This is a genomic window from Cupriavidus phytohabitans (assembly GCF_000426345.1).
Taxonomy (GTDB): Bacteria; Pseudomonadota; Gammaproteobacteria; order Burkholderiales; family Burkholderiaceae; genus Cupriavidus.
On record NZ_AUFE01000016.1, the window covers coordinates 1 to 56,085 of the forward strand.

At 68.2% G+C, this 56,085-nt stretch carries 50 protein-coding genes, 4 pseudogenes and 3 riboswitches (1 of these 57 only partly in view); of the genes and pseudogenes, 23 read left to right on the top strand and 31 right to left on the bottom strand.

Translation table 11 applies throughout. From position 1 onward, the window contains the following. The 5 genes and pseudogenes from K309_RS36530 to K309_RS36540 form a co-directional block, all read left to right on the top strand. Positions 1–385, top strand: a pseudogene (locus tag K309_RS36530) (oxidoreductase); the annotation flags it as partial. Positions 386–528: 143 nt separating this feature from the next. Then, positions 529–1,206, top strand: coding sequence for a CsgG/HfaB family protein (locus tag K309_RS0114100; protein ID WP_051320456.1), 678 nt, complete (start codon positions 529–531; stop codon positions 1,204–1,206). A 29-nt stretch (positions 1,207–1,235) separates the two neighbouring features. Continuing rightward, positions 1,236–1,655 carry a DUF4810 domain-containing protein gene (locus K309_RS36535; RefSeq protein ID WP_156914362.1) on the top strand — a complete coding sequence of 140 codons (420 nt, stop codon included), beginning with the start codon at positions 1,236–1,238 and terminating at the stop codon, positions 1,653–1,655. Continuing rightward, a complete protein-coding gene (locus tag K309_RS0114110; protein ID WP_029047028.1) occupies positions 1,652–2,308 on the top strand; it encodes a DUF799 domain-containing protein in 657 nt (218 codons plus the stop codon). The genes K309_RS36535 and K309_RS0114110 overlap by 4 nt, the downstream gene beginning before the upstream one ends. Positions 2,309–2,507: 199 nt before the next feature. Further along, the gene (locus K309_RS36540) at positions 2,508–3,566 is read left to right on the top strand and encodes an AraC family transcriptional regulator (protein ID WP_035877506.1); all 1,059 of its coding nucleotides are present in this window, start codon (positions 2,508–2,510) and stop codon (positions 3,564–3,566) included. Here the strand turns inward: K309_RS36540 and K309_RS0114120 are convergent. The 5 genes from K309_RS0114120 to K309_RS0114140 all read right to left on the bottom strand — a co-directional run bounded on the left by K309_RS0114120 (position 3,553) and on the right by K309_RS0114140 (position 7,950). Continuing rightward, positions 3,553–4,524, bottom strand: coding sequence for a quinone oxidoreductase family protein (locus K309_RS0114120; protein WP_029047029.1), 972 nt, complete (start codon positions 4,522–4,524; stop codon positions 3,553–3,555). The genes K309_RS36540 and K309_RS0114120 overlap by 14 nt on opposite strands. Before the next feature lie 13 nt (positions 4,525–4,537). Further along, a complete protein-coding gene (locus K309_RS0114125) occupies positions 4,538–5,554 on the bottom strand; it encodes a tripartite tricarboxylate transporter substrate binding protein (RefSeq protein WP_035877509.1) in 1,017 nt (338 codons plus the stop codon). Between the two features lie 65 nt (positions 5,555–5,619). Then, positions 5,620–6,678, bottom strand: coding sequence for a beta-keto acid cleavage family enzyme (locus K309_RS0114130; protein WP_029047031.1), 1,059 nt, complete (start codon positions 6,676–6,678; stop codon positions 5,620–5,622). A gap of 30 nt (positions 6,679–6,708) precedes the next feature. Next, positions 6,709–7,554 carry a TauD/TfdA dioxygenase family protein gene (locus K309_RS0114135; RefSeq protein ID WP_029047032.1) on the bottom strand — a complete coding sequence of 282 codons (846 nt, stop codon included), beginning with the start codon at positions 7,552–7,554 and terminating at the stop codon, positions 6,709–6,711. A 171-nt stretch (positions 7,555–7,725) separates the two neighbouring features. Further along, on the bottom strand, positions 7,726–7,950 hold the full coding sequence (locus K309_RS0114140) for a DUF2188 domain-containing protein (protein ID WP_029047033.1): 225 nt from the start codon (positions 7,948–7,950) through the stop codon (positions 7,726–7,728). 127 nt (positions 7,951–8,077) lie between these two features. On the opposite strand from K309_RS0114140, the gene K309_RS36545 reads away from it, so the two are divergent. Then, positions 8,078–8,524, top strand: coding sequence for a MerR family transcriptional regulator (locus tag K309_RS36545; RefSeq protein WP_051320457.1), 447 nt, complete (start codon positions 8,078–8,080; stop codon positions 8,522–8,524). Here K309_RS36545 and mdeB read toward each other — a convergent pair. Continuing rightward, positions 8,482–11,185: pseudogene (gene mdeB, locus K309_RS36550) on the bottom strand (alpha-ketoglutarate dehydrogenase). The gene K309_RS36545 and the pseudogene mdeB sit on opposite strands and share 43 nt — an antisense overlap. Positions 11,186–11,357: 172 nt before the next feature. Here mdeB and K309_RS0114155 point away from each other — a divergent pair. After that, positions 11,358–11,876 (top strand): Lrp/AsnC family transcriptional regulator, encoded by a 519-nt coding sequence (locus K309_RS0114155; RefSeq protein WP_029047034.1) that lies wholly within the window; start codon positions 11,358–11,360, stop codon positions 11,874–11,876. 11 nt (positions 11,877–11,887) lie between these two features. On the opposite strand, the gene K309_RS0114160 is transcribed toward K309_RS0114155, so the two are convergent. Further along, the gene (locus K309_RS0114160) at positions 11,888–12,811 is read right to left on the bottom strand and encodes a LysR family transcriptional regulator (protein WP_029047035.1); all 924 of its coding nucleotides are present in this window, start codon (positions 12,809–12,811) and stop codon (positions 11,888–11,890) included. 271 nt (positions 12,812–13,082) lie between these two features. Between K309_RS0114160 and K309_RS0114165 the strand changes: the two genes are divergently transcribed. From K309_RS0114165 to K309_RS0114175, 3 genes are read left to right on the top strand one after another with little or no spacing between them, the layout of a single operon-like run. Further along, the gene (locus K309_RS0114165; protein WP_029047036.1) at positions 13,083–13,541 is read left to right on the top strand and encodes a MaoC family dehydratase; all 459 of its coding nucleotides are present in this window, start codon (positions 13,083–13,085) and stop codon (positions 13,539–13,541) included. 38 nt (positions 13,542–13,579) lie between these two features. Continuing rightward, a complete protein-coding gene (locus tag K309_RS0114170) occupies positions 13,580–14,746 on the top strand; it encodes a thiolase family protein (protein WP_029047037.1) in 1,167 nt (388 codons plus the stop codon). 24 nt (positions 14,747–14,770) lie between these two features. Then, on the top strand, positions 14,771–15,169 hold the full coding sequence (locus tag K309_RS0114175; protein WP_029047038.1) for a Zn-ribbon domain-containing OB-fold protein: 399 nt from the start codon (positions 14,771–14,773) through the stop codon (positions 15,167–15,169). Between the two features lie 141 nt (positions 15,170–15,310). On the opposite strand, the gene K309_RS36555 is transcribed toward K309_RS0114175, so the two are convergent. Further along, the gene (locus K309_RS36555; RefSeq protein ID WP_369796424.1) at positions 15,311–16,375 is read right to left on the bottom strand and encodes a D-amino acid dehydrogenase; all 1,065 of its coding nucleotides are present in this window, start codon (positions 16,373–16,375) and stop codon (positions 15,311–15,313) included. Beyond that, positions 16,258–16,575: pseudogene (locus K309_RS43950) on the bottom strand (FAD-dependent oxidoreductase); the annotation flags it as partial. The gene K309_RS36555 and the pseudogene K309_RS43950, both read right to left, overlap by 118 nt. A 54-nt stretch (positions 16,576–16,629) precedes the next feature. After that, positions 16,630–16,750: riboswitch (glycine riboswitch) on the bottom strand. Then, positions 16,751–16,852: riboswitch (glycine riboswitch) on the bottom strand. Between the two features lie 249 nt (positions 16,853–17,101). On the opposite strand from K309_RS43950, the gene K309_RS0114185 reads away from it, so the two are divergent. The 3 genes from K309_RS0114185 to K309_RS0114195 are packed head-to-tail and all read left to right on the top strand — an operon-like array spanning position 17,102 to position 21,167. Next, positions 17,102–19,387, top strand: a complete 2,286-nt coding sequence (locus K309_RS0114185; protein ID WP_156914363.1) for a TonB-dependent receptor — start codon at positions 17,102–17,104, stop codon at positions 19,385–19,387. Between the two features lie 5 nt (positions 19,388–19,392). Beyond that, positions 19,393–20,646 carry a sialidase family protein gene (locus K309_RS0114190; protein ID WP_232232382.1) on the top strand — a complete coding sequence of 418 codons (1,254 nt, stop codon included), beginning with the start codon at positions 19,393–19,395 and terminating at the stop codon, positions 20,644–20,646. Then, complete coding sequence (locus tag K309_RS0114195) at positions 20,643–21,167, top strand: TlpA family protein disulfide reductase (RefSeq protein ID WP_232232383.1); 525 nt, start codon at positions 20,643–20,645, stop codon at positions 21,165–21,167. The genes K309_RS0114190 and K309_RS0114195 overlap by 4 nt, the downstream gene beginning before the upstream one ends. A 29-nt stretch (positions 21,168–21,196) precedes the next feature. Here K309_RS0114195 and K309_RS0114200 read toward each other — a convergent pair whose 3' ends face one another. Continuing rightward, positions 21,197–21,652 carry a DUF3597 domain-containing protein gene (locus K309_RS0114200; protein ID WP_029047042.1) on the bottom strand — a complete coding sequence of 152 codons (456 nt, stop codon included), beginning with the start codon at positions 21,650–21,652 and terminating at the stop codon, positions 21,197–21,199. A gap of 129 nt (positions 21,653–21,781) precedes the next feature. Beyond that, positions 21,782–22,723 (bottom strand): LysR family transcriptional regulator, encoded by a 942-nt coding sequence (locus tag K309_RS0114205; RefSeq protein ID WP_029047043.1) that lies wholly within the window; start codon positions 22,721–22,723, stop codon positions 21,782–21,784. 122 nt (positions 22,724–22,845) lie between these two features. On the opposite strand from K309_RS0114205, the gene K309_RS0114210 reads away from it, so the two are divergent. The 4 genes from K309_RS0114210 to K309_RS0114225 all read left to right on the top strand — a co-directional run bounded on the left by K309_RS0114210 (position 22,846) and on the right by K309_RS0114225 (position 28,021). Next, complete coding sequence (locus tag K309_RS0114210) at positions 22,846–23,931, top strand: tartrate dehydrogenase (RefSeq protein ID WP_029047044.1); 1,086 nt, start codon at positions 22,846–22,848, stop codon at positions 23,929–23,931. A 272-nt stretch (positions 23,932–24,203) separates the two neighbouring features. Further along, the gene (locus K309_RS0114215; protein WP_035877525.1) at positions 24,204–25,490 is read left to right on the top strand and encodes a glycerate kinase type-2 family protein; all 1,287 of its coding nucleotides are present in this window, start codon (positions 24,204–24,206) and stop codon (positions 25,488–25,490) included. Beyond that, positions 25,487–26,905 carry a pyruvate kinase gene (pyk, locus tag K309_RS0114220; protein WP_029047046.1) on the top strand — a complete coding sequence of 473 codons (1,419 nt, stop codon included), beginning with the start codon at positions 25,487–25,489 and terminating at the stop codon, positions 26,903–26,905. The genes K309_RS0114215 and pyk overlap by 4 nt, the downstream gene beginning before the upstream one ends. A gap of 129 nt (positions 26,906–27,034) precedes the next feature. Beyond that, on the top strand, positions 27,035–28,021 hold the full coding sequence (locus tag K309_RS0114225; RefSeq protein ID WP_029047047.1) for a Bug family tripartite tricarboxylate transporter substrate binding protein: 987 nt from the start codon (positions 27,035–27,037) through the stop codon (positions 28,019–28,021). Positions 28,022–28,119: 98 nt separating this feature from the next. Here K309_RS0114225 and K309_RS0114230 read toward each other — a convergent pair whose 3' ends face one another. The 3 genes from K309_RS0114230 to K309_RS0114240 all read right to left on the bottom strand — a co-directional run bounded on the left by K309_RS0114230 (position 28,120) and on the right by K309_RS0114240 (position 30,977). Next, positions 28,120–29,109, bottom strand: coding sequence for a Bug family tripartite tricarboxylate transporter substrate binding protein (locus K309_RS0114230; protein WP_029047048.1), 990 nt, complete (start codon positions 29,107–29,109; stop codon positions 28,120–28,122). A 64-nt stretch (positions 29,110–29,173) separates the two neighbouring features. Then, a complete protein-coding gene (locus K309_RS0114235) occupies positions 29,174–30,169 on the bottom strand; it encodes a tripartite tricarboxylate transporter substrate binding protein (protein WP_029047049.1) in 996 nt (331 codons plus the stop codon). Positions 30,170–30,227: 58 nt separating this feature from the next. Further along, positions 30,228–30,977: a GntR family transcriptional regulator gene (locus K309_RS0114240; RefSeq protein WP_029047050.1), complete on the bottom strand. Its 750-nt coding sequence runs from the start codon at positions 30,975–30,977 to the stop codon at positions 30,228–30,230. A gap of 127 nt (positions 30,978–31,104) precedes the next feature. Between K309_RS0114240 and K309_RS0114245 the strand changes: the two genes are divergently transcribed. Next, positions 31,105–31,953 (top strand): amidohydrolase family protein, encoded by an 849-nt coding sequence (locus K309_RS0114245; protein WP_029047051.1) that lies wholly within the window; start codon positions 31,105–31,107, stop codon positions 31,951–31,953. Here the strand turns inward: K309_RS0114245 and K309_RS0114250 are convergent. The 8 genes from K309_RS0114250 to K309_RS0114285 all read right to left on the bottom strand — a co-directional run bounded on the left by K309_RS0114250 (position 31,950) and on the right by K309_RS0114285 (position 41,603). Continuing rightward, positions 31,950–32,657: a DUF2894 domain-containing protein gene (locus tag K309_RS0114250; RefSeq protein ID WP_029047052.1), complete on the bottom strand. Its 708-nt coding sequence runs from the start codon at positions 32,655–32,657 to the stop codon at positions 31,950–31,952. The two genes, K309_RS0114245 and K309_RS0114250, sit on opposite strands and share 4 nt — an antisense overlap. Next, positions 32,650–33,300, bottom strand: a complete 651-nt coding sequence (locus K309_RS0114255; protein ID WP_029047053.1) for an OmpA family protein — start codon at positions 33,298–33,300, stop codon at positions 32,650–32,652. Before K309_RS0114255 ends, K309_RS0114250 begins: the two co-directional genes overlap by 8 nt. Further along, a complete protein-coding gene (locus tag K309_RS0114260; protein ID WP_029047054.1) occupies positions 33,297–36,434 on the bottom strand; it encodes a DUF802 domain-containing protein in 3,138 nt (1,045 codons plus the stop codon). Before K309_RS0114260 ends, K309_RS0114255 begins: the two co-directional genes overlap by 4 nt. A 10-nt stretch (positions 36,435–36,444) precedes the next feature. Beyond that, entirely contained in the window at positions 36,445–37,182 is a 738-nt protein-coding gene (locus tag K309_RS0114265) for a DUF3348 domain-containing protein (RefSeq protein WP_029047055.1), read from the bottom strand. Between the two features lie 183 nt (positions 37,183–37,365). Further along, a complete protein-coding gene (locus K309_RS0114270; RefSeq protein ID WP_029047056.1) occupies positions 37,366–37,875 on the bottom strand; it encodes a 6,7-dimethyl-8-ribityllumazine synthase in 510 nt (169 codons plus the stop codon). 75 nt (positions 37,876–37,950) lie between these two features. Further along, positions 37,951–38,102, bottom strand: a riboswitch (FMN riboswitch). A gap of 80 nt (positions 38,103–38,182) precedes the next feature. Then, the gene (locus K309_RS0114275) at positions 38,183–38,743 is read right to left on the bottom strand and encodes a GAF domain-containing protein (RefSeq protein WP_369796425.1); all 561 of its coding nucleotides are present in this window, start codon (positions 38,741–38,743) and stop codon (positions 38,183–38,185) included. A gap of 1 nt (position 38,744) precedes the next feature. Beyond that, on the bottom strand, positions 38,745–39,713 hold the full coding sequence (locus K309_RS0114280; RefSeq protein ID WP_029047058.1) for a Bug family tripartite tricarboxylate transporter substrate binding protein: 969 nt from the start codon (positions 39,711–39,713) through the stop codon (positions 38,745–38,747). Positions 39,714–39,773: 60 nt separating this feature from the next. Further along, on the bottom strand, positions 39,774–41,603 hold the full coding sequence (locus K309_RS0114285) for a gamma-glutamyltransferase family protein (RefSeq protein ID WP_029047059.1): 1,830 nt from the start codon (positions 41,601–41,603) through the stop codon (positions 39,774–39,776). Positions 41,604–41,723: 120 nt separating this feature from the next. Here K309_RS0114285 and K309_RS0114290 point away from each other — a divergent pair, with 120 nt between their 5' ends. The 3 genes from K309_RS0114290 to K309_RS0114300 all read left to right on the top strand — a co-directional run bounded on the left by K309_RS0114290 (position 41,724) and on the right by K309_RS0114300 (position 44,575). Next, positions 41,724–42,677 (top strand): LysR family transcriptional regulator, encoded by a 954-nt coding sequence (locus K309_RS0114290; protein ID WP_029047060.1) that lies wholly within the window; start codon positions 41,724–41,726, stop codon positions 42,675–42,677. A 252-nt stretch (positions 42,678–42,929) separates the two neighbouring features. After that, positions 42,930–43,538 carry a glutathione S-transferase gene (locus tag K309_RS0114295; RefSeq protein ID WP_029047061.1) on the top strand — a complete coding sequence of 203 codons (609 nt, stop codon included), beginning with the start codon at positions 42,930–42,932 and terminating at the stop codon, positions 43,536–43,538. Positions 43,539–43,678: 140 nt separating this feature from the next. Further along, positions 43,679–44,575, top strand: a complete 897-nt coding sequence (locus K309_RS0114300; RefSeq protein WP_029047062.1) for a GntR family transcriptional regulator — start codon at positions 43,679–43,681, stop codon at positions 44,573–44,575. Here K309_RS0114300 and dmpG read toward each other — a convergent pair. From dmpG to K309_RS0114335, 7 genes are all read right to left on the bottom strand, one after another. Further along, positions 44,553–45,602: a 4-hydroxy-2-oxovalerate aldolase gene (gene dmpG / locus K309_RS0114305; RefSeq protein ID WP_029047063.1), complete on the bottom strand. Its 1,050-nt coding sequence runs from the start codon at positions 45,600–45,602 to the stop codon at positions 44,553–44,555. The genes K309_RS0114300 and dmpG overlap by 23 nt on opposite strands. 14 nt (positions 45,603–45,616) lie before the next feature. Beyond that, positions 45,617–46,567: an acetaldehyde dehydrogenase (acetylating) gene (locus tag K309_RS0114310; RefSeq protein ID WP_029047064.1), complete on the bottom strand. Its 951-nt coding sequence runs from the start codon at positions 46,565–46,567 to the stop codon at positions 45,617–45,619. 20 nt (positions 46,568–46,587) lie between these two features. Further along, positions 46,588–47,604 (bottom strand): Bug family tripartite tricarboxylate transporter substrate binding protein, encoded by a 1,017-nt coding sequence (locus K309_RS0114315; RefSeq protein ID WP_084402427.1) that lies wholly within the window; start codon positions 47,602–47,604, stop codon positions 46,588–46,590. A gap of 51 nt (positions 47,605–47,655) precedes the next feature. After that, positions 47,656–48,447: a 2-keto-4-pentenoate hydratase gene (gene mhpD, locus K309_RS0114320; RefSeq protein WP_029047066.1), complete on the bottom strand. Its 792-nt coding sequence runs from the start codon at positions 48,445–48,447 to the stop codon at positions 47,656–47,658. Between the two features lie 31 nt (positions 48,448–48,478). Further along, complete coding sequence (locus tag K309_RS0114325; protein WP_029047067.1) at positions 48,479–49,420, bottom strand: 3-carboxyethylcatechol 2,3-dioxygenase; 942 nt, start codon at positions 49,418–49,420, stop codon at positions 48,479–48,481. A 1-nt stretch (position 49,421) separates the two neighbouring features. Continuing rightward, positions 49,422–51,326 (bottom strand): bifunctional 3-(3-hydroxy-phenyl)propionate/3-hydroxycinnamic acid hydroxylase, encoded by a 1,905-nt coding sequence (locus tag K309_RS0114330; RefSeq protein ID WP_051320458.1) that lies wholly within the window; start codon positions 51,324–51,326, stop codon positions 49,422–49,424. A gap of 91 nt (positions 51,327–51,417) precedes the next feature. Then, a complete protein-coding gene (locus K309_RS0114335; RefSeq protein ID WP_084402428.1) occupies positions 51,418–52,365 on the bottom strand; it encodes an alpha/beta fold hydrolase in 948 nt (315 codons plus the stop codon). Between the two features lie 141 nt (positions 52,366–52,506). Between K309_RS0114335 and K309_RS0114340 the strand changes: the two genes are divergently transcribed. Continuing rightward, positions 52,507–53,307 (top strand): DNA-binding transcriptional regulator, encoded by an 801-nt coding sequence (locus K309_RS0114340; RefSeq protein WP_035877514.1) that lies wholly within the window; start codon positions 52,507–52,509, stop codon positions 53,305–53,307. A gap of 46 nt (positions 53,308–53,353) precedes the next feature. On the opposite strand, the gene K309_RS0114345 is transcribed toward K309_RS0114340, so the two are convergent. Then, positions 53,354–55,366 (bottom strand): alkaline phosphatase D family protein, encoded by a 2,013-nt coding sequence (locus K309_RS0114345; RefSeq protein ID WP_029047071.1) that lies wholly within the window; start codon positions 55,364–55,366, stop codon positions 53,354–53,356. Positions 55,367–55,587: 221 nt separating this feature from the next. Beyond that, a pseudogene (locus tag K309_RS41685) lies at positions 55,588–55,731 on the bottom strand (citryl-CoA lyase); the annotation flags it as partial. 283 nt (positions 55,732–56,014) lie between these two features. On the opposite strand from K309_RS41685, the gene K309_RS0114355 reads away from it, so the two are divergent. Continuing rightward, positions 56,015–56,085: the start of a tripartite tricarboxylate transporter TctB family protein gene (locus K309_RS0114355; RefSeq protein WP_029047073.1), read on the top strand. The gene runs 391 nt beyond the window's last position; 71 of the gene's 462 nt are visible here — the first part of the coding sequence; the start codon lies at positions 56,015–56,017; its stop codon lies beyond the right edge, outside the window.

Sequence of the window (56,085 nt, forward strand, 5' to 3'; positions counted from 1 at the left end):
CATCGACTCGAACGCCAACACGCGCACGGACGCCTACGGCGGGTCGCTGGAGAACCGCTTGCGTTTCCTCGGCGAAGTCGCGCAGGCGCTGATCGAAGGCACGGGCGACGCGTCGCGCGTCGGCATCCGCCTCGCGCCGCTGACCACGCTGAACGGCTGCGTCGATGACGATCCGGAGACGACATACCTTGCCGCGGCCAGGCTGCTGGGCGAACTCGGCGTCGGCTACCTCCACATCGCGGAAGCGGACTGGGACGATGCGCGGCTGATGCCGGCGGCATTCAAGCGCAAGCTGCGCGAAGCATTCCCCGGCGTGCTGATCTATGCGGGCAAGTACACCGCGGAACGCGCGCGCGAAGCGATCGCCGCGGGCTGGGCCGATTTGCAGCCGGTCGCTGCAGCTAGTCGGATGCCACCTTCCTCCTGGTCCCACCTGGAATGACGCCGCCGGTTGCAATGCCAGTCGCGTCCCGGGCGCCGCCGCGCCATAATAGCCGCCGCGTCCCCACTGCAAACCAGGAGAAATCAGTGAAACAAACCAAGACATGCTGCCTGCTCGCCATCGCTGCCGCGCTTGGCCTGGCCGGTTGCGCCACCGAATCATCGACCGCGCTGCCGGTCCAGAAAGTGGAAAGCGCCAGCCGTCCCTACAACGGCGTGCGCACGCCCATCGCGGTGGGCAAGTTCGACAACCGCTCGAACTACATGCGTGGCGTGTTCTCGGACGGCATCGATCGCCTGAGCGGCCAGGCCAAGACCAGCCTGGTCACCCACCTGCAGCAGACCAACCGCTTCAACGTGCTCGAGCGTGAAAACCTCGACGAGATCAGGCGCGAGGCAACGATCAAGAACCAGGCGCAGCGTCTGAAGGGCGCTGACTTTGTCGTCACCGGCGACATCACCGAGTTTGGCCGCAAGGAAGTCGGCGACGTACAGCTCTTCGGCATCCTTGGCCGGGGCAAGTCCCAGGTGGCCTATGCCAAGGTCAACCTGAACATCATCAACATCTCGACCTCGGAAGTGGTTTATTCGACCCAGGGAGCGGGTGAATACACGCTGTCGAACCGCGAAGTGATCGGCTTTGGAGGCAGGGCCAGCTATGACTCGACGCTGAACGGCAAGGTCATGGACCTGGCCATGCGCGAGGCGATCAACCACCTTGTGGCCGCCATCGAGAGCGGGGCGTGGAACCCGGGTCAGAAGTAATCCAGTCCTTCACCAAAACGAGAATAATGATGATGCAAACGGTCCTGTTGCGCAGGGCAGCGTTGTTGTCAGCCGCCGGCAGTATTTTGCTCGCCGGCTGCGCGGGTCCACAGCCCATGTATCAGTGGGAGGGGTACCAGGCCCAGGTCTATGAGTACTTCAAGGGCGAGTCCAGGGAGGCGCAGGTGACCGCGCTGGAAGCGGGTTTGCAGAAGATCCAGGCCAAGGGCGGCGCCGTGCCGCCGGGCTACCATGCCCAGCTTGGCATGCTGTATCTCAACCTCGGCAAGCCGGACCAGATGGTCAGCGAGTTCCAGACCGAGAAAACCCTTTTCCCCGAGGCCACGCCGTACATGGATTTCCTGTTGCGGAATGTCAAGAGCGACAGCCGCACTGAAATCAAGGCGGACGCCAGCAAGGCCGCGCCCGCGGCAGGGAGCACCAAATGATGCGCCGGCTTCTTACCTATATCGCCAGCCTGGGTGCCGTGCTGCTGTTCGCCGGTTGCGCGGTGCAGAACAAGCAGGTGGACTACGCCGCGTTCAAGGCCAGCCGTCCCCGCTCGATCGTGGTGCTGCCGCCGCTGAACGAGTCGCCGGACGTCAAGGCCACCTATGCCATGCTGTCGCAAGCGACGGTCCCGCTGGCGGAATCGGGCTACTATGTGTTGCCGGTCGCACTGGTTGAAGAGACGTTCAGGCAGAACGGCCTGAACGTGCCGGGCGACATCCATGCCGTGCCGGTGGCCAAGCTGCGCGAAATCTTCGGGGCCGATGCCGCGCTGTACGTGACCGTGACCGAATATGGTTCGAAATACCAGGTCATCAGCAGCGTGACCCGCGTGGCTGCCAACGCCAGGCTGGTTGACCTCAAGACGGGCGATGTCCTGTGGAGTGGTACGGCCGTGTCGGCCACCGACAGTTCCAGCAGTGGCGGCGGGCTGATCGGCATGCTCATCAATGCGGCGGTGACGCAGGTCATGAACCACACGTTCGATGCGAGCTACAGCGTGGCGGGCACCGCGAGCTACCAGCTGTTGTCGGCCGGCCAGCCTGCCGGCATCCTCTACGGGCCGCGCTCGCCCAAGTACCAGTCTGACTGAGCCCAGGCGAATCGGACCGGTGCCATGTGCCGGTCCGACCATGCTATCTGTCCTGATCGCGCTTACGCTCCCCACGCGCCGAGCCCAAGCCTTCGTTTGAGGCATACTGCACGCACCTGTGTGCGAGACCCCGTCCCGCAGCACCCCACTGCCTCTCACGAACATCCCGGCGCAGTCCCCGCGCACGCCGGGCCTCGCCATGCAAAACGTCGGAAGACTTGTCCGCAGCGCCAGCCTGAGCGGCTACATCGAGCTGACGGAGTCGCTCGGGCATGATCCCGGCGCCTTGCTGCGCAAGGCGGGGCTGTCCGCGCGGCTGCTCAGGGACCCGCAGGCGCTGATTCCCAGCCGGGCACTGCGCGAGCTGCTCGAACTCACCGCCAGCGCCACGGGCACGGAGGATTTTGCGCTGCGGCTGGCGGCGCGCCGCACGTTTTCCAACCTGGGGCCGATCAGCCTGGTGCTGAAGGAGGAGCCTTCGCCGAGGCACGCGCTCGATGCCCTGTGCCGCTACCTGAAGCTGATCAGCACCTCGCTGGTCATGCGCATCGAAGAGATCGGCCAGACCGTGGTCATCCGTGAAGACCTGCTGCCGGGGCCGGGCGCGGCAACGCGGCAGGCGATGGAGTTGAGCGTGGCCATGATGTTCCGGATCCTGCGCGAGCTGATCGGGCCGCAGTGGCGGCCGCAGCAGGTTTGCTTTACACACCGGCCGCCGGCGGATATCGCGGCGCACCGTGCATTCTTCGGCCGCAACCCGATGTTCAACCAGCCATTCAATGGCCTGGTCTGCGCGGCGGCCGACCTGGACACGCCGCGCACGCCCGACCATTCCGGGGCCATCCAGTTGGCACGGGATTACCTTGAGGCATCGCTGCGCCAGCGCGGCGAAGGCATGCGCGAGGCGTGCCGCGAGCTGATCATGGCGCTGCTGCCCGGCGGGCGTTGTACCGCCCAGCAGGTGGCGCGGCATCTTCGCGTGGACCGTCGCACGCTGCATCGCCATCTCATCGTCGACGGGCTGACCTTCTCGGCCTTGCTCGACGAAGTCCGTTCCGAGCTGGTCAGGCGGCACCTGCAGGAGAGCGACCTGCCGCTCGGCGAGATCGCGGGGCTGCTGGGATTCTCGAACCAGAGCAGTTTCAGTCATTGGTTCCGCGCCAGCTTTGGCTGCAGCGTCACGCAATGGCGTTTGCAGGCGGCCGATCAGGCAACAACGGGCCGCCGGCGCACGGGACCGGCCGTCAGTCGGCAATAAGCACGATCTTGCCCATATGCTGGCCGCGTTCGATGTAGGCATAGGCCTCGCCGATCGCATCCATGGGGAAGGTGCGGTCGATCGGCAGGCGCAGCTTGCCTTCGCGGAAGAAGGGCATCAGGTCGCGCGCGCAGGCCTGCACGCATTCGAGGCGTTCGGCCTCGGTGCGCGTGCGGAAGGTGGCGCCGATCAGCTTCAGCCGGTTATGCCACAGCAGGTTGAGATCGACCTGGGCAGTACTGGCGCCGCCCAGCCGCGCCAGGTTGACCAGGCGGCCCTTGACTGCCAGGCTCTTGATGTGGTCTTCGAAGACCGTGCCGCCGATGGTATCGATGATGACGTCCACACCACGCCCGTCGGTGGCTGCCATGATGGCCTCGACCTGCGATTCGCACGACGCGTTGACGCCGACATCGACGCCATAGCCTGCCAGGCGCTCCAGCTTGGACGCCGAGCGCGAGGAAGCAATCACCCTCGCGCCGAGCGCAGCGGCGGTCATCACCGCGGCCATGCCGACCCCGCCCGAGGCGCCGTTGATGAACACCGTCTCGCCGGCCTTGAGCTCGCCGTTGCTGACCAGCGCGTCATGGGCGGTGATGAACACATTGGGGAACGCGGCCGCATCGGCCCACGATACCCCGGGTGGCACCGGCATCAGCGCCAGCGGCGCGGCGACGACATACTGAGCGTGACAGCCGCGCCCGTGGCCCATCACCCGGTCGCCTTCGCGCCAGCCGCTGACCTGCTCGCCGACGCTGGCGACCTCGCCGGCAAACTCCACGCCGGCCGTCATCGGCTCACCGGTCCGGTGTTCCCGCATGTACTTGAGCTCGCCATAGTTGATGCCCGATGCGCGTACCCGCACCAGCACCTCGCCGGGGCCGGGCCGCGGGGTCGGGATCTCCTGCACGGCCAGCTGGCCACCCTCCGCGCCCGGTAGTACTCGTACCGCCTTCATGCTGTCTCCTGTGTCATTCCGGCTTGAACTGAATCGAACGCAGCACCTTGCCCTGGCGGTCGTACGACTCGCGCACGTCCCTGGCAAGCTCGTCCGGCGTGGCCGGCGTGCCGACCTCCATGCCCAGCTCTTCGATCTTGCGCCGCAGCGTGGGCGATTGCATGGCGGCGAGCGTCGCCTCGCGCAGCTTGCTTACCACGGCCGGCGGCAGGCCGGGCGCCGCCCACAACCCCATCCAGCCCACCTCGCTGAGGTCCGGATAGCCCAGTTCCGCAAACGTGGGAACGTTGGGCAGCGCGGCGAGCCGCTGCGGGAAGGCCACCGCGAAGGCTCGCAGCTTGCCGGCCTTGATGAACGGCATGGACGTCGCCGGCCCGTCGAACATCAACGAAACCTGGCCGCCCATGATGTCCTGCAAGGCAGGCGGAGAGCCTCTGTAGCTCACCGCGCCGGTATCGAGCCCCGCCAGGCGGTTGAACTGGACGCCGATGGTGTGGCCGCGCAGGCCGATGCCGAAGTTCGCGATATCGATCTTGCCGGGGTTGGCCTTGACGTACTTGACCAACTCGGCGAGGTTTTGCGCGGGAAGGCCGGGATTGCCGACCAGGACCAGGCCCTGGCGCGTGAGCTGCACCAGCGGGACGATGTCCTTGAACGGGTCGTAGGACACCTTGATGGCTTGCGGCACCTCCGAGGCGATGCCCTTCTGGATCAGCAGCAAGGTATAGCCGTCGCGCGGCGCGGACAGCATGCTCTGCACGGCAATCGTTCCTGCCGCGCCGGCCTTGTAGTCGACGACCACCGGCTGCCCGAGCGGCCGTTGCAGCTCATGGGCAAAGAGCCGTGCGAGGATGTCCGCGGTGCCGCCCGGTGGCGCGCCGACGAGTATCCGCACCGGCTTGGCCGGCCACTCGGTAGCCGGGGCGGCGTGCACCGCCCGGGCGGCCGGCAGCAGCGCGCCGAGGGCAAGCGCGAGCACCACCGCGCGGCGCCGGATCTGGGGGGGGCGGATCTGGGGGGAGCGTTTCATTGCTTGTCTCCTTGTCTTATGTCCCTCGGCCCTGTTGGCGGGCCGTGTCAGCGGGGGAGTGCGCCTTACTGGGTCTTGCGCAGGAAGCCCTGGGTGCCGCCGTTGCGGTTGGGGGCGAAGCCGTTGGCCTGCAGCGATTCTTCCACCGTGTCGTAGAACACGCCGATCCTGCAGATCTCGCGTGCCTCTTTGGCGGTGGCGATGTCACGGCCGAGTTCGCGGGAGATGCGCACCAGCTGCTCGATCTGCTCCACGGTGCCCTGCTTCGCCGTGCGCCGCGGGTTCCACAGCACGTCCTCGGTGCCGCAGCGCACGTGCAGGCCCATGGCAATGCCCATGGTATTGACCGGCAGTACGTTGCGCACATTGCTCTCGACCGTCACCACCGCGCCGTCCGGGACGGCGCGCATGAAGTTGGCCAGGCTGTAGACGCTGGGCGTGTCCATGCCGCCGCCGATCGCCACCCAGTTGAGGTTCAGCGGGCCCTTGTAGAAGCCGCGTCGCATCAGCCGCTCCACCGACTCCAGGCTATTGATGTTGTAGCACTGGAATTCGCTCTGGATGCCGGCGGCGGTCAGCCGGCGCACGTGCTCTTCCACCCAGCCGGGATTGGCCGGCACCGTCATGTTCTTGTAGGCGTCGAAGAGCGCCATGTCTTCGCGCGAGGTGCCGCGGAAGTCAGCGTCTTCCGCGTGGTCGGTAACGTTCATCTGCGAGGTATTGACCGTCACCGTGACCTGGTCCGGCGTGGGATCCAGGTCGGCCAGCATGTGGCGGGTGTCGTCCGACAGCCATTTGGCGGCCTGTCCCTCGTCCTCGGGCGCGAAGGAGATCGAGCCGCCCACCTGGATGATCATGTCGGGCACCGCGGCACGCACGCCCGAAATCAGTTCGTTGAACTTGGACAGGCGCTTGGAGCCCTTGCCGTCCAGTTCGCGCACATGCAGGTGCAGCACGGTGGCGCCGGCGTTGTAGCAGTCCACCGCCTTCTGGATCTGCGCCTCCATGGTGACCGGAATGTCTTCGGGGAAATCGGAAGGCAGCCAGCCGGGGGCATACGGTGCGGCCGTGATGATCAGCGGCTGCTGGTTTTCGGGAAAGAGGTGGCCATCGAGGAAGTACATGGGGAGTCTCCGGGTCGGAAGGCAGTCGGTTCAGTAGGGGGTGTCGCCGACGATGGCCGCGCGCTCCATCTTGCGCGGGGCGGGCCAGTAGTCGTTGAGCGCGTAGTGCTGCGTGCAGCGGTTGTCCCAGACAGCGATGTCGCCCTGCTGCCAGGACCAGCGCACCTGGTATTCGGGAATGGTGGCGCGGCTGATCAGGTAGTTGAGCAGCAGTGCGGCGCCGGGCGCCTTGTCGATGCCGTGCCGCACGTTGGCCGGCGTGCTGTAGTTGGTGAAGTAGGTCGAGAAGCCGGCACCGACGAACAGCACCTTTTCGCCGGTTTCCGGATGCGTGCGCACGACCGGATGCTCCGCCGGCGGATGGTCCTGCGCGAGCTTCGCGCGCGCCTCGGGCGTCATGACCGCGCCGAAGCTCTGCTCGATGCTGGCGCGGGCACGCAGCCCGTCGATCTTCACCTTGATGTCGTCCGGCAGTTCCTCGTAGGCCTTCACCATGTTGACCCAGATGGTGTCGCCGCCGATCTCGGGGCATTCGATGCAGCGCAGCACCGCGCCCATGGCGGGGTTGGGGCGCCACAGGCCATCGCAGTGGTAGTTGTTCTCGTAGCTGTGCGGGTTGTCGCTGCGGTAGACGCGCACCAGGCCCGGATGATCCGGGTCGCTGCCGGCCACGGGATGGTCTTCCAGCTTGCCGAAGGCGCTGGCGAACGCGACGTGCTCGGCACGCGTGATGTCCTGCTTGCGGAAGAAGAGCACGCGGTGCCTGAGCAGCGCTGCCTTGATGTCGGCGAAGAGCGCCGGATCACGCGCCGCGTCGCCGAGATGGACGCCTGTGATTTCGGCGCCAATGGCCGGGGTGATCTGCCTGATCTCCATTTCGATGTCTCCAGCAGTTGGTGGATCTGCGTACAGGTCATGGCCTGCTTGGAGATGGAGTATCGGGCGATCGAAGCGCGCTCGCTTGCTTTACTGGGACATTCGTTTGTTAATTTGGGACAAGTGGGAGCGGGCCTCGACTCGCTTGTGGCAGGCTGCCGTCACGTGGCATCACCGCTGCGAATCCTGTTGCTTGCCGTCGCACGCACTGCGCAAGTGCACATTCCCGTCATGACGATGGATGTGCAATTCGGCGTTCTGCCGCCTGGCCACATCCCAGCCGGCCGCGATTGCCGCTTCCATGGTCGGAAACCTCTGGGGCTTGATATCGAGCCCGGTGAACTCCAGTGCCCAACCGAGTTCTGCGGGCAGAACACGAATGATTCGCGATTGCATAATGACCTTTCTAGAGTTACCGCTACATATGGCGGCCGCTGTCGTTTTGCGGTCGAAATGCAACCCTCCTTCACCTAAGTGCAGCTTTCGCGTAGCCTAGGACCGTACCGGGGTACGGAGTCAAGCGATGGAGCACACACTGACGATCGGGAAGCTGGCCAGGGCGGCCGGTGTTGGCGTGGAGACAGTACGCTACTACCATCGGTGCGGGCTGCTGCCGGTGCCCGAGCGCGCCCATGGCGCCATTCGCCAGTATTCGCAACAGAGCCTGCAGCGGCTGCATTTCATCCGCCAGGCCCAATCACTCGGGTTCACGCTGGATGAAGTCCGGGTACTGCTGCAGCAGAACCACGGCCAGTGCAGCACGGCTCGCGCACTGGCCGAGCGCAAGCTCGGCCTGGTGGAGGAAAGGCTGCGGAACCTGCGGCGGATGCGCGCGGAACTGAAGAACCTGATCGGTCAATGCCACGCCAACGGCAACGAGGAGTATTGCCCCTTGATCGACACGCTGGCTGCGAACATCGATTCAGATCAGGCCTGCCATGCCGCGGCCTTGCCGGCCGACTTGCCATAGCGTTCCCGCGCCGCGCGCACCACATCGGGCGAAAGCTTGCCGTCATCGGCCAGCGCCCGCAGCGCCGCGACCACGACGGAATACCGGTCTACCTCGAAGAACGCGCGCAAGGCCTGGCGCGTGTCGCTGCGGCCAAAGCCATCGGTGCCCAGCGTCACGTAGCGCCCCGGCACGCACGCGCGGATCAGCTCCGGCACCGCGCGCACATAGTCGGTGGCGGCGATCACCGGGCCGTCCGATCCGTCCAGCACCGTCTCGACATACGAGCGGGCATGTTCGTCGTTCAAGCGGTTGCTGCGTTCCACGGCGATCGCGTCGCGCTGCAGTTCGGTAAAGCTGGTGACGCTCCACACCTGCGCCACCACGCCCCAGTCGTCTTCGAGCAGGCGCGCGGCGGCGATCACCTCGGGCAGGATGGCGCCCGCGCCGAGCAGGTTGACCTGGCTGGCATCGCGCCGGTGCGGCATGAGCGAATACATGCCCTTCAGGATGCCGTCGCGCGCGGCCTCGGCCGGCTGCGGCATCGACGGCTGCGCATAGTTCTCGTTGCCGACGGTGACGTAGTAGAAGACGTCGCGCTGCTGCTCGCCCATCTCGCGCATGCCATGCTCCACGATCACCGCCACTTCATAGGCAAAGGCGGGATCCCACGCGCGGCAGTTGGGGATGGTCGACGCGGCCAGGTGGCTGGTGCCGTCCTGGTGCTGCAGCCCCTCGCCGCCGAGCGTGGTCTTGCCCGAGGTGGCGCCGATCAGGAAGCCGCGGGCGCTGGTCGGCCGCGGCCCAGATCAGGTCGCCGATGCGCTGGAAGCCGAACATCGAGTAGTAGATGTAGAACGGCAGCATCGGCAGGTCGTGCACGCTGTACGCGGTGGCCGCGGCGATCCATGACGAGATCGCGCCGGCTTCCGAGATGCCTTCTTCCAGGATCTGCCCGCCGGTGGATTCGCGGTAGTACAGCATCGAACCCAGGTCTTCCGGCTCATAGCGCTGGCCCAGCGGCGAATAGATGCCGACCTGCCGGAACAGGTTGGCCATGCCGAAGGTGCGCGCCTCGTCAGCGACCACCGGCACGATGCGCGGTCCCAGCGCGGGGTCCTTGAGCAGGCTGCCGAGCATGCGCACCACGGCCATGGTGGTCGACATCTCCTTGCCGTCCGCGGCCAGCGCGAAGCTGGCCCACTGGCCGGACGGCGGCACCGTGAGCGCGGTGGTCGCGGCCTGCCGGCGCCGCGGCAGGTAGCCGCCAAGCGCGGCCCGGCGTGCGTGCAGGTAGCGCATCTCCGGGCTGTCGTCGGCGGGTTTGTAGAAGCGCAGGTTGGCGACGTCGTCGTCCGACAGCGGCAGCTGGAAGCGGTCGCGGAACGCCTTCAGGTCTTCCAGTTCCAGCTTCTTCTGCTGGTGCGTGGTCATGCGGCCCTGGCCCACCGTGCCCATGCCGAAGCCCTTCATGGTCTTGGCCAGGATTACGGTCGGTTGGCCGCGGTGGTCCATGGCGCGCGCGTAGGCGGCGTGCAGCTTGCGCAGGTCGTGGCCGCCGCGGCGCAGGCGGTCGATGTCGTCGTTGCTCAGGTGCGCGGCGAGGGCGGCGAGCTCGGGGTTCTGCTGGAAGAAGTGCTCGCGGTTGTAGGCGCCGTCGTTGGCGGAGAAGGTCTGGAACTGGCCGTCGACGGTCTGCGCGAAGGCCCGCACCAGCGCGCCGGAGCGGTCGCGCGCGAACAGCTCGTCCCAGTCCGAGCCCCACAGCACCTTGATCACGTTCCAGCCGGCGCCGGCAAACAGCGCTTCGAGTTCATCGACGATGCGGCCGTTGCCGCGCACCGGGCCGTCGAGCCGCTGCAGGTTGCAGTTGATGACGAACACCAGGTTGTCGAGCTGCTCGCGTGCGGCCAGCGACAAGGCGCCGATCGATTCGGGCTCGTCCATCTCGCCATCGCCGAAGAAGCCCCAGACCTTGCGCGACGACGCCGGCTGCAGCCCGCGGTTCTGCAGGTAGCGCATGAAGCGCGCCTGGTAGATCGAATTGATGGGGCCGATGCCCATCGAGCCGGTCGGGAACTGCCAGAAGTCCGGCATCAGCCAGGGATGCGGGTAGGAGCACAGTCCCGGTCCGGCGATCTCGCGCCGGTAGTGCTGCAGGTGGGTTTCGTCGAGGAAGCCTTCCAGGTAGGCGCGGGCATAGACGCCGGGCGCGGAGTGCGGCTGGAAATAGACGAGGTCTCCGCCCTGTTCTGCGCTGCTGTCGGCGCGGAAGAAGTGGTTGAATCCGACTTCGAACAGGTCGGCCGCCGAGGCATAGCTGGCGATATGCCCGCCCAGTTCGCCATAGGCGCGGTTGGCGCGCACCACCATGGCCAGCGCATTCCAGCGCAGCGCGGCGCCCAGCCGGGCCTCAATCTCGAGGTCGCCGGGGTAGGGCGGCTGCGCCTGCACGGGAATCGTATTCACATAGGCGCTCGGGCCGGCGCCGGGCGGCGGCAGGCCCTGCGCCGCGGCATGCGAGGCCAGGCGCCGCAGCAGGAAGCTGGCGCGCGTGCTGCCGGCGTGCGCCAGCACGCCTTCGAGCGCGTCCAGCCATTCGCGCGTTTCCTGGGGATCGCTGTCTTCGCTGGCCGAAGGCAGCGCGAGCATCGATTGCACACCGTTTGCCAGGTTAGTCATGGCACCGCTCCTGTCCGTATTGCTTGTCTGTGGCGGCGCGCCCGCCAAAGCCCGCCGATGCCAACAAGGTTACGCCTGGAGTCGCGGAGAATGTGTCTGAATTGCCTTGCCTGAACCACCTATTGCAGTATAAAAATTCTCAATAAACGCCAGAATCCGGAATTGTTACATCATGAACGAAACCTCGCTCAGGCTCGATCGCATCGATATCGCCATCCTCAACCAGCTGCAGCAGAACGCCCGCATCACCAATGCCGAGCTGGCGCGCGCCGTGAACCTGTCGCCGACGCCTTGCTTCAACCGCGTCAAGGCGCTGGAGAAAATGGGACTGATCAAGCAGCAGGTCACATTGCTCAATGCCGAGGCGCTGGGCCTGCGCATCAATGTGTTTATCCAGGTCAGCCTGGAAAAGCAGGTGGAAGACGCGCTGCGCCGTTTCGAGGCGGCGATCGACAAGCGTCCGGAAGTGATGGAGTGCTACCTGATGACGGGCGATGCGGACTACCTGCTGCGCGTGGTCGTGCCCAGCATGCAGAGCCTGGAGCGCTTTATCCTGGAGCAGCTGACCAAGATCCCGGGGGTGTCCAATATCCGGTCGAGCTTCGCGCTGAAGCAGGTGCGATACCGCACGGCCCTGCCGCTGCCCGCGGCAGGACTGACCCTGAGCGTGGCGGAAGAAGAGGGCGAATAGCCTTGCGCAGGCTAGGGCGCGCCACGCTCCTCGTTGCCGCCATCCACCGCGAATTCCGACAACGCCACTTCGCGGAAATGCCGCACCACCGGGCTGTCGTGCGCCGGCAGCCAGGTGAGCGCCAGGCCGATACCGGCACTGTCCGGATAGCCCGCCAGGTCGCGGATCACCATGCGGTCGTTGGCGAAGCGCTGCATGATCGACGGCACCAGCGCCACGCCCAGCCCGCTCTCCACCAGCGCCAGCACGGTCTGCACCTGCGTGGCCTCCTGCGTGACGCGCGGCTGGAAGCCGGCCGTCTGGCATGCCGACAGCGCGGCGCTGCGCAGGCCAGAGGCTTCGCTTTGCTCGTACATGACAAAGCGCTCCTGCGCCAGATCGGCCAGCGTCAGCGACGGCTTGCCCGCCAGCGGATGGCTGCGCGGCAGGGCAGCGACAAAGCGGTCGCGCTCCAGCAGCGCCAGCGCGGTATTGCCCGGCGTCAGCAGGGGCGTGCGCACCAGGCCCACGTCCAGCGCCTCGTCTTCCAGCCATTGCATGATGCGGGTCGAGGTCGCTTCGCGCAGCACCAGTTCGACACCGGGATATTCATTGCGGAAGCGCGTCACCAGCCGAGGCAGCAGGTGCGAGGTCGTGGTGCCGACAAAACCCACTCGCAAGGTGCCGGCCATGCCGCTGCTGGCCGATTGCACCAGCTCGCTGAACTGGCCGGCATGGAACAGGATGCGCCGGGCCTCGGCCAGCGCGGCGCGGCCGGTCTCGGTCAGCGTGACGCCGCGCGGCTCGCGCACGAACAGGGTGGCGTCCAGCTCGGACTCGAGCTTCTGGATCGAGACCGTCAGCGCGGGCTGGGCGATATGCAGGCGTTCTGCCGCGCGGCGGAAATTGAGGGTCTCGGCCAGCACGACGAAGTGCCGGATGCGGCGCAGTTCCATGGGGTCAGTGGGGATGCGGGAGCCACATCTTAGTGCGCGGGGCGTCCCCCGGGCAACCGCGCGCACCAGGTGGGCCGATAAACGCTGCTTATCAATCGAGCGGGAAACGATATTGGACGCTGCTTCGGTGCCGTCGCTACACTCGACCGCAAGCTGCGGTACAGCATCAGGATTCAGTACCAAGGAACGTAATGGACACAGCCGACCGCCTGGACCGATCGCGCCAATAGCGCCGATCGCGCCCGGCGAGACCTGGACCGACAGGAGCCTCATGCACAGCATTGCATCGCTCGACGACCTGCGCGCGCTTTGCGCCGCGCCGGCCGCGGTGAGCGAGTATTTCCCCATCGGGCAGTCCGCCATCGATACCTTTGCCGAGCTGACCCATGACCGGCAGTGGATCTACGTGGACCCCGAGCGCGCCGCGGCGGATTCGCCATACGGCTGCACGGTCGCGCACGCCTTCCTGATCCTGTCGATGGTGTCGGCGGCGTTCGGGCAGTGCTTTGCCTTCCCGGGCCGCAAGCTGGCGCTGAACTATGGCTTCGACCGGCTGCGCTTTACCGGCCCGGTGCCGGCCGGCGCGCGCGTGCGCGGCGCGTTCACGCTGCAGCAGCTCGACGATGTCCGCCCCGGCGAAGTGCGCTGTCACTGGAAAGTCGAGATGCAGGTCGAGGGCAGCGAGCGGCCGGCCATGGTGGCGACCTGGCTGGTGCTGATGCGTTTCTGAACTTACCCAATATCCATCCCAAGCAGGACGAGACTCCCATGAGCATCAAAGGCAAGGCATATATCGTCGGGGCCTACGAGCACCCGACCCGCAAGGCGCCGGACAAGTCGGTGGCGCAGCTGCACGCGGAATCCGCGCGCGGCGCGCTGGCCGACGCCGGCCTGACCCTGGCGGACGTCGACGGCTATTTCTGCGCCGGCGATGCGCCGGGGCTGGGCGCCACCAACATGATCGACTACCTGGGCCTGAAGGTGCGCCATGTGGACTCCACCGACACCGGCGGCTCCGCCTACCTGGTGCATGTCTCGCACGCCGCGCAGGCCATTGCCGCCGGCAAGTGCAACGTGGCGCTGATCACGCTGGCGGGCCGGCCGCGCTCGGAAGGCTCGACCGGCACGCAGGCGCGCAACTGGGGCGCCAACCTGCCGGACGCGCCGTTCGAGGCGCCGTTCAATCCCGTCACCGTCAACCTGTACGCGATGGTGGCCATGCGCCATATGTACGAGTACGGCACCACGCCCGAGCAGCTGGCATGGGTCAAGGTGGCCGCGTCGCACCACGCGCAGCACAACCCGCATGCGATGCTGCGCAACGTGGTCACGGTGGAAGAGGTGCTGAACTCGCCCTTGATCGCCGACCCGCTGCACAAGCTCGACTGCTGCGTGGTGTCCGACGGCGGCGGCGCGCTGATCGTGGCGCGTCCCGAGATCGCGGCCACGCTCAAGCGTCCGAAGGTGAAGATCGTGGGTGCCGGCGAGTACGTCAAGGGCCAGCTGGGCGGCGAAGTCGACCTGAGCTGGTCGGGCGCGAAGTTCTCGGGCGCGGCCGCGTTCGCGGAAGCGGGCGTGACCCCGGCCGATATCAAGTACGCCTCGATCTACGACAGCTTCACCATCACAGTGCTGATGCAGCTGGAAGACCTGGGCTTCTGCAAGAAGGGCGAAGGCGGCAAGTTCGTGGCCGACGGCAACCTGATCTCGGGCGTCGGCAAGCTGCCGTTCAATACCGATGGCGGCGGCCTGTGCAACAACCACCCGGCCAACCGCGGCGGCATCACCAAGGTGATCGAGGCCGTGCGCCAGCTGCGCGGCGAGGCGCATCCGGCGGTGCAGGTGAAGAACTGCGACCTGGCGCTGGCGCAAGGCACTGGCGGCTACCTGGGCTCGCGCCACGGCAGCGCCACCCTGATCCTCGAGCGTGAATGATGAACGATCGCCGGAGCAACTGACATGACGACCCCACACACTCCCATGGCCTACAAGGCCCCGGACGAACAGCCCGACAACATCGAATTCTGGCAGGCCGCGCGCGAAGGCCGGCTGCTGGTCAAGCACTGCCAGTCATGCGGCAAGACGCACTGGTATCCGCGCACGCTGTGCCCGTTCTGCATGGGCGATACGGTCTGGAAGACCGCCAGCGGCCGCGGCACCATCTACTCGTACAGCGTCACGCGCAAGGCTGGCCCGCAGGCATACTGCATCGCCTACGTGAAGCTGGACGAGGGCGTGACCATGATGACCCACATCGTCGATTGCGATCTCGATGAGGTGCGCATCGGGCAGAAGGTGAAGGTCAAGTTCGCGCCCAGCGTGGACGGGGCGCCGGTGCCGGTGTTTGCGCCGGCTTGAAGGTGATGCCAGACGACGCATGCAACGTGCGCCGCTGGTTTGCTCCCCTCTCCCACTTCGCGGGAGAGGGGAGCGTTCACAAGGGGCGGTAGTTCTGGTTTGAAATCCCGCTGTCGTCACCCTGCATTTGCAGCCAGCCGCTCAGGCCCTCCCTAGCGCCATCCCACCTGGCACCGCCACCTTCTGCGCTTCCAGCGCCTGCGCCACCACCCCGGCCACCATATCCGCCGTCACCGCGGACAGCGTCCAGCCCAGGTGTCCATGCCCGGTGTTGTAGAAGATGCAGCGCGCCCGCCCGCGGCCAACGCGCGGCAGCATGTCGGGCAGCATCGGACGCAGCCCCGCCCACGGCACCACGCTGCGCGTGCTGACGCCGGGGAAGCACTGCTGCACCCATTCCACCAGCGGCCGGATGCGGTCGGCGCGGATGTCGCGGTTGAAGCCGTTGAACTCAGCGGTGCCGGCCACACGGAAGCGGTCGTCGCCGAGGCGGCTGGTGACCAGCTTGGTTTCGTCGTCGAGCAGGCTGACGGTCGGCGCAGCGGCGCGGCTGGCGGCGTCGTTCAGGTTGACGGTGATGGAATAGCCTTTGACCGGATAGATGTTGACACGGTCGCCCAGCCCGGCGGCCAGCGCGCGGCTGGCGGTGCCGGCGCAGATCACCGCGCCGTCGAAGGTCGAGGTGGTGCTGTGCGCGCCTTCCTGCACGGTGACGCTGGCGCTGTGGCCATCGGTGGTGACATTGCGCACGTCCTCGCCGTAGCGGCAGCGCACGCCCATGCGCTCGATGGCGGCGGCCAGGCCGCTGGTGAACTTGTGGATGTCGCCGGTCGAATCGCTTTCGGTGAAATAGCCGCCGTAGTACGTGCCGGCCAGCGTCGGCTCGATCGCGCGCATTTCCGCCGGCGTGACCGCGCGGCGCTCCAGCCCGCCCTGTGCCAGCAGGGCCGAGACGCGGCCCGCGTGCTCGAAGCCGGCCTTGTCGCGGTAGATATGCAGGATGCCTTCGCGCTTGTGGTCGAAGTCGATGCCTTCCTGCGCGGCCCACGCGAACAGGTGCTCGCGCGCCGCGATGGCAGGCGCGCCGTTTCGATGGTGTTGCGGCGGTAGTGCGGGATCGAGGCGATGAACTCGGCGAACCAGCTCAGCTTGTGCCAGCTCGGGCGCGGGTTGACCAGCAGCGGCGCATCGCTGCGCAGCATCCACTTCAGGCCCTTGAGGATGGTGGACCAGTGCGTCCAGACCTCGGCGTTGGAGGCGGAAAGCTGCCCGCCATTGGCGAACGAGGTTTCCATCGCGGCGTAGCGGTGGCGCTCGAACAGGGTGACGGAGAATCCGCGCCGGGCGAGCGCGTAGGCAGTGGTGACACCGGTGATGCCACCGCCGATGACGGCGATTGTCTTCATGATCTGGCAGTCCAGAAACGTCGGAGTTGGAGCCCGCACGCGACATGCGTAGCGGACGCCCCCTCTGTTCCTGACCTGAGAGATTCACGACAATCGCCGCTTGTACGGGGGGCGAGGGCCGCTTGCTCCTTCGGTATGCCGGCTGACGATGGCGGCATTCTTCAGAGTGCTGTGACGCGTGATACCGGTCCTTCTGCCTGAGAGTTTCCGGGGCGGTTGCTCCTTCGGCGCTGTCCGCGGCGGCTGCCGCCGGACCAGTCTCTCCCAGCATCACGTTGGCGTGTGAGCCAATCCGGGCAAATCTAGAGATAAAGCCCCCGTGTGGATATGCGGGTAAACGTGGATGGAGCTTCAGGCACTCGCCTGGGTCGGCCGCCTTGTTTCCGCACCGGCGCGGCGCTATGTCGCACTGCGTCAAACCGTCCCGGCACCTAGAATGTCAGCACTCGCTACGCGGAGGAAGTGCGCCACGAGCCGGATACGGCGCACCAGACGGGCGAGCCAGAAGAACAGAAAAGGCATTCCAGTGAGAAGAAACCGGATCGCGCTGGCCGCTTCGGCCGCGCTGATGGGCCCCGGCATTGCCGGCGCGCAGGCGGATGGACCCGTCGCCGCGCCGCAGCCCCTGCAGGAAGTCGTGGTCTCGGCCAAGAGCGAGCGCGGCGAAACGCCCGCCACGCCGCCCAATACGCCATCGCCCGCCCACGGCATCAGCGCCGCGCGCATGGCGGACTTCAACGTGGTCAACACCGAAGACGCGCTCAAGTACGCGCCCAACCTCGCCGTGCGCAAGCGCTTCATCGGCGATATGAACTCGATCATCTCGGTGCGCAGCACCAGCTCGCGGCAGTCGGCACGCGGGCTGGTCTATGCCGACGGCCTGTTGCTGTCCAACCTGCTGGGCTCCGATTTCACCTTCCCGCCGCGCTGGTCGCTGGTCAATGCCGCCGAGATCGAGCGCGTCGACGTGCTGTATGGCCCGTATTCGGCGCTGTATCCCGGCAATTCGCTGGGGGCGACCGTGCTGATCAGCACGCGCACGCCGGAGAAGTTCGAGGGCGATGCCAGTGTGCAGCTGTTCACGCAGCGCTTCAACCTGTACGGCACGCACGACAATTTCAACGGCGTGCACGCCAACGCCTACGTGGGCGACCGCGTCGGGCCGTTCTCGTGGCTGGTCAGCGTGGACCGGCAGGACAGCAAGAGCCAGCCGCTGAGCTTCTACACCGCGGCGCGCTCCAGCGTGCGTGCGACCTCGGCCGACAAGCCCGTGACCGGCGCCTACTTCGACCAGGACCAGACCGGCGCCGATCGCACCGTGATGGGCGTCAACAGCGAGGGCGTCACGCACACCGTGCAGGACCAGCTCAAGGTCAAGCTCGCCTACGACATCACCAACACGCTGCAGGCGCAGTTCACCGCCGCCTACTGGCAGCAGGACCGTTCCAGCGCCACCGGCAGCTACCTGCGCGATGCCAACGGCAATGGAGTGTCGAGCGGCCCGGTCAATATCGGCGGCTTCCGCTACGTGATCCCTGCCAACGCATTCGCGCCCAGCAATGGCGAAGACGCGCGCTGGCTCTACGGCCTGTCGCTGCGCACGCGCAACGAGACCGGCTGGAACTTCTCCGGCGTGGCATCGCTGTTCGATGTCAGCAAGGACATCGGCCGCACCGCCAGCACCGCGGGCAATGGCCCGGGCACGGTGACCTATGGCGACGGCACCGGCTGGCGCACGCTTGACCTGAAGGCCGACTATCGCCCGCAGCAGCTCAAGGGCGGCCACTGGGTCACCTTCGGCTACCACTACGACAACTACCGGCTCAGCAACACCACTTACAACACTTCGGACTGGCAGGCCGCCACCATCTCCGCGTTCAACAACGCCTTTGCCGGCAAGACCGAGACGCAGGCGCTGTATGCGCAGGACGCGTGGTACTTCGCCGATGACTGGAAGCTGATCCCGGGCGTGCGCTGGGAGCACTGGCGCGCCTATGACGGCAGCCGCAGCCAGCCGGGCGTGGATGTCGCCTACCCGGTGCGCAGCGAGTCCAACTGGTCGCCCAAGCTGGCGCTGGAAAAGGCCATCGGGCAGGACTGGCTGGGCCGGCTGTCGCTCGGCCAGGCCTATCGCTATCCGACCGTCGCCGAGCTGTTCCAGGGCCGCATCACCGGCACCTCGCTGATCAACAACGATCCCAACCTGAAGCCGGAACGCTCGTTCTCGAAGGACCTGACCTTCGAGCGCACGGTCGACCGTTCGTACTTCCGCGTCTCGGTGTATGAAGACGACATCCGCGATGCGCTGGTCAGCCAGACCAACACCACGGTGTTCCCCACCGTCACCAGTTTCCAGAACGTCGACCGCGTGCGCACGCGCGGCATCGAGCTGGCCTACGACGGGCGCGACGTGCTGGTGAGCGGCTTCGACCTGTCCGCCAGCGGCGCGTACAACCACTCCAAGACGCTGGAGAACGCCAACAACCCGGCCTCGGTGGGCAAGTATTTCTATCGCATCCCCCAGTGGCGCGCGAACTTCGTTGGCACCTACCGCTTCACGCCGGCATGGGCCGGCACGCTGGCGATGACCTATTCGGGGCGGCAGTACAATACGCTCGACAACAGCGACGTCAATCCCGACACCTTCGGCGGCACCAGCAGTTTCCTGACCTTCGACGTCAAGGTGACCTACAAGCCCGCCAGGAACGTGCGCCTCGGGCTTGGCATCGACAACCTGACCGACCAGCGTTACTTCGTCTACCACCCATACCCGGGCCGGACGTTCTACGCCGAGGCCAAGCTTTCCTTCTGAGTGCAGTGACCAGCCATACCCTGACCATGCAGCGCGCGCGCCGCAGCTTCCGAATCCTTGCCGCGGGCGTGATCGCCTGCACGGCGTTCGCCGCGATGGCGCAGTCTCACAGCGGGCATAGCAGCCCTGCCGGCCACGGTGCGCAGAGCCCGGCCCCGAAGGCGATGAGCGAACTCGGCACCGGCGCCGCCTTCGATCGCGATGGCCGTTTGTGGATTGCCTACAAGGACGGCCAGCATGTGGCGGTGCGCGAGTCCACCGACCAGGGCCGCAGCTTCGGGCCGGTGCGGCACGTCAACCGCGTGCCCGAGCCCGTCGCGGCCGATCACGACAGCCGGCCAAAGGTGGCGGCGGGGCGCGACGGCGAGATCTACATCACCTGGACCCAGCCACTGGCCAGGCCCTATACCGGCTTTATCCGCTTCGCGCGCTCCACCGACGGCGGCAAGACCTTTGCCGCGCCGGTGACGGTGCATGCCAACCGCGACCAGATCGCGCACCGCTTCGACGCGATCGCGGTGGACGCGGCCGGCCGCGTCTTCGTCAGCTGGATCGACAAGCGCGACGTGACCGCCGCCGAGGCGCGCAAGCAGCCCTATGCCGGCGCTGCGATCTACTACGCGGTGTCAGCCGATCACGGCAAGAGTTTCCAGGGGGACTACAAGATCGCCGACCAGTCGTGCGAATGCTGCCGCATCGCGCTCGCGCCGACGCCGGACGGCAAGGTGCTGGCGCTGTGGCGCCACGTGTTCCCGCCCAACGCGCGCGACCACGCGGTGGCACTGCTCGGCGCCGACGGCACGCCCGCGCCGATGCAGCGCGCTACCTTCGACGACTGGCGCATCGACGCCTGCCCGCACCACGGGCCGGGCGCCGGGGTGACGCCGGACGGCACGCTGCACATGGTCTGGTTCAACGTGAAGGCAGGCAAGCCCACGGTATCGGTGGGCCGCTTCAGGGACGGCAAGCTGCAGGCGCAGCGTCCGCTGGACGACCCGCGCGCGCAGCATGCCGATATCGTCGCGCTCGACGACAAGCACATCGTGGTGGCGTGGAAATCGTTCGACGGCCAGCAGACGCGGCTGTCGGCGATGCTGTCGCAGGACGGCGGCAAGACCTGGCAGACGCGGCAGGTCGCCGGCACCGCGCGCGATTCGGACCAGCCGCACCTGCTGCAGCACGGCGGCCGCGCCTACGTGCTGTGGCGCACCGAGGCCGAAGGCTTCCAGGTCTTCCCGCTGGCGCAGGAGGGCGCATGACCGGGGGTATGACCGGGGCTATGTCGTTACGTCGCAAACTCGTCGCCGCGCTGGCGGGCGCCGCGATCGCGCTCGGCGTCGCCGGCATGGCGCACGCGGCCGAACGCGTATCGGTCTTCGAATCCGCCAATGCCGCGCAACTCAGCGCCACCCAGCAAGGCAAGCCCTTCGTGCTGGTGGTGTGGTCGCTCGACTGCGTCTACTGCAAGCGCAATTTCGAAGCCATCGGCAAGCTGCAGGCAAGGCATCGCAGCCTGCGCGTGGTCACGCTGGCCATGGACCGGGCCGATGCGCTGCCGCAGGTGCAGCAGGTGCTCAAGCGCGTCAACCTGACGCGCAATGCGTGGATGTCTGGCAACGAGCCGCAGGAGCGGCTGCGCTATGCGGTCGATCCCGACTGGATGGGCGAGATGCCGCGCACGTATTTCTATCGCGCCGACGGCCAGCGGCAGGGCGTGTCCGGCGTGATCAGCGACGCCGACTGGGACAAGCACCTGCGTTGGGCCGGCATCGGCGGCTAGGGCAGTCGCCGAGCCTTTCCACGCTTTTCTTACGACAGATCCGCCGGCAGCTTGCCGCCGTTGGCCGCAAGCTCCTGCATCAGGCGCTTGTGCAGCCAGATATTCATCCCCGCGGAATCGTTCATGTCGCCGCTGTAGTGCAGCTCGCGCGCCAGTTCCTTGCGGTGCTCCAGGCTGCTGTCGATGCCCAGCGCCTTCATCGCGTCGACGATGGACGTGCGCCAGTTCAGCGTCTGCCCGCTCTCCTTGACCAGGTTGTCCATGATCGATTCGACGTCGACGCCCGACAGCGGCGCGGGTTTGGCCGTGGCCTGGCCGGCGCTGGCCGCGGGGGCGGTGCCGCCCGTTGCAGCGGGTGACGCGCCAGACGGTGGCGGGGCCGCACCCGCGGAGGTCGGCGTGCCTCCTGCAGGCGTCGCACTCGCCGTGGCTGCCGGCTTGGCTCGTCCCAGCAGCTTGTTGAGGATGTCCTTGAAGATGCTCATGGTGGCCTCCTGTCGGTTTGGATAGCAGACGTGGGAGAACAGCGCCATGCAGGAAACGCACCATCCGTGCAACCCTTGATTTCGGCACACCAGGCCGCGCCGGGTTGTAAATGCTGCATGCAGCGACAGTCATGCCGGCATGTTCGCCGGCTCGCCGAACTCGCTGAACTTCGCCGCCATGAACTCAACGAACAGCCGGATCCGCGACGACAGCTGGTGCCGCTGGTGGTAGACCGCATAGATGTCGGCCTCCGGCGTGGCGTACTGCGGCAGCACCTGCACCAGCCGGCCGCTGCGCAGAAAGCGTTCGATATCCCATTCGGCCCGCATCAGGATGCCGTGGCCCTCCAGCGCCCAGTTGACCGCGATCTCGCCGTCGTTGGTGGTCAGGTTGCCGCGCACGCGCACGGTCTCGGTACGCGCCTTGGCGCCCTTGCCGGCGGTCAGGCGCCATACGCCGTAGGCGTCGCTGCCTTGCCGGATGCCGATGCAGTTGTGGCGGCGCAGGTCGGCTGGCGTGTTGGGGATGCCGTGGTCGCGCAGGTATTTGGGCGCCGCGCACAGCAAGCGCCGGTTGGGTGCCAGCTTGCGCGCCACGATGCGCGCATCGGGCGGCTCGCCGAAGCGGATGCAGACGTCGAACGCGTCTTCGTTCAGCGGCGGGGGATCCGCCGACAGCTGCAGCTGCACGTCGACTTCCGGATAGGCCGCGACATACTCTGAAATCACCGGCGCCACGTGCATGCGGCCGAACCCCAGCGTGGCATTGACGCGCAGCAGGCCGCTCGGCCTGCCCTTGGAGCGCGTCAGCAGCTGGTCCAGGTCTTCGATCTCGCTCAGGATGCGCCGCGCGTGCTCCAGGTAGACCTCGCCCTCGGGCGTCAGGCTCATGCGCCGGGTCGTGCGCGTGACCAGCGGCATGCCGATGCGCGCCTCCATCTGCGCCAGCCGCTTGCTGACCGCCGCGGTTGTGATGCCAAGGTCGCGCGCGGCCGCGCTCAGGCTGCCGGCGGTGGCCACCGACGTGAAAAAGCCCAGTTCCGACGGCTGGATCCCTGCGGACGATGCCATGCCAGCTTTAATCTGAGGTTAAGAATGGTTTAACTCTACAAGCGATCCAAAACCTTGTCCACGGCCCAGAATCCGTTCCACGCAATCGCGCTCAAACACGGATTCTGACCAGGAGGCAAGAGATGAAGACCTACCGCATCGCGACCATCCCCGGCGACGGCATCGGCAAGGAAGTGGTTCCCGCAGGCCGCCAGGTGATGGAAGCGCTGGCCGCCGCCGGCGCCGATTTCCGCTTCGAGTTCGAAGACTTCGACTGGGGCGGCGACTACTACCGCCAGCACGGCGTGATGATGCCCGCCGACGGCCTGGACGCGCTGCGCGACAAGGATGCGATCCTGTTCGGCTCGGCCGGCGACCCGCATATCCCCGACCACATCACCCTGTGGGGCCTGCGCCTGAAGATCTGCCAGGGCTTCGACCAGTACGCCAACGTGCGCCCGACCCGCATCCTGCCGGGCATCGACGCGCCGCTCAAGCGCTGCGCGCCGGAAGACCTGAACTGGGTGATCGTGCGCGAGAACTCGGAAGGCGAGTACTCGGGCGTGGGCGGCCGCGTGCACCAGGGCCATCCGATCGAGGCCGCCACCGACGTCAGCATGATGACCCGCGTCGGCGTCGAACGCATCCTGCGCTTTGCCTTCAAGCTGGCGCAATCGCGTCCGCGCAAGCAGCTGACGGTGATCACCAAGTCCAACGCGCAGCGCCATGCCATGGTGATGTGGGACGAGGTCGCGGTGCAGGTGGCGAAGGATTTCCCGGACGTTACCTGGGACAAGGAACTGGTCGATGCCGCCACCGCGCGCATGGTCAACCGCCCGAAGTCGCTCGACACCATCGTCGCCACCAACCTGCACGCCGACATCCTGAGCGACCTGGCCGCGGCGCTGGCCGGCAGCCTGGGCATCGCCCCGACCGGCAATATCGACCCGGAACGACGCTACCCGTCGATGTTCGAGCCGATCCACGGTTCGGCCTTCGACATCATGGGCAAGGGCCTGGCCAATCCGGTCGGCACGTTCTGGTCGGTGGTCATGCTGCTGGAGCACCTGGGCGAGCACGCCGCGGCGCAGCGCGTGATGCAGGCGGTCGAAGCGGTTACCGCCAACCCGGAACTGCATACCGGCGACCTGGGTGGCACGGCAACCACCGCGCAGGTGACGCAAGCCGTGTGCGAACTGCTGTCCGGGCAGCAGGCAAAGGCGGCCTGAGCCGGCACGCGGGGTTCATGCACTAGCGCATCAACCGCTAGCTGCCAGCGGTGGCAAGCGCTCCGCTCTCCCGCAAGCGGGGGAGCAGGGCAAGCCATCGCCGCACCTTGTCAGCATTTCGCCGTATCCCCCGCACCACTTTCCGCCACAAGCAGCCGCCCGGAGCTGCGCCGGAGCGCATTGCCTGATGAAACACCGAAATCGCAGGAGACAGCCATGATCCAACCATGGATTTGCCCGCCGCGTTTGCCCGCGGACTGCGCGCCGTGACCATGCCAACGATCGATCCCGACGTGCTGCTGCGGCGCATGTTCGACGCGGCCATCGCCGCCGCGCAGCCGGCCCGCACGCTGGCACGCCACCTGCCCGCACCGCCGCGCGGCCGCACCATCGTCATCGGTGCCGGCAAGGCCTCGGCGGCCATGGCCGCGGCGCTGGAAGCGGCGTGGCCAGGCCCGCTGCAAGGGCTGGTGGCGACGCGCTACGGCTACGCGGTGCCTTGCTCGCGCATCGAGATTGTCGAAGCCGCGCATCCGGTGCCGGACGATGCCGGGCTGGCCGCCTCGCGCCGCATGCTGGAACTGGTGTCCGGCCTCAGCGAGGACGACCTCGTGATCTGCCTGATCTCCGGCGGCGGCTCGTCGCTGCTGCCGCTGCCGCTGGCCGGCATCACGCTGGACGACAAGCAGCAGGTGAACCGCGCGCTGCTCAAGTCGGGGGCGACCATTTCCGAGATGAACTGCGTGCGCCGGCACCTGTCCGCGATCAAGGGCGGCAGGCTGGCCGCCGCGTGCCACCCCGCGCAGGTGCTGAACCTGCTGATTTCCGACGTGCCGGGTGACGAGGCCATCGACGTCGCCTCCGGTCCGACCGTGCCCGACCCGACCACGTGTGCCGATGCGCTGGCGATCATCGGGCGATACGCCATCGATCTGCCAGGCCATGTGCTGGCCGCACTGCGGTCCGACGCGGCCGAGACGCTCAAGCCCGGCGACCCGCGCCTGCCGCGCATCCGCACCGAGTGGATCGCCACGCCGCGGCTGGCACTGCAGGCCGCCGCGCAGGTGGGCCGCGACGCCGGCTACGCGGTGCATGTGCTCGGCGACGCCATCGAGGGCGAAGCCCGCGATGTCGGCAAGGTGCTGGGCGGCATCGCGCTGGCCGCCGCCCGGCATGGCGAGCCCTTTGCCGCGCCGTGCGTGCTGCTGTCCGGTGGCGAGACCACCGTCACCGTGCGCGGCAGCGGCCGGGGCGGCCGCAATGTCGAGTTCCTGCTGTCGCTGGCGCTGGCCCTGCGCGGCGAGGCCGGAATCCATGCCATCGCCGGCGACACCGACGGCGTCGACGGGCAGGAAGAGATCGCCGGCGCGGTGATCGGCCCCGACACGCTGGAGCGCGCATGGCGCGCTGGCCTGAACCCGCAGGATGCGCTGGCCGCCAACGATGGCCATGGATTCTTCGAGGCGCTGGGGGATGCGGTCGTGACCGGCCCCACGCTGACCAACGTCAATGACTTTCGCGCGATCGTGCTGACGCGCGCTTCCAGAGCCAACACATGAGACGCCTTCGCAACGCAAAGATCGTGGCCACGCTTGGGCCCGCCAGTTCGGACCCGGCCATCATCGGCCAGTTGTTCGATGCGGGAGCCGATGTGTTCCGCCTCAACTTCAGCCATGGCTCGCATGAAGACCACAAGCAGCGCCTGCACGCTATCCGCGCGATCGAGCAGCAGCGCGGCCGCCCGATCGGCGTGCTGCTCGACCTGCAGGGCCCCAAGCTGCGCATCGGCACCTTCGCCGATGGCCCGGTGCAGGTGGCGGCGCAGGCAACATTGCGGCTCGATCTGGATGCGGCCGTGCCGGGCACGGCGCAGCGCGTGAGCCTGCCGCATCCGGAAATCTTCGCGGCGCTGCAGCCGGGCGCCGAATTGCTGATCGATGACGGCCGGGTGCGACTGCGCGTGGAGCGCTGCGGCGCCGACTATGCCGAGACCATCGTCGTCAACGGCGGCACGCTGTCCGACCGCAAGGGCGTCAATGTCCCCGGCGTGGTGCTGCCGCTGTCGGCCATGACCGGGAAGGACCGCGCCGACCTCGATTTCGGGTTGTCGCTGGGCGTGGACTGGGTGGCGCTGTCATTCGTGCAGCGCGCCGACGACATCGGGGAGATCCGCCGGATCGTCGATGGCCGCGCCGGCATCGTCGCCAAGCTGGAGAAGCCCGCCGCGATCCAGAGCCTGGAGGCGATCGTCGAAGCCGCCGACGCGGTCATGGTGGCGCGCGGCGACCTCGGCGTGGAAATGCCCGCCGAGCAGGTGCCGTCGCTGCAGAAGCGCATCGTGCGGGCCTGCCGCAAGGCCGGCAAGCCGGTAATCGTAGCCACGCAGATGCTGGAGTCGATGGTGACCGCTCCCGTGCCGACGCGCGCCGAGGCCTCCGACGTTGCCACCGCCATCTATGACGGCGCCGATGCGGTGATGCTGTCGGCGGAATCGGCGTCGGGCCGCTATCCGGTGGAAGCGGTGAAGATGATGGACAGCATCATCACCCGCACCGAATCCGACCCGCACTACCACGAAGCCATCCAGGCCTCGCATTCGGCGCCGCGCGCCGACGCTGCCGACGCGATCGGCTACGCGGTGCGGCACGTGGCCAGCCTGCTGGGCGCGCCCGCGGCGGTGGCCTATACCAGCTCCGGCTATTCCGCGCTGCGCATGGCGCGCGAACGGCCCGAGGTGCCGATCCTCGGCATGACGCCGCGGCTTGCCACCGCGCGCCGGCTGGCGCTGGCGTGGGGCGTGCACGCGGTGCTCTGCCATGAAGTGGTGGACGTGGTGGAGATGACCGAAGTGGCAAGCCGCACCGTGCTCGGGGAGCAGTTCGGCGAGGCCGGCCAGTCGATCGTGATCTCGGCCGGGCTGCCCTTTACCGTCGCGGGCACGACCAATCTGCTGCGCATTGCGCAGGTCCAGTAAGCGGAATTGGGCTGCGCCGCGGCCTTCGCCGGCAGCAGCGCGCTGTGACAGCTGCGCTAGTGGCTGAAGCGGCAACCGACAGACAGGCCGCGAAGGCTTGCTGAAAAACCATCAGACAGGAGACAAGACATGCGTGCAACTGACTTTATGCGCCGAGTATCGGCATTGACCCTGGCCGCCGCCGGCCTCGCCCTCTGCGGTGGCGCCATGGCGCAAGCCTGGCCGGCCAAGCCAGTCACTCTGGTCGTGCCGTTCCCTTCGGGCGGCACCACCGACGTGCTGGCGCGCGCGCTGGGCGACCAGCTTTCCAGGAGCCTCGGCCAGCCGGTGATCGTCGAGAACCGTCCCGGCGCGGGCGCCACGGTCGGCGCCGACTATGTCGCCAAGAGCAAGCCGGACGGCTACACGCTGCTGATGGGCGCGGTGCACCACACCATCGCTACCAGCGTGTACAAGAAGCTGCCCTACAGCTTCGAGAAAGACCTCGCGCCGGTGGCCCCGGTGGCGATGGTGCCCAATGTGCTGGTGATCAACGCCGCGAAGACGCCGGCAAAGAATGTCAGCGAACTGGTGGCGCTGGCCAAACGGGCCTCGCCCGAGTTCGCCTACGGCTCCAACGGCAACGGCACCGCGCAGCACCTGATCGGCACGCAGTTCCAGGCCGCCACCGGCGCGCCGCTGCTGCACGTGCCTTACAAGGGCAGCGGCCCGCTGACCACCGACCTGCTGGGCGGGCAGGTGACCATGTCGTTCGACACGCTGACGCCTGTGCTGCAGCACATCAAGTCGGGCAAGCTGCGCGCGCTGGCGGTGACCACGGCGAAGCGCTCGACCGTGCTGCCGGACGTGCCCACGCTGGAAGAAGCCGGCCTGAAGGGCTTCGACATCGGCACGTGGTTCGGCGTGATGGCGCCGGTCGCCACGCCGGAACCGGTCGTGACACGCCTCAACGCCGAGATCGTCAGGATCGTGAAATCGCCGGATTTCCAGCAGCGCATGCAGGCCATCGGCGCCGAGCCGATGACCAGCACGCCGAAGGAATTCGCGCGCCGCATCCAGGACGAGACAGTGAAGTTCGCGAAGCTGGTGAAGGACGGGAAGGTGACGATCGAGTGATTGCGACAGGGTGACACCCTGTCAACAGGCGCGCGGTTTGCTCCCTCTCCCGCTTGCGGGAGAGGGAGCACGTAGTTGGTTGGTCAAGGCAAACCGGCTCAATCCGGCTTGATCTGCGCCCGCGCGATGATCGGCTTCCAGCGCTGCTGCTCCTGCGCGATAAACCGCGCAAACTCCGCCGGCGTATTGCCCACCACGATGGCCGCATCCGCGCTCAGCCGTTCGACCGAGCTCTGGCTCCTGACCGCCTTGATGGTCGCATCCGCCAACTTGTCCGCGGCCGATTGCGGCAGCGTCGCGGGCGCAAGCAGCCCATACCACTGCGTCATCTCGAAGCCGGGATAGCCTTGCTCGGCCACGGTCGGCACATCCGGCAGCTGCGGGATGCGCTGCGTGGTGCCGGTGGCGATGCAGCGTACCTTGCCGGTCTTGATGAACTGCAGGATCGCCGGCGCGCCCACCGAGGCCGCTTCCAGCCGCCCCGAAAGCAGGTCGGTGATCTGCGGGCCGCTGCCGCGGTACGGCACGTGCGTGATGAAGGTGCCGGTCGCCGCCTTCAGGTACTCGAACGCCAGGTGCCCGGCGCTGCCGTTGCCGGCCGAGCCGTAGTTGAGCTTGCCCGGCTTGCTCTTGGCCAGCGCCACGAATTCCTTCAGGTTCTTCGCCGGCACGTCGGGATGGACCACATACAGGCTCGGCACCTTGGACAACAGCGAGATCGGGCGGAAATCCTTGACCGGATCGTAAGGCAGCTTGGGGAAGATGTACGGATTCACCGCCAGCGTGCCGATGTGGCCGAGGATCAGCGTATGGTTGTCCTCGGCGCGCGCCACTTCGCCCATGGCGATATTGCCGGCGGCGCCCGGCTTGTTTTCCACAAATACCGACACGCCCAGCAGCTTGGTCAGTTCCGCCGCGGTGGAGCGCGCGACGATCTCCGAGCTGCCGCCCGGCGCGAACGGCACCACCAGCCGGACCGGCTTGGACGGCCACGCCTGGGCGCGGGCGAGCGTGGGGAAGAGGGCGCTGGCGCCGAGTGCCGCGGTCGCTTGCAGCAATTGGCGGCGGGTGGGGTTGATGCGGTTCATGCGGGTCTCCGTGAGTATCCGGTCGTAGTGATTGCGGCGCGGCAGGCGATGCCGGCGATCCATTTCATTCGGGCTTGACGTTGCCGTCCTTGATGACCTTGGCCCACAGCCGGGCCTGGCCGTCGATGAATTGCTGCGCCTGTGCCGGCGGCGCGGCCACCACTTCGCCGCCCAGCTCGGTCACGCGCTGCCGCGTCTCGGGGCTGTGCATGACCTTCTGCAACGCCTCGGCAAACTTGGCGACGATCGGTTCGGGCGTGGCCGCCGGCAGGAAGGCCGCATTCCACTCATAGACTTCGTAGCCTGGCACGCCGGCCTCCTGCATCGTCGGCACGCCCGGCAGCGCGCTGGTGCGCTGGTGGCTGGTGACCGCCAGCGGCTTGAGCTTGCCGGCCTTGATGTGCTGCAGGCTCGAGGCAACGTTGGCGAAGAACAGCGGCACTTGCCCGGCGATGACGTCGGTCATGGCCGGGCCGCCGCCCTTGTACGGCACGTGCAGCAGGTCCACCCCCGCGCGCTGCTCGAACAGCACGCCTGCAAGGTGCTGCGCCGAGCCATTGCCGGAAGAGGCAAACGCCACCGAGCCCGGCTTCTGCTTCGCCATCGCCAGCACGTCGCCGACCCTGGTGGCCGGGAAGCTGGCCGTGGCAACCAGCACGTTGGGATAGCGCGCCAGCACACCGACGGGCTTGAATGCCTTGGCCGGATCGTAGGGCAGCCTGGCGTAGAGGCTGGGATTCACGGCGTAGGAAGAGGCATCGACCATCACCGTGTAGCCGTCCGGCGCCGCCTTGGCGACATAGGCAGCGCCGATCTGGCCGCCGGCGCCGGGGCGGTTCTCCACCACCACCGACTGGCCGAGTTCGCGGCCAAGACCCGGCGCGATCAGCCGTGCCATCAGGTCGGCGCCGCCGCCCGGCGGATACGTGACCACGATCGTGATGGGCCGCGACGGCCACGTGGCCGCGCTCTCCGCGGCGTGCGCCGGTGCAGGTTGCAGCAGTTGCAGCAGGATGCCGGCGGCGCCAATGGCCGCGGCCATCGCCTTGATGGAATGCATGAAACGGTCTCCTCGGATGCGGATCGGTATCGGGGATCGGGGATCGGGTATCGGATGGTTAGCGGATGTCCGCGGTATAGCGAAAAGCGAAGGCATCGCCCCGGGTCAGCCGGTATTCGATGCAGGTGCCGCGCAGGTCGAAGGCTTGCCGGGTCACTACCGCGCACGGGTGCGCATCCGGCAGTTCCAGCAATTCGGCCTCGTCATGCGCCAGCGTGCGGAAAGTGACCTCGTCGACCGCGCGGTGCACGGTGATGCCGCACTGGCTGCCGAGCAGCGGATACAGCAGGTCGCCCCATTCCCATACCGGCAACTGCTGCAGCGCTTCGCAACGCGGCAGCGGCAGCCAGATCGATTCCAGCAGCCGGGGCGTGTCATCCAGCCAGCGGCGCCGCGTGATCGCCAGGCCGCGCGCTCCGGATGGCAGTTCGAAGCGCTGCGCCATGGCCTTGTCCAGCCGCACGGCGCGGCACGACAGGATTTCCGAGCGCGGCACCGTGGTTGCGCCGTCGGCGCCGCCGAAGCGGAAAAAACGCATCAGGCTGGCACCGGTCAACCCTTTGCGCACAAAGGTACCCCGGCCCTGCACGCGTTCCAGCAGCCCTTCCTGCACCAGCACGGCGATCGCCTGCCGGATCGTCCCCAGCGCGATGCCGAATTCTTTCGCCAGTGCGCCTTCGGCGGGTATCGCCTCGCCAGGCGGCCAGTCGCCGGCAACAATGCGCGCCTGCAGCTGTGCGGCGATCTGGCCATACCGGCTCAGGCCGGCCGCGCTGGTGATTTTCTGAAGCAGGTCAATGTCCGCCATCGGTTGTCGGTCCGTCCGGAGCCGTGCTAAATTGCTGTTCATATCCTCTAGAGGACTAGAACTAGAATACTGACGCGGGCTTGCTTTCCCTATCCGGAGTTACCCGCAGACCCTACAGGGCAGACAGATGAATCAACCCGCAACGCCGGTGGTGGACTGCCACTTCCATATCTTCGATGCCGGCCAGGCAGCGCCCTCCGCCCGCTATCGGCCCCCCTATGCCGCCACGCTGCCGGACTGGCAGCGGCTGGCCGGGGCGCTTGGCGATCCGTTCGGGGTGGTGGTGCAGACCAGCTTCCTCGGTACCGACAACACCGCGCTGCTTGGGGCGCTGCGCGCCATGCCGGCGCGGCTGCGCGGCGTCGCGGTAGTCGATCCCGGCGTATCCGATGTGGCATTGCGCGAGCTGGACGATGCCGGCGTGCGCGGCATCCGGCTGAACCTCTATCGCGATCCCGGCTGGCAGCGCATCGGCACAGCGCCGTGGCGCGCGTTGTTCGCGCGTGTTGCCACGCTGGGCTGGCATGTCGAGCTCCATACCGACAACGGCGACGGCGGCACGGTGCTGGCCGCGCTGGATGATGTACTGGGCGAGTCAGGCGTAGCGGTGGTGCTGGACCATTTCGGCAGGCCGGGCGCCGCGGGGGTGGCGGATCCGGTGTTCAGCGTCGCCGCGGCGGTGCGGGCGCGCCGGCAGGTGTGGGTCAAATGCAGCGCGCCATACCGGCTGGTGGCGCCAGGGGCGTGGCGCGAACTGGCGCAGCGCTGGCTGGAAGTGGCCGGTGCCGACCGGCTGCTGTGGGGCAGTGACTGGCCGTGGACCAATCATGAAGCCGGGGCGCGGGCGGGAGAGTGCAGTGAAACCAGCCGCTGGCCCGGAACCGCGCCGGCGGATGCTTCGCTGAATGAAGCGCTGCGCTGGCGCAATGCCGCGGCGCTCTACGGGTTTGCAATCGCGCCAGGGGCGGCGGACTAGCCTGCCGCCTTGCGCGGCCTGGCGCGGGTGGCCTTCTTTGCGCTAGTGGCGCGCACTGCTTCGTTTTCGGCCGGTGCGCCGCCGCGATGCAGTGGTTCCAGCCACGCCATCGCCTCGACATAAGAAAAGAACTGCTCCAGGTAGCCTGGCGACAGCTCGTGCATCAGCGTCAGCGCACGATGCACGAGGTGGTCGGAGTTGAGCGGTCCGGCATTGCCCGGCAACTGCGCCTGCGACTGCCGCAACTGGCGGCTGACGCTGACGCGCGACCAGGTGTCGCGGAAATAGTCGACCAGCTCCGGCTCGGGTTCGGGACGCAGGGCGCGCACCGGAGCGGCGGCGCGCGGCGCAGGGGTGCGCGGTGCGGGGGCGCCCGGTGCAGCAGCCATCTTCGCGGCGCGCGTATTGGCCTTGATATAGCTGACCAGACCGGCAAGCGTGCCGGCCGTTTCCGCGGTTGCCTCGTGTACCGGTGCCGCAATGGCTTGGCGCCCCTCGGCGTCTTGCGCCACCGCTTCGCGGTAACTGTCGACCAGCGCTGCCAGCCGCGTATCCAGCATCTGCCGTACCGCGCCGTCATGGCCGGCCGAACGCCGCGCCAGCGCCTCGATCAGCCGGAAGCGCACCGGGTCGACGCCTGCGGCATCGCTGCCGCGCCAGGCATCGAGCTGGGCGCGCGCGCTTGCGGCGGCGTCTTCAGCCACGAGGCTTCCCCGTTCCCATGGTCACGCGCGGCACCGGCGCGATTTCCACGCGCCGGTTCTTTGCGCGGCTCCCGGCATCGGTATTGGCGGTGACCGGCTGCTGCGAGCCGAAGCCCGCCGAGAACAGCGACGCGGGCGGCACGCCGGCATCGATCAGCGCGCGCGTCACGGTCAGCGCGCGCTGCGCCGACAGTTCCCAGTTGTCGGCGAAGCGGCGGTTGCCCTCGCGCACCTGCTGGTCGTCGGTGAAGCCGCTGACCATCAGCATTTCGTCGCGCGTGCGCAGGTAGGCCGACAGCGGCGCGGCCAGGCTGCGCAGCAGTTCACGGCCCTCGGGCTGCAGCTGGTCGGAGTTCAGGGCAAACAGCACGCTGCCGCTGATGCCGATGCGGCCGTTCACCAGCGTCACGCGCCCGGCGGCGAGCGGGCCGGCCAGCGCCTGCTCCAGCGTCTGGCGGCGCTGCGCCTCTTCCTGCCGCTGCCGCACCTCGTCCTCAAGCCGCGCCGACAGTTCCAGCTGCACGCCGATGACGCCCAGCAGCACCAGCACGAACGCCCCCAGCAGCACCGACATCAGGTCGCCAAAGACCGCCCAGGCCGGTACCGTCGCCTCGGCGCCGGCGTCGATGTAGTCGTCCTTCATGCCGCCTCTGCGCGCGGCGCCTGCCGGCCGCCCAGCTGCTGCAGGTCTTCCAGGATCTGCTTCTGCGACAGCATGCTGAGGTCGACCACCTCGCGCGCCTGCGCCACGTAGTAGGCCAGCTGCTCATCGCTGCGCGCCATCGACTTGTCGAGCGCGGCCTCGATGCGCTGCAGCTGTTCGGACAGCTTGTCGTTGGACGCGCTGAACACTTGCACCGCCACGCCGAAGGCTTCACCCAGGCTCGCCACTTCAACGGCGCTGCCGGTGACCTGCGCAGCGGCCTGCGCCAGGCGGCCGGTCTCGGACTCGACCTGCTCGGTGAAGCGGCCGCCGACGCGTTCCAGCAGCTCGGACGTGGTCGCGAGCAGCGTGTCGACCGCTGCGCGCTGGCCGGTGGAGGCGTGGTTCACGGCGTCGAGCAGCGTGCCCAGCGTTTCCAGCATGCGGCTGCGTTCCTCCAGCATGGCGTTGTCGCGGGCCATGCCTTCGGTGAGCTTCTGGCGCAGTTCGGCGATGACTTCGGCCGCGGCCCTGGGCGCTTCGGCAGACGCCTGCAGCAGGCGCGCGACTTCGGCGATGGTGCTGCTGGCGTGCGCCTCGGCCTGCGCGGTGATGTCGCGCGCGGTCTGCGCCAGGGCGTCGCAGATCTCCTGCTGGCGGCTGGCGCTGTGGCTGCCGGCCTGTTCCCATTGCTGGCGCAGCGAGGCGGCCATGCTGTCGAGGTGGCTGGTCCAGGCCGCCAGGCGCTGTTCGTCGCGCGCGGCCAGTTCGGCCTGCAGCGCGGCGGCGGCCCTGGGTGCCTCGGCGGCGGCCTGCACCAGCCGCTCGATCTCGGCCAGCGTGCCGCTGGCGTGCGCCTGCGATTCGGCGGAAATCGCCTGTGCGGTCTGCGCCAGCGCTGCGCAGATTTCCTGCTGGCGGGTAGCGGTCTGCGCGCCGGCCTGCTGCCATTCCTGGCGCAGCGTGGCGGCCATGGCGCCGAGGGATTCGGTCCAGGCGGCGAGGCGTTGTTCGTCGCGCGTGCTCAGTTCGGTTTGCAGCGCCAGGGCGGCCTTGGGCGCGTCGGCGGCAGCCTGCACCAGGCGGTCGATCTCGGCAATGGTGCCGCTGGCGTGGGCCTGCGACTGGGCGGAGATGTCATTGGCGGTCTGCGCCAGCGCGGCGCAGATCTCCTGCTGGCGATTGGCGGCTTGCACGCTTGCCTGATCCCATTGCTCGCGCAGGCCGGTGGCCATGTTGCCAAGCGCTTCGGTCCACGCGGCGAGGCGTTGCTCGTCGCGCGCGCTCAGTTCGGCCTGCAGCGCAAGGGCGGCCTTAGGCGCGTCGGCGGCGGCCTGCACCAGCCGCTTGATCTCGGCGATGGTGCCGCTGGCATGCGCCTGCGACTGGGCGGAAATGTCATTGGCGGTCTGCGCCAGCGCCGTGCAGATCTCCTGCTGGCGATTCGCGGCTTGCACACTCGCCTGATCCCATTGCTCGCGCAGGCCGGTGGCCATGGCGCCGAGCGAATCCGTCCACGCGGCCAGGCGCTGTTCGTCGCGTGCGGCCAGTTCGGCCTGCAGCGCGAGGGCGGCCTTGGGCGCGTCGGCGGCGGCCTGCACCAGCCGGTCGATCTCGGCGATGGTGCCGCTGGCATGCGCTTGCGCCTGCGCGGCGATCTCGCGCGCTGTCTGCGCCAGCGTCTCGCTGATTTCCTGCTGGCGGCTTGCGGCCTGCGCGTTGGCCTGATCCCACTGCTGGCGCAGCGCCTCGGTCATGCTGTCGAGCTGGCCGGCCCACGCGGCCAGGCGCTGTTCGTCATGCGATGCCAGGCCGGCCTGCAGGTCGGCGTGCGACTGGCCCACGGTGCGTACCAGCGACGCCGCGTGTTGTTCGAACACCGCCGTGGCGGCGGCCAGCGCCTGCTGGTTGTCGGCGGCGAGCTTCTCGCCGGTGCGGGCGTGCTGCGACAGGGCCTCGGTCCACGCCTGCGCGGTGCTGGCGGAGGTGGTTTCCAGGCGGGCCGCCACCTGCTCGACCAGGACGGCCGAACGTTGCTCGAACGTCTGCGCAAAGCCGTCGAGCGCGCCGCGCAGCTCGCCTGCCAGGGCTTCGTTGCTGCGCTGCTGGCTGGCCAGCGCTTCGTTCCAGATTCCGGCGACGCCGGTGGTCGAGGTCTCGAAGCGCGCCGAGATGCCTTCGAGCTGCTGCTGGACGGACTGCGTCACAGCGTCGCGCATGGCGGCGGTCTCGCGCGCCAGGCCGGCCATGGTCGCTTCCACGGCCGGCTGGATCGCCGTGCCGGCGGCGCGCGCGCTGTCGGCCACGCTGTCTTTCAGCGATTGCCCGACCGAGGCGGCCAGTTGGGTGTAGACCGCTTCGGTCTTGCCGTGGAAGGCTTCCTGGCTGGCCCCCAGGCGCTCCGCCATGGCCTGGTTCTGTTGTTCCATGGCCGCCATCATGGCTTGCAGCCGGTCGACCAGCGCCGGCATGGCATCGGCCTGTCGCTGCAGCAGCCGGAACGACTCGTCGCGCTGGTGGCTGCGCGAATAGGGGCGCAGCGTGGTGGCGATGCGCGCATCGAGCGCCTGCGCGGCCTGCACGCGCTCGCGCCGGCACAGCGCCGACAGCAGGCCCAGCATGGCCGACGTGGCCACGCCCGCCACCGAGGTGCCGAAGGCGAAGCCCAGCCCCTTCACCGGTGCCGCCAGCGACGCGCGGATCGCCTGCAGGTCGGTCGCGGTTTCCAGCGCCATGCCGGTGCCGCGCAGCGTCGACACCATGCCCAGGAACGTGCCGAGCATGCCCAGCAGCACCAGCAGGCCGACCAGGTACGGCGTCAGCGCCGGCCCAGGCAGCGCCACGCGCTCGCCCTCGATGCGCAGGCGCACGGCGTTGCGCAGCCCTGCGGGCAGGCGCTCCAGCCAGCCATCCAGGCTTGCCGGCGAATCGGACAGGCCCTGCACCGCCTGCGCCAGTCCCAGCGTGGCCTGCCGGTAGCGCAGCAGCTCATTGGCGCCGGCCACGTAGCAGGCGCCGATCAGCAGCGTGACCGACAACGCCAGCGCATTCGAGCCCGCATAGCCGCCTGCGATCCAGCACACGGCCGCCAGGCCCGCCAGGAAAACAACAAGATGGAAGAAGTATCGGTTCATGGTGTCCTGGTCAGCTGCCACGCAGGGCGGCGAGCAATCCTTCGACGGGTTGGAAGCGTATCTCCAGCTCGGCCAGCAATACGCTTTGCATATCCTTGCGAAACACGGCCAGCCACGCCCCGGGCGCGACTGGGGCCGCGGCGGCCCGGGCCTCGGCCAGCGCCGCGGTTTCCGCCTGGCGCAAACGCTGGAAATGCCCTTCCAGCAGGGCAGGCACGCTGCCGAGCACGCTTTGCTCGCGCGCGCCCAGCACGCGCTCCATCACGGCATCGACCATCGCCAGCCGGGCCATGTCCGGCGCGCGCGTCGACAAGGCCGCCCGCAGCCGTCCGCGCAACGCGCCGATCGCGGTCTCCATGGCCTGCTGTTGCGACACATAGCGGTGGCGGTGGATGGCGTAGTCCACCTGCGCGTCGACGGCCTCCGCCAGCGCCGATGGCCGCGCGGGGCCGCGGCGGCGCGCGGTCAGGGCGTTGTCCCCGGCGATGGCATCGGCCAGCGCGGCGCGCACGCGCGCGCACTCCTGCTCTTCGGCAGTGGCGCCGCAGGCACGTGCGACGGTCGGCGCCGCGGCCGGCGCACTTTTCAGGGCCGCCGACAGGGCGATCGCATCCGGCCAGCCCAGCCATTGGCTCAGCTGGCCGGAAAGTGACGTTGCAGGAGGTGGGGCGTCGGCGTCGGTCAGGCGCGCCAGCAGCCGGACAAGCGTCGGACCGCTGAAACCTGTGCGCCGGGGCTCTTGGGACATACCGCCGGGTTTAAAAAGCCAGCAGTTTACACGTCCCGGGGAGGGGGATGGCAGTATCCGGGGGAGGGGAGCGGCGGCAAGAGATGCCGCCGCGTGCGAGCCGTGCTGTTCGGGAAGTCCCGCTGTTCATGATTCCTGAGCATGCCGTGGACATGAACAGCCCGGCCCCGCCGCTTCAACGCATCAGGCCGCGAGCTTCTGCAGCGACGCGACCGTGCGGACACAGGCCTGCGCCGCCTCGCGGCCCTTGACCACGAAATGCTCGGCAAAGAAGCGATGGTGCTCGTCGTGCTCGTGGAAGCTCTTCGGGGTCAGCACGGCCGAGAATACAGGGACCTCGGTGTCGAGCTGGACCCGCATCAGGCCGCTGATGACGGCATCGGCGACGTATTCATGCCGGTAGATGCCGCCGTCGACCACAAAGCCGCTGGCGACGATGGCGGCGTACTTGCCGGATTTGGCGAGCCGTTGCGCATGCAGCGGGATTTCGAAGGCCCCGGGGACATCGTAGATGTCGATGACATCCGCGGTGACGCCGAGCTTTGCCATTTCGGCCACGAACGCGTCGCGCGCGCGATTGACGATATCGGCATGCCATTGGGCATGGATGTAGGCAATGCGCTTGCCTTTGGGGAGGGAAAGGCCGGCCGCGGGTGCGGTGGCGCGCTGGAATGCAGAGACAGGCTGATTCATGGTGTTCCTGTACGGATGGAGTTGGCCAGAATCAGGGCGCACGAGACTTGCCCCCGTGAAGACGGGGGCATTTTTGCTCGCTCTCTTTCATCCGGACTATCACCGTCGGCTTCGGATTTGAACCGAATCTGCTGACCCCGGCAGGTGGGCATGCCGGGCGCTCGCGGGCTTGTGCGTCAGACGCCTTCACCGCCGGTAGGGACTTTCACCCTGCCCTGAGAACGTTGTCGCGTTGTGCTTGGTTGAGCTTTCAACGCGGCGGGGGAATCATACCGCAGAGTAGCGTTCGGTGTTGGCGAGGCTTTCGTCAGGTGCGCGCAGCGGTCAGCGCCTGCACCGGCGCCACCGCCAGCGCTGCCAGCAGCCTGAGCGCCGCCACCTCGGCGGCCGACCAGATGGCGCGGTCGGCCAGGTAGTTGAAGGTGCCGATCACCGAGCCCTGGTAGCCCAGCGGCACATTGACCACCGCCGTGCAGCCGAGCGTGCGGATCACCTGCACGTCGTCGAACACCGCCGCCAGCGCGTCATCGCCCTCGCCGACAAAGACTTCGCCGCGCTCCAGCAACTGCCGGCGCCACGGGCTGTCGCCCTTGGTCTTGTGCCCGCCGACCGGGTAGGCTGCGGTGTCCGAGGACCATAGCCGTTCGATCCGGTGCACGTCCGCATGCCAGGCATTGATCGTCAGCAACCCCGGACCGAGCGTGCGCAGCGTGGCCGCGCCGATGGCGTCGAGCGCCGCGGCTGGCTCGCGCGCCTGCCGCAGGGCGTCGCACAGCAGGTTGACCTGCGCGATCAGCGGGCCGGCGTCCGACAGCGGCGCGCTGGGTTGCGGGACGGAGTGCGGGGTGGCGTGCTTCAGCTGGCCCACTTCACTCCCCCTGGATGCCCAGTTCGCGGATCAGCTTGCCGTAGCGGTCGGCATCGCGGCGCAGGATAGTGGCGAACTGCTGCGGCGTGGAGGTCGCGGTCTCGACGCCGATGGCGTTCATCTTGGCCTTCACTTCAGGCAGTGCCATCACGGTGTTGATCTCGCGGTTGAGCCGCGCGGTCAGCTCGGCGGGCATGCCCTTGGGCCCGAAGGCGCCATACCAGACCGCCAGCTCGTAGCCGGGCAGGGTTTCGGCCACGGTCGGTACGTTGGGCAGCAGCGGCGAGCGCTTGCTCTCGGTCACGGCCAGCAGGCGCAGCTTGCCCGCCTTGACATGCGGCAGCGTCTGCGTGCCCGCCGAGAACAGCAGCTGGGTCTGGCCCGCCACGGTATCGACCACCGCCGGCGCGCCGCCCTTGTATGGCACGTGCAGCATCTGGATGCCGGCCATTTTCTCGAACAGCACCGCGCTGAGGTGGTTGGTGGAGCCCGGACCCGCGCTGGCGTAGGCGAGCTTGCCGGGGTTGGCCCTGGCGTAGGCCACCAGCTTCTGCGCCGGCACCGACGGGTGTACCACCATGGTGTTGGTCACGTACGCCAGCAGGCCGAGCGGCGTGAAGTCATCCACGCCGCGAAACGGCATGTTGGACATCAGCGCCGGGTTCATCGCATGGGTGCTCATCGAGCCCACCAGCAGCGTGTAGCCGTCGGGTTTGGCACGGGCCACCATGGCCGAGCCTATGTTGCCGGACGCGCCGGGCTTGTTGTCGACGATCACCGGCTGGCCGAGCGAGCGCGTCAGGTGCTCGGACAGCACGCGCGCCAGGATATCGGTCGAGCCGCCGGCGGCCCACGGCACGATCAGCGTGACCGGCTTCTGCGGCCAGGCTTCACTGGCACCGGCCGGGGCCGCGAGGCACATCGCCAGCGCGGCCACGCCGCCCAGCAGGGTTTTCAGTACTGCGCGCATTTTCCTTCCTCCTTGGTACTGGCGCGGACCTGTTGCGGCCCGCTGTCATGCATAGAATCGTCAGCGGCCCACCGCGTAGCCCTGCATGCCGCGCGCATTGGCGCCGGCGCGCAGCACCAGCCGCCCGCGCCCGTCGCGTTCGCGCGAGCATGCCGACATGCGGCCTTCGGACCAGGGCTCGCCCACGCGCACCTCATGCCCGCGTTCGCGCAGCGCCGCCACCGTTGCCGCCGGGAAGCGAGATTCCACGCTGATGCGGTTGAGCACGGTCTGGCGCGGCCAGAACGAGCCCGGGAAGTGGTCGATATGCCAGGCCGGCGCGTCGATCGCTTCCTGCAGGTTCATGCCATGCACCGCATGACGCAGGAAGAATGCCAGCGACCACTGGTCCTGCTGGTCGCCGCCCGGGGTGCCGAACACCATGTAGGGCTCGCCGTCGCGCAATGCCAGCGACGGAGACAGCGTGGTGGAGGGGCGCTTGCCGGGGGCCAGCGTGTTGGGCAGCCCCGGCTCCAGCCAGGTCATCTGCAGGCGGGTATTGAGGGCAAAGCCAAGCGCCGGGATGGTGGGGCTCGACGAGAGCCAGCCGCCCGACGGCGTGGCCGCGACCATGTTGCCGTGGCGGTCGATCACGTCGATATGGCAGGTGTCGCCGACAAAGAGCTCCCGTTCGGCCCATTCGGCTACCGGCGGCAGCTCGGCAAAGGTCGGCTCGCCCACGCCGAAGCGCACGTCGGCTTGCCGCAGCGTGCGCTCGGCCGCGCCCAGGTCGGGCAGGCGCGGCGCCATGCCGTTGAGCATGCCGGGGTCGATCGCCAGCGCCGCGCGCGCGCCGATGCGCTGCGCGCGCGCGGCCAGGTAGCCGTCGTCGAGCAGCGCCGCGAGCGGGCTCGGCGTGAAGCCGGGATCGCCGTACCAGGCCAGGCGGTCGGCCATGGCCAGCTTGGTGGCCTCGGCAATGCGGTGCACGAAGTCGGGCGAATCGGGCGCATGCTGCGCCAGCCCGGCGTGGCGCAGCATGCCGAGCTGCTGCAGGAACACGGGCCCCTGGCTCCAGATGCCGCACTTGGCCACCGTGTAGCGGCCGAAGTCGAGCGTGACCGGGTCTTCTTCCTCGGGGCTCCAGCCGGCCATGTCGTCGTAGCGCAGCAGGCCGGTGTGCTTGTCGCCGGTGGTGTCGCGCACCGGCGTGTTGCGGCAGTACGCGTCGATTTCCTCGGCGATGAAGCCGCGGTACCAGCAATCCAGCGCGGCGTCGATCTGGCCAGTGCGGCTGTCGCTGCGGCGCTGGGCTTCTTCGACGATGCGCGTGTAGGTATCGGCCAGCACCGGCAGCGTATGCAGGCTGCCGGGGCGCGGCACCTTGCCGTCGGGCAGCCAGGTGGCCGCCGAGCTGTGCCATTCGTCGTTGAACAGCGCCTGCACCGCCAGGATCGCGCGCGAGATGCGCGGCACCAGCGGGAAGCCGTCGCGCGCGTAGCCGATGGCGGGCGCCAGCACGTCGGCCAGCGACCACGTGCCATGATCGCGCAGCATCGTCAGCCACGCGCCGAAGGCGCCGGGGACGGTGGCCGGGACCAGGCCGATGCCCGGCACCAGTTCCAGGCCCTGCGCGCGCAGCGCGGCGGGATCGGCAAGCGCCGGCGCCGGGCCCTGGCCGCACAGGGTGCGCATGCGGCGCTCGCGCTCGCTCCAGAACATGATCGGCACTTCGCCGCCCGGGCCGTTCAGGTGCGGCTCGACCACCTGCAGCACAAAGCCGGCCGCCACGGCGGCGTCGAAGGCATTGCCGCCGCGTTCCAGCACGCCCATGGCGGTTTGCGTGGCCAGCCAGTGGGTGGAGGCGGCGACGCCAAAGGTGCCGACGATTTCTGGGCGGGTAGTGAACATGGATTGCAGCTCCGGTGATGCGAGCCAGTATAGGATTGGGAAATAACCTTGAGCGTCTGAATAGTTATCGTTGTATTACCATTTGGTAATGCGACATATACGCCCCGTTGCAGGATTCCCGTGTCCATCGCCGCCCCCGACAAGCTGGTCCACAACCTCGTCTCGCGCCTGCGCCTCAGGCATCTGCCATTGCTGCTGGCGCTGGAGCGCCAGCGCTCGGTGTCGCGCGTGGCGGCCGAGCTGAACCTATCCCAGCCCGCCGTCACCAAGACCCTGCGCGAGATCGAAGACATCTTCATGGTGCCGCTGTTCATCCGCACCCGGCGTGGCCTGGAGCCCACGCCCACGGGCCGGGCGGTGCTGGCGCATGCGCGGCTGACGCTGGCGGATACCGACGCGCTGGGGCGCGAGCTGGCGGCGATCGGCGCGGGCATGTCGGGACGGCTGCGCATCGGCGTGATCCCGTTTATCAGCCGCACCGTGCTCGATGCCGCCTGCAGCTTCGGCCTGACGCAGTCGCCGCGGGTCTCGGTGCTGGTGCGCGAGGGCACCACCGACGAGCTGGTGGCGGCGCTGCGCGAACACGAGCTGGATTGCGTGGTGGCGCGCACCTTCTACGCGCCTGGCGCGGACATCGCCCAGCAGCCGCTGTATCGCGAAGAGCCGGTGCTGGTGGTGCCCGCCGCGGCCGCCGGCCGGCTCGGGCGCGGGCCGCTCGACTGGCACCGGCTGGCCGAACGCGACTGGATCCTGCCGCCGCCGAACACGCCGATCCGGCGCACCATCAACACCATCCTGGCGGTGGCCGGCGTGGCGCAGTCGGTGCCGATCGTCGAGACCTACTCGATCAAGACCATGGCCACGCTGCTGCGCAACCACGCGGCGGCTACCACCATCGTGCCGCGCGCGGTGGCCGTGGAGTTGGTCGAAGGCGGGGGCGCGGCGGTCCTGCCGCATGCGCTGAGCTGGGACTTGCCGCCGGTGGGGGTGATGTGGCGGCGGCAGGCGCAGGAGGATGACGTGGTGGTGTCGCTGGTGGCGGCGTTGGGGAAATTGCGGTGGGAGGAGGGATAAGGCGCCGGGTTTGCGAAGGCATTGGCGCCTGCCGACATCCCGCACAAATGCACCCCTCTCCCGCTCGCGGGAGAGGGGTGGGGGTGAGGGCCGGCGCGTCAACGAAGTCCAGCCCATCGGTATGCCCGCGCCCGCCCTCACCCCCGGCCCCTCTCCCACTTCGCGGGAGAGGGGAGCAAACCGCTGGCGGTGATAGCGCGTGCCGGATCATAATCAGCCTCGCACAACCACCACCAACCCGGAGCCATACCCATGCGACTCATCGGCATGCTCGATTCCCCCTACGTGCGCCGTGCCGCCATCACGCTGCGCCTGCTGGGTTTGCCGTTCACCCACGAATCCATCTCGGTGTTCCGCACCTTCGACCAGTTCCGCGCCATCAACCCGGTGGTCAAGGCGCCGTCGCTGGTGTGCGACAACGGCGTGGTGCTGATGGACTCGACGCTGATCATCGACTACGCCGAAGCGCTGGCCGGCCGCAGCCTGATGCCGGCCGCGCTGGAAGAGCGCCAGCGCGCGCTGCGCACCATCGGCCTGGCGCTGGCGGCCAGCGAGAAGGCCGTGCAGCACGTGTACGAGCACAACCTGAGGCCGGCGGAGAAGGTTCACCGGCCGTGGGTGGAGCGCGTCGATGGCCAGCGCACCAGTGCCTTTGCGCTGCTGGAAGACGAGATCGCGCGCATGCCCGTGCCGGCCGATGAGGCGGCCGTGAGCCAGGCCACGCTGACCGCCGGCGTGGTGTGGACCTTCACCCAGGCGCTGCTGCCCGGTCACGTCGACCGGGCGGCGCACCCTGCGCTGGCCGCGCTCGCGGCGCAGCTGGAAAGCTTCCCTGCCTTCACCGCGCTGCCCCACGCATGACAGCTCGCGAGAGCCCGGTCTCCGGATTGCGGTAAGCTTCTGGCGCACCCATCGCTCCCGCCTGGCCGGCCCGCCGGGTGACGCCGCCAACACAGGCAGCGCCCCGGCGTCACATGCAAGCCGCGCCACGGCCGCAGACCATGAACCACGACCGATCCATTGCCACCCAGATCGTTGCGCTGATCCAGGCCGAAGGCCTGACCGTCGGCGCGCACCTGCCGGCGCAGATGCTGGCCGACAAGCTGCGCGTATCGCGCTCGCCCGTCAACGAGGCGCTCGCGCTGCTGCACGAGAAGGGCGTGCTCACGCGCGAGAAGAACCGCGGTTTCTTCCTGGCGCGGCCGGTGGCGGCGCCGGCCGCGGAGTTTGCATCGCAGCTGGGCCTGGTCGAGCCCGACCCGGCCACCGCGGCGTATTTCCAGATCGCCGAAGACTTGCTGCAGGGCACGCTGGAAACGCAGGTTTCCGAGCACCACCTGCGGCAGCACTACGGCCTGACTGCCACCCAGCTGGGCACCGTGCTCAAGCGGATTGCGCAGGAGGGTTGGGGCGAGCGCAAGCCCGGCTATGGCTGGGAGTTCTCGTCGATGCTGACCACGCCCGATTCGCTGCTGCAGTCCTACCGGCTGCGGCTGGCGCTGGAACCGGCCGCGCTGCTCGAGCCCACCTACCGGCTCGAGCCACAGGCGATCGAGCGGCTGCGCGCTGCCGAGCGGCACCTGCTGGAAGGCGGCATCGAGACCGACAGCGCCGACCAGCTGCACGACCGCGGCGTGCGCTTCCACGAAACACTGGTCGAGGCGTCTGGCAACCCGTTCTTCATCGACACCATCCGGCGCGTCAACCGCGTGCGCCGGCTGCTGTCCTACCGCTCGATGCGTGACCGCGAGCGCTATCCCGAACACGCGAAGCAGCACCTGCACGTGCTGGACCTGCTCGCGCGCCAGCGCAACGAGGAAGCCTCGGAGGCGATGCGCGAGCACCTGCAGCACACGCTTAACGCGCTGACGCAGATCAGCCGGCTGCTGGAGCCTTAGCGGCCTGGCTCTGCGATCCGTTCAGCAGGTCCAGCGCCACGTCCACGATCATGTCTTCCTGCCCGCCGACCATGCGGCGGCGGCCGAGTTCGACCAGCACGTCGACGGTCTTGAGGCCATAGCGCGCCGCGGCCGCTTCGCTGTGGCGCAGGAAGCTGGAATACACGCCCGCATAGCCCAGCGCCAGCGTCTCGCGGTCGACCCGCACCGGCCGGTCCTGCAGCGGGCGCACCAGGTCGTCGGCCGCATCCATCAGCTGGTACAGGTCGGTGCCGTGATGCCAGCCCATGCGCTCGGCGGCAGCGATAAACACTTCCAGCGGCGCATTGCCCGCGCCCGCGCCCATGCCGGCCAGGCTGGCGTCGATGCGGTCGCAGCCTTCCTCCACCGCGACGATGCTGTTGGCCACGCCCAGGCTCAGGTTGTGGTGCGCATGCATGCCGGTCAGCGTCTCGGGCCTGAGCACGTCCTTGAACGCGCGGAAGCGGTCGCGCACGCCGTCCATGGTCAGCGCGCCGCCGGAGTCGACCACATAGCAGCAGGTCGCGCCATAGTTCTCCATCAGCTTCGCCTGCTGCGCCAGCTGCTGCGGCGTGGTCATGTGGCTCATCATCAGGAAGCCGACCGCTTCCATGCCCAGCTCGCGTGCCGCCTCGATATGCTGCCGCGAGATGTCGGCCTCGGTGCAGTGCGTGGCCACGCGCACGATGCGCGCGCCGGCCTGGTAGGCGTCCTTGAGGTCGTGCACGGTGCCGATGCCGGGCAGCAGCAGCGTGGCGATCCTGGCGTGGCTGACCACGTCGGCGACGGCTTCGATCCATTCCAGGTCGGTATGCGCGCCGAAGCCGTAGTTGAAGCTGGAGCCCTGCAGCCCGTCGCCGTGCGCGACTTCGATCGAATCGACGCCGGCCCGGTCGAGCGCAGCGGCGATCTGGCGGACCTGCGCCACGCTGTACTGGTGGCGGATGGCGTGGCTGCCATCGCGCAGCGTCACGTCGGAGATATAGAGTTTCTTGTCGGTGCTCATGGCGTGGTTCCTGTTCAGGCCGCAGTGGACTCGGCCAGCATGGCTTCGGCCATGCTCTCGGCGGTGTTCAGCGCGGCGCTGGTCATGATGTCGAGGTTGCCGGCATAGGCGGGCAGGTAGTGCGCGGCGCCCTCGACTTCGAGGAAGACGGTGGTCTTCAGGCCGACAATGCGGCCCAGCCCCGGGATATTGAGCGGCGCGTCCGCGGCGATTTGCTCGAACTGCACCGCTTGCTTGAGCCGGTAGCCCGGCACGTAGCGCTGCACGTCGGCAGCCATGCGCGCCACCGATTCGGCAATGGCGTCCTGGTCGGCCGGCTCGCTCAGGCAATACACCGTGTCGCGCATGATCAGCGGCGGCTCGGCCGGGTTCAGCACGATGATGGCCTTGCCGCGGCGCGCGCCGCCCACCTGCTCGATGGCACGCGAGGTGGTCTCGGTGAATTCGTCGATATTGGCGCGCGTGCCGGGGCCGGCGCTCTTGCTGGAGATGCTGGCGACGATCTCCGCATAGTGCACCGGCGCCACGCGCGATACCGCCGCTACCATCGGGATGGTGGCCTGGCCGCCGCAGGTGACCATGTTGACGTTGGGCGCGTCCAGGTGCGCGGCGCCGTTGACCACCGGAATGCAGTACGGGCCGATTGCCGCCGGGGTCAGGTCGACCATGCGCAGCGCCGGGCGCAGCGCGCGCAGGAACGCATCGTTCTTCACGTGCGCGCCGGCGCTGGTGGCGTCGAAGACAATGTCGATGTCGCCGAACACCGGCAGCCGGGCCAACCCTTCCACGCCTTCATGCGTGGTGGCCACGCCCATGCGGGCCGCGCGGGCCAGGCCGTCGGAGGCGGGGTCGATGCCGACCATCGCGCCCATCTCGACATGCCGGCCATGCCGCAGGATCTTGATCATCAGGTCGGTGCCGATATTGCCCGAGCCGATGATGGCGGCCTTGAGCTTGCGTGTCATGGGGATTCTCCTTGGATGGGTTACTCGACGCTGGCGCCGCTGGCCTTGACCAGCGGGGTCCAGCGCGTGTTTTCGCTGGCGAGGAAGGTGCCGAACTGCTGCGGGCTCATCGGCATCGGATCGAGACCCTGGTCAGCAAACCGCCTGGTGACTTCCGGTGCCTTCAGCGCCTTCAGCGCGGATTCATTGAGCCGTGCGACCACGGCGTCGGGCGTGCCGCTGCGCACCACCATGCCGAACCACACGCCGGCATCCAGCCCGGGCACGCCCAGCTCGGCCAGCGTGCGCACGTCGGGCAGGCTGGGTGAACGCTTGCTCGACGCGATCGCCAGCGCCTTGACCTTGCCGCCCTTGATCAGCGGCGAGGTGGTGATGACCGGGTCGAACATCATGTCGACCTGGCCCGCCATCACGTCCTGCAGCGCGGGCGCGGAGCCCTTGTAGGCAACGTGGGTGAACTTGCCGCCGGACTTGTCACCGAACAGGCCGCCGAGCAGGTGCCCGATCGAGCCGATGCCCTGCGAGGCGTAGTTGACTCCGTCCGCGCGCGACTTCGCCAGTGCCACCAGGTCCTTCACCGATTTGGCCGGGCTGTTCTGCGGCACCACCAGCACCAGCGGCGAGGCCGCCAGCGCCGTCACCGGCTTGAAATCCTTGAGCGGGTCATACGAGAAATTGCGGTACAGCCCCGGGTTGATCGCGAACATCTCGGTGGCCGCGACGAATACCGTGTGGCCATCCGGCTCGGCGCGCCTGACCGCCAGCGCGGCGATCTGCCCGCCGCCGCCGGGGCGGTTCTCCACGATCACCGGCTTGCCGAGGTCGGTCTGCATCTGCTGCGCGACCTGGCGCGCGATCATGTCAGTGATGCCGCCCGCCGGGAACGGGACCACGATGGTGACGGGGCGGGTGGGGAAGGCGGGCGCTTGCGCGGTGGCCGCGCCGGCGCTGCCGGTCAGAGCGGCGAGGGCGGCGCCGATGGCGAAGGGGGCGAGCAGCCTGGCAATGAGGCGATGCGCGCGAGGGGGGCGTTGCATGGTTATCTCCGTTTCTCTGTAGTTATGGGTTCAAAGCTTCCTGGGGGCGTGTCAGCTGTCGGCGAACTTCGCGCGTACGGTGCCGACGCCGGTGATATGCGCTGCATAGGTCTTGCCGGCCTGCACCGGCACCATCGGCCCGAGCGCTCCGGTCAGCACCAGGTCGCCGGCGCGCAGCGGGTCGCGCAGGCTGGCGAGCTTGCGCGCCAGCCACACCGCGGCATTGAGCGGATGGCCCAGGCACGCGGCGCCATTGCCGTGCGAGACGCGTTCGTCGCCGCACCGCATTTCCATCTCCACCGCCTTCAGGTCAAGGCCAGCCAGCGGCACCGGCACCGCGCCGATTACCACCAGCCCGCTGGAAGCGTTGTCGGCCACCGTGTCGACATACGAGATATCCCAGTTGGCGATGCGGCTGCCGACCACCTCGATCGCCGGCAGCACGTAGTCCACCGCGCCCAGCACGTCGAGCACGGTGGCATCGGCCACGTCGAGGTCGCGGCGCAGCACCAGCGCCACCTCGGCCTCGGCCTTGGGCTGTAGCGTGCGCGCCATCGGGATCGGCTCGTCGTCGCCGTAGACCATGTCGGCAAACAAGGTGCCGAAGTCGGGCTGGTCAACGCCCAGCTGGCGTTGCACCGCGGGCGAGGTCAGGCCGATCTTGCGGCCGACCACGCGGCGCCCGGCGGCTTGCCAGACGGCGACGTTGGCGCGTTGCACGGCGTAGGCGGTGGCCGCGTCGTCGGCGGCGATCTCGCCGCGCAGCGGCGCCACCGGCGCGCGCGCGCGTTCGGCTTCGCGCAGGCGGGCGGCGAGGGCGAGGATGGTTTCCTGGTCGGGCATGGCTGTGTCCTTGCGATGGTTTGGTGAGCGGTCAGCTGGCAGCGGCGGCGTGCATCAGCGCAAATCCGGCGATCCATTCCGGGATCGGGCGGTAGTAGTCCAGTTCGGCGCGGTAGGCGCCGCCCGCGGCGAGCGCGGCAAAGGCGGCGATCCAGGTGCGCACCTCATGGGCCGACTTGCCGGCGTCGCGCGTGATGCCGTCGTTGGTCATGCCGTCGACGCCGGTCAGTTCGCCGCTGGCGAGCAGCGCCAGGAACGCGCGGTCCCAGTCGGGATTGAGCGCATGCAGGGCGCTGTCGCCGCCGGCAAAGGCGCGCGCGGCAGCGACGGTGCGCTCCTGCCGCGCCTGGCGCGAGGCCGGCGGCGGGTTGCGTCCCGCGATCAGGCGTTCCGCCACCTCCGCGCTGGCGCCGGCGATCTCCGGCACCGGCGGCTCGTGCGAGATGCCGCCGGAGCCGACCACCAGCACGCGCTTGCCCAGACCCGACAGGTAGCGGCCGATGGCATCGCCCAGCAGCCGCGCGCGGCGGCAGCTCGCCATCGGCGGCGCGACCGAGTTGATGAACACCGGGATCACCGGGTAGCGGTCGAGCGCGCCGGCCAGCACTTCCAGCGCCTGCGCGCAGCCGTGATCGACCTGCATGCGGTACGACACGGCCACGTCGAGGTCCTGCGCCATCACCGTTTCGGCCAGGCCCAGCGCCACGTCCTGCGGCACGTCGAGCGGACCGGCGAGGCTGTTGAAGTCGCCGATGGCGCTGGCCGCCACGCCGACGCAGAACGGCGGCATCACGTCGTAGAAGAAGCCGTTGTAGTGGTCGGGCGCGAACACCACCACGAGTTCGGGATCAAAGGCCTGGACGCGGGCGCGCGCCGCGGCCTGCAGGCGCTCGACCTCGGCCACGACTTCCGGCGCGGGGTCGTAGTAGCCGTGCAGCGGGGTGTGTGACAGGCATTCCAGATGGATCGGCATGTCAGGCTCCTGCGGCAAGCTGCCGGACGGCGGCGGTGTGCGCGTCATACGAAGGCGCGGCCGTAGGGGCGACGATAGGGGCGGCGGCACGCGTGTCGGCTTCCTCGGCTTCCTCGGCAGCCGGCGTGCGCAAGGCCAGCTTGCGCGCCAGCGCCACCACCGAGTCCGAGATTTGCTGCGGCGAGCACATGCCGGCGACAAAGCGGTCGGGCCGCAGCAGCACCACCGAGCCGGGCTGGTTGCCGAACCAGTCCTTGAGCCGGTTGTGCACGTCGCCCACGGCGAGCACGCCATCGGGGACGTCGTCACGGTATTCGAGCTGCGGATCCGGCTTGGCCAGCACGAACACGCCGCCGAGTTGCCGCCACACCGCGCGCGCCTGCGCCGTCAGGCCGAAGGTGGGATCGGTGCCCCAGCCAAGGATTGCGAAGCGGTTGCCGATCACGTCGTCGAGGCGCTCGACGGTATTGGCTTCGGTGCGCACCAGCGGCTGGATGAACATGCGGCCCACCGGCGCGTAAGACGCATAGCCGGCGGGGTCGTGGCCATGCACCAGCCGGCCGACCAGCGATTCGCGCTTCTCGCTCATCAGGCCCAGCAGGCGGCCCAGCGCGGAGTTGCCCGAGCGCTCCAGCCAGCGGGCCAACAGGCCCGGTTGCGCGCGGCGCTGACCTTCGGGCAAGAGCACGACACCTTGCTCGTAACGCGGCATCGGCTTGAAGCGCATCTCGACGAAGTACTGCTTGACCGAGGGGAAGCGGTTCAGCACTTTCGTGAGGCCATCGCGCAGCGCCGAGCCCGCGCGGCTGGCTGGCGCGAAGATATCGCCGGCCACCTCCGACAGGTGGATCATCGAACGCGCATGGGCGCGGCGCTCGGCGGTGTAGGTGTCGAGCAGCGCATCGCCGGCCTGGCCCTTGACCACCATCGCCAGCTTCCAGCCCAGGTTGCTGGCGTCGCGGATGCCGCTGTTGTAGCCCTGGCCCTGCCATACCGGCATGATGTGCGCGGCATCGCCAGCCAGCAGCACGCGGCCGGCGCGGAAGTCGCGCGCCAGGCGCGCGTTGTGGGTATAGACGCGCTTGCGGATGTAGTCGACCTTGTCCGGGTCGGCCACGACCTTGCGGATCAGCGCGGCCATGTTCTCGGGGCGCGACAGTTCTTCCTCGGTCTCGCCGGGCATGACCATGAATTCGAAGCGGCGGATGCCGTGCGGCAGCGCGGCCGATACATAGGGCCGCTCGGGGTCGCAGTGCATGTAGATGTGCGGCGTGCCGATCGGGTCGTTGCGCACGTCCACCACGATCCACTGGTTGGGCTTGGTGCGGCCTTCAAACGGCATGTCGAGCGTGCGGCGCACGAAGCTGTTGCCGCCGTCCGCGCCCACCATGTAGACGGCGCGAATGCGCACCGGCCGGCCGGCCTCGTCGGCGGCGTCGACCTGCACGCCTTGCCCGTCATGCGTGAACGACGCCACGCCGTGGCCGAGCAGCGAGCGCACATGCGGGAAGCGCTGCAGGCCCTCGAACAGGATGCGGTCGGCCAGCGGCTGGATAAAGGCATTGCGGCGCGGCCAGCCGAACTCGTCGGTGCGCGGCTCGATCGAAGCAAAGCAGCGTCCGCCCGCGGTGACGAAGCGCATCCAGTGGTTGGGCGTGGTGTGCGGCAGCAGCGTCTGCGCCAGGCCGACCGACTGGAATACGCGCAGCGCTTCGTCGTCGAGGCCGATGGCGCGCGGATAGTCGATGATCTGCGCGAGCTTTTCCACCAGCACCACGCTGACGCCCTGCAGGCCGAGGATATTGGCGATCATCAGGCCGACCGGCCCGGCACCGACGATGGCGACGTCGCAATCGACAGTGTCAGGACGAGCGTCGGCGCCCGCCATGGCGATGGCGTGGGTCATGTCTGTCTCCGTTCTGTGTTGTGGGTGTCCGGGCGCGGCCCGGACCGTCAGGGATGCGCGCAGCCCAGTCGTCAGGGATGCGCGCAGCGCATCAGACCGTGGTGGCCTCGGGCACGGGCTTGCCGAGCAGGAAGTTCAGGTGGATGCGGTTGAAGGTGTCGGCATCCTCGAACTGCGGCCAGTGGCCGCAGCCATCCATCACCGTGAACAGCGCGCCGGGAATCATGGTGGCGATGCGCCGTCCTTCCGACACATCCGCGGTGGGATCGTCGGAGGTCCACAGCACCAGCGTCGGCGCCTGGATCCGGCCGTAGTCATCGGCGCGCAGGATATTGCGCTGGCGCGTCTCCATGTCCTGCAGGACCATGTTGCCGCGCTGCGCCTCGACCATGCCGGGCTGCGCATAGATCGCCTGGCGCGTGGCGACGAGGTCATCGAACACCTTGGACTTGTCGGCCATCAGCCATTCCACGCGCGCCTTGATGAAGTCCCAGCTCGGGTCTTCGACCGCGCGCATCGACAGCGTCTTCAGGCGTTCCATCACCACCGGGTCGGCCTGCGAGCCGCCGGCGGTGTTCAGCACCAGGCGCTCGACGCGCCCGGGGTGGTCGATCGCCAGTTGCGAGGCGACCCAGCCGCCCAGCGATTCGCCGCTGAACGAGGCGCGTTCGATGCCGAGCGCATCGAGCACGCGGATCACATGGTCGACATAGGCCGACACCTCGCGCGGCCCGTCGGGCTTGTCGGTCCAGCCGTGGCCGATCATGTCGATGGCCCAGACGTCGAAGTGCTCGGCGTGCGCCTTCAGGTTGCGCACATAGGCCTCGGCGTGGCCGCCGACGCCGTGCAGCAGGATCAGCGCGGGCTTGCCGCGGTCGCCGGCGTGCAGGTAGCGTGTCTGGATGCCGCCGGCATCGAGCCAGCCCTGGGTGAAGCTGACGCCGCGCAGGTCGGCCCAGATGCTCTGGAACGGCTTGGCGGCAGCGGTGGAAGTGATGGAAGTATTGACCGCGGTGGCCGGGGCGGCTTGCGTCGACATCGGTTGTCTCCAGGTTCTGTGCAGGGTGCCTGCATTCGGGGGGCTTGCTTTGAACGGAAGTCTAGAGACCGCGTTGCCTGCGGCAAAAAAAATGTGCAAACTGTGCAAAGAGTGCACAACGTTGATTTAAAAGGATTTTTTATGGCGCTGGAGCGGGATGCCATTTACGCCAATGTCAGGGGACTGACGCGGGGCCTGGATGTGCTGCGGGCGCTGAACCGCATGGAAAGCGGGCGCGCGACGGCCCAGCAACTGGCGCAGGAGACGGGGCTGCACCGCACCACGGTGCGGCGCCTGCTGGAGACGCTGTTGGCGCAGGGCTTCGTTCGCCGCAGCGAGTCGGACGACACCTTCCGCCTGACGCTGCAGGTACGCACGCTCAGCGAAGGCTTTACCGACGACGAGTGGATCTCCACCACCGCCGCGCCGCTGATGGGTGAACTGCTGCAACAGGTGGTGTGGCCCTCCGACCTGACCACGCCCGATGGCGACGCGATGATCATCCGCGAGACCACGCATCGATTCAGTCCGCTGTCGTTCCACCGTGCCATGGTCGGGCGGCGGCTGCCGATGCTGCTGACGGCGTCGGGGCGCGCCTACTTTGCCAACTGCACCGAGCCCGAGCAGGAGAGCATCGTCGCGATGCTGCGCTCAGGTGCCGGCGGCGAGCGCCAGGCCGCGCTCGCCAGCGATGCGCAGTTCGTGCAGAACCTGGTGAAGCGTGTGCGGCAGGACGGCTTCAGCACCAACCATGGCGACTGGAGCGAGCAGCGCAATATCAGCGCCATTGCCGTGCCACTGCGTGCGGGCGAGCGCGTGCTCGGCAGCCTGAACGTGGTCTACCTGTCGCGCGCGCTCAAGCCGGCCGAGGCGGAGGCGAAGTTCGTTGCACCGCTGGCCGGCATTGCGGGCAAGATCGCGGCGGGCCTGGCAGGGACCTGAGCGGACTCGTGCCGCAGCCGGATAATCGCCCACCGCGCCCATCCCGCTAGAGCACGTTCACATCCGCAGTGCCTGCCGCCACTTCGAGCACCCGTGTGCTATCAGTCGCCGGCAGCGCCGGTGCGGCGCCGCCGCTGATGGACTTCAGCGTATGGAATGTGCAGCTGAGCTTGTCGGGCGTCAATGTCACCAGCGCATACCCTTCCGCGTTGGTGTCGGCGTGGCGGATCCAGGCGTTGAAGGTGCGCAACGTAGTGTCGAACGCATTGATCAGCACCCCGCCTACCTCGCTGTAAACCAGCTCGCGCAACGCGGCAAACGCCTCGTCGTTGTCGACAATCGCGCGGAACGAACTCAGCAGCGTATTGCTCGACAACCCCGCCGTCACCAGGTCGACCATCACCGGCGTGGGCGACGCCGCATCGTAGTCGTCCATCACTTGCCCGCTGAAGAACCCGTGGATGTCGCCACTCAACGCCACCACGTTGCGCACGCCGTTGGCCTTCAGGAACGCCATCAGGTTCTTGCGCTCGGCGTTGTAGCCATCCCACTGGTCGGCATTGAGGATCAAGCGGTCGAGCAGCGCGATCGCCGGGAGCCGGCTCTCAATCACTGGCCGGATGTTGGCATCGAAGGCCGCCGCATCGATGCCGGCCTGCGACAGCACGTCGCGCAGTGCGGTGTACGCCAGGTTGGCATAGGTGCCAGCCGCCTTGGCCGCGGCCAGGTCGCTTTCCAGCGCACTGGCGATGGCGGATTGCAGCGATGACAGCGCGCTGTAGGCCTGCACCAGCGCCCGTGCGATCAGGTCGGCCACGGCCTTGGTGATGTCGACCTGCATGCGCAACAGCGACAGCTGGTTGCCCCACAGCTTCCATGTCGTATTGGCGCCGCCGACACGGTCCTGCCACCACGCGCGCTGTGCATCGCCGAGCATCGATACCGGCGTCAGCGCATTGCCGGCTTCGCTGATCTTCTGCGCCTCGGCCGTGGCCAGTGTGGCGGCGGGAACGAAGTACAGGCTGCCGACCGCGCGGCCGGTGGATTCCTCCGGGATGATGTGGTCGGCGCGATACAGCCGTTCGTCGGTCATCAGCAGCGTGGCCAGGTTGCCGAATGTGAAGGCGCGGTAGATCTGGATGTTCTGGAACGACGGATTGCTGGTGTCGAGGCTGACGTCGGCGGGCAGGTATTCGAACCACGCCTGGCTGGCGGCGCGCCGGCGCGCGGTGTGCGGGGTCAGGTCGTCGTCAGAGTCGTACGTCTGGCGGTCCTGCCAGCAGTTGTCGGAGAACTCATGGTCGTCCCAGATCGCGATCATCGGGAAGGCCGCATGCAGCGCCTGCAGGCGCGTATCGCTGCGATAGCTGCGGTACAGGTAGCGGTAGTCGTCGAGCGTGGTGGCGTAGACGCTGCCATCCGGCAGCACCGTGCCATTGGGCAATTGCAGCGCGGCGTGGCGGTCTTCCACCAGGCCGGCGCGCGAGCCGCCGGGAACGGCTTCGTAGATGTAGTCGCCCACGTGGACGATGAAATCCAGGTCCTGCTGCGCCAGTTCTTCCATGCCGGCCCAGTGGTTGGCGTTCCAGTCCTGGCAGCTGACGAAGGCAAAGCGCAGTTGTGACAGCGGCGTGCCGGCCGCGGCGGCGGTGCGTGTGCGGCCCACGGTGCTGGCGCGGTTGCCGAGCAGGAAACGGTAGTAATAGCGCGTGCCGGCGGTGAGTCCCGTCACCTTGTTGCGAATGGTGTAGTCCCATTCCGGACGGGCCATCAGCGGCTCGTTGACCAGCAGTGATTGCGGCGGAAAATCCTGCTGCGTCGACACTTGCAGGCGCACCACCACGGGCCGCTTGCCGTTGTTGCCTTCGACGCGGGTCCACACCACCACGCTGTCAGGCCTGGGATCTCCCGAGGCGACGCCGTGTACGAAATTGAAGTTTTCCGGATTGCCGGTATCCGGCTCATCGTCGTCGCCACCGCCCCCGCAGGCAGTCAGGCCGCCGGCGGCGATCGTGACGGTCATGAAACTTCCCCACTTCAGGAACTGGCGTCGATCCATGATCGTTCTCCTTCTCTCGGGTTGCGGAGCGCAGCCGCAACCCCGGACGCCGGAGACGGCATCAGTGCTTTGTGGGAGGCGTGACTGCTTGTTGCATGGATACTAGTGGCCGGATTCTGTCTTCGCTGTCGGTGGAGCGCCGACATCGATATAGGAAAAGGATGACTGGTGCCGCGATACGTTGTGCTCTGCCTTGCCAGCAATGATTCATCAATGACTGTCTAAGGCACGTCGCGCCGCGGCGCGCCGTCATAGGTCCACAGGAACTTGCGCGGGATCGGTCCCTGGTTGCGCCCGCCCTGGCAGGTCTGCTCCCACGCGCGCGCGAGAATGCCGACCGAGCGCGACAGGCAGAACAGGCCGCGCAGGCACCAGCGCTCACGCTGGTGCCTGCGCGGCTTTCTCCGCTTCTTTCCCGCTGTTGCATCGTGTGCCGCGGTTGCGGCCAGCATGCGTCGCCATGTCTTCTTTGTCTCGGTGTAATGGTGATCGCTGACGTGTCTTAAGCGGCTGCCGTGCTGCCCGATACCTAAGGAATAACCCTTGCACACCTGAAAATATATCACGACATGATGTATTGTTCGGGCTCCAGAAGCCGGCGCCACCCCGTTGGCGCCTTCTGTCGCCCCCCAGCTTCAAGGATCCTGCATGCGCATACGCAAACAAACCGACTTCTTGTCCGGCCTGATGTTCATCGTCGTCGGGCTGAGTTTTTCCTT

Bases quoted from the DNA above. Each gene is read 5' to 3' on its own strand.
- K309_RS0114170 (WP_029047037.1), top strand. From the start codon at position 13,580: ATGAGCATCAAAGGCAAGGCATATATCGTCGGGGCCTACGAGCACCCG.
- K309_RS0114205 (WP_029047043.1), bottom strand. From the start codon at position 22,723: ATGGCATCGTCCGCAGGGATCCAGCCGTCGGAACTGGGCTTTTTCACG.
- K309_RS36545 (WP_051320457.1), top strand. From the start codon at position 8,078: ATGGAGCACACACTGACGATCGGGAAGCTGGCCAGGGCGGCCGGTGTT.
- K309_RS0114160 (WP_029047035.1), bottom strand. From the start codon at position 12,811: ATGGAACTGCGCCGCATCCGGCACTTCGTCGTGCTGGCCGAGACCCTC.
- K309_RS0114265 (WP_029047055.1), bottom strand. From the start codon at position 37,182: ATGTCCCAAGAGCCCCGGCGCACAGGTTTCAGCGGTCCGACGCTTGTC.
- pyk (WP_029047046.1), top strand. From the start codon at position 25,487: ATGAGACGCCTTCGCAACGCAAAGATCGTGGCCACGCTTGGGCCCGCC.
- K309_RS0114230 (WP_029047048.1), bottom strand. From the start codon at position 29,109: ATGAACCGCATCAACCCCACCCGCCGCCAATTGCTGCAAGCGACCGCG.
- K309_RS0114140 (WP_029047033.1), bottom strand. From the start codon at position 7,950: ATGCAATCGCGAATCATTCGTGTTCTGCCCGCAGAACTCGGTTGGGCA.
- K309_RS0114330 (WP_051320458.1), bottom strand. From the start codon at position 51,326: ATGACCCACGCCATCGCCATGGCGGGCGCCGACGCTCGTCCTGACACT.
- K309_RS0114215 (WP_035877525.1), top strand. From the start codon at position 24,204: ATGCCAACGATCGATCCCGACGTGCTGCTGCGGCGCATGTTCGACGCG.
- K309_RS0114130 (WP_029047031.1), bottom strand. From the start codon at position 6,678: ATGTACTTCCTCGATGGCCACCTCTTTCCCGAAAACCAGCAGCCGCTG.
- K309_RS0114175 (WP_029047038.1), top strand. From the start codon at position 14,771: ATGACGACCCCACACACTCCCATGGCCTACAAGGCCCCGGACGAACAG.
- K309_RS0114310 (WP_029047064.1), bottom strand. From the start codon at position 46,567: ATGACACGCAAGCTCAAGGCCGCCATCATCGGCTCGGGCAATATCGGC.
- K309_RS0114200 (WP_029047042.1), bottom strand. From the start codon at position 21,652: ATGAGCATCTTCAAGGACATCCTCAACAAGCTGCTGGGACGAGCCAAG.
- K309_RS0114315 (WP_084402427.1), bottom strand. From the start codon at position 47,604: ATGCAACGCCCCCCTCGCGCGCATCGCCTCATTGCCAGGCTGCTCGCC.
- K309_RS36535 (WP_156914362.1), top strand. From the start codon at position 1,236: ATGATGCAAACGGTCCTGTTGCGCAGGGCAGCGTTGTTGTCAGCCGCC.
- K309_RS0114195 (WP_232232383.1), top strand. From the start codon at position 20,643: ATGACCGGGGGTATGACCGGGGCTATGTCGTTACGTCGCAAACTCGTC.
- K309_RS0114270 (WP_029047056.1), bottom strand. From the start codon at position 37,875: ATGAATCAGCCTGTCTCTGCATTCCAGCGCGCCACCGCACCCGCGGCC.
- K309_RS0114235 (WP_029047049.1), bottom strand. From the start codon at position 30,169: ATGCATTCCATCAAGGCGATGGCCGCGGCCATTGGCGCCGCCGGCATC.
- K309_RS0114260 (WP_029047054.1), bottom strand. From the start codon at position 36,434: ATGAACCGATACTTCTTCCATCTTGTTGTTTTCCTGGCGGGCCTGGCG.
- K309_RS0114155 (WP_029047034.1), top strand. From the start codon at position 11,358: ATGAACGAAACCTCGCTCAGGCTCGATCGCATCGATATCGCCATCCTC.
- K309_RS0114325 (WP_029047067.1), bottom strand. From the start codon at position 49,420: ATGCCGATCCATCTGGAATGCCTGTCACACACCCCGCTGCACGGCTAC.
- K309_RS0114120 (WP_029047029.1), bottom strand. From the start codon at position 4,524: ATGAAGGCGGTACGAGTACTACCGGGCGCGGAGGGTGGCCAGCTGGCC.
- mhpD (WP_029047066.1), bottom strand. From the start codon at position 48,447: ATGCCCGACCAGGAAACCATCCTCGCCCTCGCCGCCCGCCTGCGCGAA.
- K309_RS0114135 (WP_029047032.1), bottom strand. From the start codon at position 7,554: ATGGAGATCAGGCAGATCACCCCGGCCATTGGCGCCGAAATCACAGGC.
- K309_RS0114285 (WP_029047059.1), bottom strand. From the start codon at position 41,603: ATGTTCACTACCCGCCCAGAAATCGTCGGCACCTTTGGCGTCGCCGCC.
- K309_RS0114240 (WP_029047050.1), bottom strand. From the start codon at position 30,977: ATGGCGGACATTGACCTGCTTCAGAAAATCACCAGCGCGGCCGGCCTG.
- K309_RS0114280 (WP_029047058.1), bottom strand. From the start codon at position 39,713: ATGCGCGCAGTACTGAAAACCCTGCTGGGCGGCGTGGCCGCGCTGGCG.
- K309_RS0114300 (WP_029047062.1), top strand. From the start codon at position 43,679: ATGAACCACGACCGATCCATTGCCACCCAGATCGTTGCGCTGATCCAG.
- K309_RS0114165 (WP_029047036.1), top strand. From the start codon at position 13,083: ATGCACAGCATTGCATCGCTCGACGACCTGCGCGCGCTTTGCGCCGCG.
- K309_RS36540 (WP_035877506.1), top strand. From the start codon at position 2,508: ATGCAAAACGTCGGAAGACTTGTCCGCAGCGCCAGCCTGAGCGGCTAC.
- K309_RS0114110 (WP_029047028.1), top strand. From the start codon at position 1,652: ATGATGCGCCGGCTTCTTACCTATATCGCCAGCCTGGGTGCCGTGCTG.
- K309_RS0114245 (WP_029047051.1), top strand. From the start codon at position 31,105: ATGAATCAACCCGCAACGCCGGTGGTGGACTGCCACTTCCATATCTTC.
- dmpG (WP_029047063.1), bottom strand. From the start codon at position 45,602: ATGAGCACCGACAAGAAACTCTATATCTCCGACGTGACGCTGCGCGAT.
- K309_RS0114340 (WP_035877514.1), top strand. From the start codon at position 52,507: ATGGCGCTGGAGCGGGATGCCATTTACGCCAATGTCAGGGGACTGACG.
- K309_RS0114125 (WP_035877509.1), bottom strand. From the start codon at position 5,554: ATGAAACGCTCCCCCCAGATCCGCCCCCCCCAGATCCGGCGCCGCGCG.
- K309_RS0114255 (WP_029047053.1), bottom strand. From the start codon at position 33,300: ATGAAGGACGACTACATCGACGCCGGCGCCGAGGCGACGGTACCGGCC.
- K309_RS0114210 (WP_029047044.1), top strand. From the start codon at position 22,846: ATGAAGACCTACCGCATCGCGACCATCCCCGGCGACGGCATCGGCAAG.
- K309_RS0114335 (WP_084402428.1), bottom strand. From the start codon at position 52,365: ATGTCGACGCAAGCCGCCCCGGCCACCGCGGTCAATACTTCCATCACT.
- K309_RS0114295 (WP_029047061.1), top strand. From the start codon at position 42,930: ATGCGACTCATCGGCATGCTCGATTCCCCCTACGTGCGCCGTGCCGCC.
- K309_RS0114345 (WP_029047071.1), bottom strand. From the start codon at position 55,366: ATGGATCGACGCCAGTTCCTGAAGTGGGGAAGTTTCATGACCGTCACG.
- K309_RS0114225 (WP_029047047.1), top strand. From the start codon at position 27,035: ATGCGTGCAACTGACTTTATGCGCCGAGTATCGGCATTGACCCTGGCC.